The 56284-nt window shown below is 62.1% G+C and carries 54 protein-coding genes, 1 tRNA gene and 2 pseudogenes (2 of these 57 only partly in view); 36 read left to right on the top strand and 21 right to left on the bottom strand.

The features are described from left to right. The 5 genes from ACN6KF_RS06230 to ACN6KF_RS06250 form a co-directional block, all read left to right on the top strand. Nucleotides 1-707, top strand: the final stretch of a protein-coding gene (locus ACN6KF_RS06230) for a biotin carboxylase (RefSeq protein WP_434956005.1). It extends 748 nt beyond the left edge of the window; only the last 707 of its 1455 coding nucleotides appear in the window; its start codon lies beyond the left edge, outside the window; the stop codon is at nucleotides 705-707. A gap of 8 nt (nucleotides 708-715) precedes the next feature. Continuing rightward, nucleotides 716-1732: a C45 family autoproteolytic acyltransferase/hydrolase gene (locus tag ACN6KF_RS06235; protein ID WP_434956006.1), complete on the top strand. Its 1017-nt coding sequence runs from the start codon at nucleotides 716-718 to the stop codon at nucleotides 1730-1732. Nucleotides 1733-1820: 88 nt separating this feature from the next. Next, on the top strand, nucleotides 1821-3068 hold the full coding sequence (locus tag ACN6KF_RS06240) for a D-amino acid dehydrogenase (protein ID WP_434956007.1): 1248 nt from the start codon (nucleotides 1821-1823) through the stop codon (nucleotides 3066-3068). A 4-nt stretch (nucleotides 3069-3072) separates the two neighbouring features. After that, nucleotides 3073-4857, top strand: a complete 1785-nt coding sequence (locus tag ACN6KF_RS06245) for an alanine racemase (protein WP_434956008.1) — start codon at nucleotides 3073-3075, stop codon at nucleotides 4855-4857. 50 nt (nucleotides 4858-4907) lie between these two features. Continuing rightward, nucleotides 4908-5252 carry a RidA family protein gene (locus ACN6KF_RS06250; RefSeq protein ID WP_149251187.1) on the top strand — a complete coding sequence of 115 codons (345 nt, stop codon included), beginning with the start codon at nucleotides 4908-4910 and terminating at the stop codon, nucleotides 5250-5252. Nucleotides 5253-5322: 70 nt separating this feature from the next. Here ACN6KF_RS06250 and ACN6KF_RS06255 read toward each other — a convergent pair whose 3' ends face one another. Further along, entirely contained in the window at nucleotides 5323-5796 is a 474-nt protein-coding gene (locus ACN6KF_RS06255; protein ID WP_434956009.1) for an Lrp/AsnC family transcriptional regulator, read from the bottom strand. A 128-nt stretch (nucleotides 5797-5924) separates the two neighbouring features. Here ACN6KF_RS06255 and ACN6KF_RS06260 point away from each other — a divergent pair, with 128 nt between their 5' ends. The 3 genes from ACN6KF_RS06260 (at nucleotide 5925) to ACN6KF_RS06270 (ending at nucleotide 8336) form a co-directional block, all read left to right on the top strand. Further along, complete coding sequence (locus tag ACN6KF_RS06260; RefSeq protein ID WP_434956010.1) at nucleotides 5925-6341, top strand: DUF2000 domain-containing protein; 417 nt, start codon at nucleotides 5925-5927, stop codon at nucleotides 6339-6341. Between the two features lie 421 nt (nucleotides 6342-6762). Next, a complete protein-coding gene (locus ACN6KF_RS06265; RefSeq protein WP_434956011.1) occupies nucleotides 6763-7431 on the top strand; it encodes a class I SAM-dependent methyltransferase in 669 nt (222 codons plus the stop codon). Nucleotides 7432-7517: 86 nt separating this feature from the next. Further along, nucleotides 7518-8336, top strand: coding sequence for an enoyl-CoA hydratase (locus tag ACN6KF_RS06270; protein WP_434956012.1), 819 nt, complete (start codon nucleotides 7518-7520; stop codon nucleotides 8334-8336). Nucleotides 8337-8351: 15 nt separating this feature from the next. Here the strand turns inward: ACN6KF_RS06270 and ACN6KF_RS06275 are convergent, their stop codons facing one another. The 3 genes from ACN6KF_RS06275 to ACN6KF_RS06285 all read right to left on the bottom strand — a co-directional run bounded on the left by ACN6KF_RS06275 (nucleotide 8352) and on the right by ACN6KF_RS06285 (nucleotide 9963). Next, nucleotides 8352-8981, bottom strand: a complete 630-nt coding sequence (locus ACN6KF_RS06275; protein ID WP_434956013.1) for a DMT family transporter — start codon at nucleotides 8979-8981, stop codon at nucleotides 8352-8354. A gap of 204 nt (nucleotides 8982-9185) precedes the next feature. Further along, the gene (locus ACN6KF_RS06280) at nucleotides 9186-9392 is read right to left on the bottom strand and encodes a helix-turn-helix domain-containing protein (protein ID WP_434956014.1); all 207 of its coding nucleotides are present in this window, start codon (nucleotides 9390-9392) and stop codon (nucleotides 9186-9188) included. A 10-nt stretch (nucleotides 9393-9402) separates the two neighbouring features. Continuing rightward, nucleotides 9403-9963 (bottom strand): DUF2975 domain-containing protein, encoded by a 561-nt coding sequence (locus ACN6KF_RS06285; protein ID WP_434956015.1) that lies wholly within the window; start codon nucleotides 9961-9963, stop codon nucleotides 9403-9405. A gap of 107 nt (nucleotides 9964-10070) precedes the next feature. Between ACN6KF_RS06285 and ACN6KF_RS06290 the strand changes: the two genes are divergently transcribed. The 3 genes from ACN6KF_RS06290 to ACN6KF_RS06300 all read left to right on the top strand — a co-directional run bounded on the left by ACN6KF_RS06290 (nucleotide 10071) and on the right by ACN6KF_RS06300 (nucleotide 12631). Then, complete coding sequence (locus ACN6KF_RS06290) at nucleotides 10071-10457, top strand: chlorophyllide reductase (protein ID WP_434956016.1); 387 nt, start codon at nucleotides 10071-10073, stop codon at nucleotides 10455-10457. Between the two features lie 167 nt (nucleotides 10458-10624). After that, complete coding sequence (locus ACN6KF_RS06295; protein WP_434956017.1) at nucleotides 10625-11350, top strand: glutathione S-transferase family protein; 726 nt, start codon at nucleotides 10625-10627, stop codon at nucleotides 11348-11350. A 258-nt stretch (nucleotides 11351-11608) separates the two neighbouring features. Then, on the top strand, nucleotides 11609-12631 hold the full coding sequence (locus tag ACN6KF_RS06300; protein WP_434956018.1) for an LLM class flavin-dependent oxidoreductase: 1023 nt from the start codon (nucleotides 11609-11611) through the stop codon (nucleotides 12629-12631). A gap of 185 nt (nucleotides 12632-12816) precedes the next feature. On the opposite strand, the gene ACN6KF_RS06305 is transcribed toward ACN6KF_RS06300, so the two are convergent. Next, nucleotides 12817-16593, bottom strand: a complete 3777-nt coding sequence (locus tag ACN6KF_RS06305; RefSeq protein WP_434956019.1) for a vitamin B12-dependent ribonucleotide reductase — start codon at nucleotides 16591-16593, stop codon at nucleotides 12817-12819. Nucleotides 16594-17089: 496 nt separating this feature from the next. After that, a complete protein-coding gene (locus ACN6KF_RS06310; protein WP_434956020.1) occupies nucleotides 17090-18373 on the bottom strand; it encodes an NAD(P)/FAD-dependent oxidoreductase in 1284 nt (427 codons plus the stop codon). Between the two features lie 122 nt (nucleotides 18374-18495). On the opposite strand from ACN6KF_RS06310, the gene ACN6KF_RS06315 reads away from it, so the two are divergent. The 5 genes and pseudogenes from ACN6KF_RS06315 (at nucleotide 18496) to ACN6KF_RS06335 (ending at nucleotide 22108) form a co-directional block, all read left to right on the top strand. Continuing rightward, nucleotides 18496-19002, top strand: coding sequence for a DUF1003 domain-containing protein (locus tag ACN6KF_RS06315; protein ID WP_434956021.1), 507 nt, complete (start codon nucleotides 18496-18498; stop codon nucleotides 19000-19002). A gap of 89 nt (nucleotides 19003-19091) precedes the next feature. Continuing rightward, the gene (locus ACN6KF_RS06320; protein ID WP_434956022.1) at nucleotides 19092-20027 is read left to right on the top strand and encodes a nucleoside hydrolase; all 936 of its coding nucleotides are present in this window, start codon (nucleotides 19092-19094) and stop codon (nucleotides 20025-20027) included. Nucleotides 20028-20209: 182 nt separating this feature from the next. Beyond that, on the top strand, nucleotides 20210-20617 hold the full coding sequence (locus tag ACN6KF_RS06325) for an NADH:ubiquinone oxidoreductase subunit NDUFA12 (RefSeq protein WP_434956023.1): 408 nt from the start codon (nucleotides 20210-20212) through the stop codon (nucleotides 20615-20617). A gap of 95 nt (nucleotides 20618-20712) precedes the next feature. Beyond that, a pseudogene (locus ACN6KF_RS06330) lies at nucleotides 20713-21153 on the top strand (DUF2155 domain-containing protein); the annotation flags it as partial. 331 nt (nucleotides 21154-21484) lie between these two features. Continuing rightward, nucleotides 21485-22108, top strand: coding sequence for a trimeric intracellular cation channel family protein (locus ACN6KF_RS06335; RefSeq protein WP_434956024.1), 624 nt, complete (start codon nucleotides 21485-21487; stop codon nucleotides 22106-22108). A 9-nt stretch (nucleotides 22109-22117) separates the two neighbouring features. Here the strand turns inward: ACN6KF_RS06335 and aat are convergent, their stop codons facing one another. From aat to ACN6KF_RS06370, 7 genes are all read right to left on the bottom strand, one after another. After that, the gene (gene aat, locus ACN6KF_RS06340; RefSeq protein WP_434956025.1) at nucleotides 22118-22786 is read right to left on the bottom strand and encodes a leucyl/phenylalanyl-tRNA--protein transferase; all 669 of its coding nucleotides are present in this window, start codon (nucleotides 22784-22786) and stop codon (nucleotides 22118-22120) included. A gap of 11 nt (nucleotides 22787-22797) precedes the next feature. Next, complete coding sequence (gene accC / locus ACN6KF_RS06345) at nucleotides 22798-24156, bottom strand: acetyl-CoA carboxylase biotin carboxylase subunit (protein ID WP_434956026.1); 1359 nt, start codon at nucleotides 24154-24156, stop codon at nucleotides 22798-22800. A 5-nt stretch (nucleotides 24157-24161) separates the two neighbouring features. Continuing rightward, nucleotides 24162-24626: an acetyl-CoA carboxylase biotin carboxyl carrier protein gene (gene accB, locus ACN6KF_RS06350; RefSeq protein ID WP_434959625.1), complete on the bottom strand. Its 465-nt coding sequence runs from the start codon at nucleotides 24624-24626 to the stop codon at nucleotides 24162-24164. Nucleotides 24627-24666: 40 nt separating this feature from the next. Then, complete coding sequence (aroQ, locus tag ACN6KF_RS06355) at nucleotides 24667-25110, bottom strand: type II 3-dehydroquinate dehydratase (protein WP_434956027.1); 444 nt, start codon at nucleotides 25108-25110, stop codon at nucleotides 24667-24669. A gap of 147 nt (nucleotides 25111-25257) precedes the next feature. Beyond that, complete coding sequence (locus tag ACN6KF_RS06360) at nucleotides 25258-26022, bottom strand: DsbA family protein (RefSeq protein ID WP_434956028.1); 765 nt, start codon at nucleotides 26020-26022, stop codon at nucleotides 25258-25260. A 220-nt stretch (nucleotides 26023-26242) separates the two neighbouring features. Then, entirely contained in the window at nucleotides 26243-26773 is a 531-nt protein-coding gene (locus ACN6KF_RS06365; RefSeq protein ID WP_434956029.1) for a YceD family protein, read from the bottom strand. Further along, the gene (locus ACN6KF_RS06370) at nucleotides 26770-27315 is read right to left on the bottom strand and encodes a ubiquinol-cytochrome C chaperone family protein (protein ID WP_434956030.1); all 546 of its coding nucleotides are present in this window, start codon (nucleotides 27313-27315) and stop codon (nucleotides 26770-26772) included. The genes ACN6KF_RS06365 and ACN6KF_RS06370 overlap by 4 nt, the downstream gene beginning before the upstream one ends. A 219-nt stretch (nucleotides 27316-27534) precedes the next feature. Here ACN6KF_RS06370 and ACN6KF_RS06375 point away from each other — a divergent pair, with 219 nt between their 5' ends. Further along, complete coding sequence (locus ACN6KF_RS06375; RefSeq protein WP_434956031.1) at nucleotides 27535-28011, top strand: outer membrane protein assembly factor BamE; 477 nt, start codon at nucleotides 27535-27537, stop codon at nucleotides 28009-28011. An 86-nt stretch (nucleotides 28012-28097) separates the two neighbouring features. Here the strand turns inward: ACN6KF_RS06375 and ACN6KF_RS06380 are convergent, their stop codons facing one another. Next, entirely contained in the window at nucleotides 28098-28508 is a 411-nt protein-coding gene (locus ACN6KF_RS06380) for a GtrA family protein (protein ID WP_434956032.1), read from the bottom strand. Nucleotides 28509-28527: 19 nt separating this feature from the next. After that, nucleotides 28528-29457 (bottom strand): glycosyltransferase family 2 protein, encoded by a 930-nt coding sequence (locus tag ACN6KF_RS06385; RefSeq protein WP_434956033.1) that lies wholly within the window; start codon nucleotides 29455-29457, stop codon nucleotides 28528-28530. A 552-nt stretch (nucleotides 29458-30009) separates the two neighbouring features. Here ACN6KF_RS06385 and ACN6KF_RS06390 point away from each other — a divergent pair. Both ACN6KF_RS06390 and ACN6KF_RS06395 read left to right on the top strand, forming a co-directional pair. Beyond that, entirely contained in the window at nucleotides 30010-30222 is a 213-nt protein-coding gene (locus tag ACN6KF_RS06390) for a cold-shock protein (RefSeq protein WP_434956034.1), read from the top strand. Between the two features lie 241 nt (nucleotides 30223-30463). Then, the gene (locus ACN6KF_RS06395; RefSeq protein WP_434956035.1) at nucleotides 30464-30643 is read left to right on the top strand and encodes a hypothetical protein; all 180 of its coding nucleotides are present in this window, start codon (nucleotides 30464-30466) and stop codon (nucleotides 30641-30643) included. A gap of 285 nt (nucleotides 30644-30928) precedes the next feature. On the opposite strand, the gene ACN6KF_RS06400 is transcribed toward ACN6KF_RS06395, so the two are convergent. The 4 genes from ACN6KF_RS06400 to ACN6KF_RS06415 all read right to left on the bottom strand — a co-directional run bounded on the left by ACN6KF_RS06400 (nucleotide 30929) and on the right by ACN6KF_RS06415 (nucleotide 32245). Beyond that, nucleotides 30929-31225, bottom strand: coding sequence for a hypothetical protein (locus tag ACN6KF_RS06400; RefSeq protein WP_434956036.1), 297 nt, complete (start codon nucleotides 31223-31225; stop codon nucleotides 30929-30931). After that, nucleotides 31222-31638, bottom strand: a complete 417-nt coding sequence (locus ACN6KF_RS06405; RefSeq protein ID WP_434956037.1) for a hypothetical protein — start codon at nucleotides 31636-31638, stop codon at nucleotides 31222-31224. The genes ACN6KF_RS06400 and ACN6KF_RS06405 overlap by 4 nt, the downstream gene beginning before the upstream one ends. Nucleotides 31639-31763: 125 nt before the next feature. Further along, the gene (locus tag ACN6KF_RS06410; RefSeq protein WP_434956038.1) at nucleotides 31764-32087 is read right to left on the bottom strand and encodes a putative quinol monooxygenase; all 324 of its coding nucleotides are present in this window, start codon (nucleotides 32085-32087) and stop codon (nucleotides 31764-31766) included. 80 nt (nucleotides 32088-32167) lie between these two features. Next, nucleotides 32168-32245, bottom strand: a tRNA-Pro gene (locus tag ACN6KF_RS06415). Between the two features lie 261 nt (nucleotides 32246-32506). Here ACN6KF_RS06415 and ACN6KF_RS06420 point away from each other — a divergent pair. Then, nucleotides 32507-32896, top strand: coding sequence for a hypothetical protein (locus ACN6KF_RS06420; RefSeq protein ID WP_434956039.1), 390 nt, complete (start codon nucleotides 32507-32509; stop codon nucleotides 32894-32896). A gap of 158 nt (nucleotides 32897-33054) precedes the next feature. Here ACN6KF_RS06420 and ACN6KF_RS06425 read toward each other — a convergent pair whose 3' ends face one another. Beyond that, nucleotides 33055-33393 carry a GCG_CRPN prefix-to-repeats domain-containing protein gene (locus ACN6KF_RS06425; protein WP_434956040.1) on the bottom strand — a complete coding sequence of 113 codons (339 nt, stop codon included), beginning with the start codon at nucleotides 33391-33393 and terminating at the stop codon, nucleotides 33055-33057. Between the two features lie 111 nt (nucleotides 33394-33504). Further along, on the bottom strand, nucleotides 33505-34932 hold the full coding sequence (gene cysG, locus ACN6KF_RS06430) for a siroheme synthase CysG (RefSeq protein ID WP_434956041.1): 1428 nt from the start codon (nucleotides 34930-34932) through the stop codon (nucleotides 33505-33507). Nucleotides 34933-35904: 972 nt separating this feature from the next. Here cysG and proS point away from each other — a divergent pair. From proS to ACN6KF_RS06510, 16 genes and pseudogenes are all read left to right on the top strand, one after another. After that, nucleotides 35905-37224, top strand: a complete 1320-nt coding sequence (gene proS / locus ACN6KF_RS06435; protein ID WP_434956042.1) for a proline--tRNA ligase — start codon at nucleotides 35905-35907, stop codon at nucleotides 37222-37224. 264 nt (nucleotides 37225-37488) lie between these two features. Next, nucleotides 37489-38784, top strand: a complete 1296-nt coding sequence (locus tag ACN6KF_RS06440; protein WP_434956043.1) for a lipoprotein-releasing ABC transporter permease subunit — start codon at nucleotides 37489-37491, stop codon at nucleotides 38782-38784. 4 nt (nucleotides 38785-38788) lie between these two features. After that, nucleotides 38789-39484: an ABC transporter ATP-binding protein gene (locus ACN6KF_RS06445; protein ID WP_434956044.1), complete on the top strand. Its 696-nt coding sequence runs from the start codon at nucleotides 38789-38791 to the stop codon at nucleotides 39482-39484. A 544-nt stretch (nucleotides 39485-40028) separates the two neighbouring features. Further along, a pseudogene (gene dnaE, locus ACN6KF_RS06450) lies at nucleotides 40029-43495 on the top strand (DNA polymerase III subunit alpha). Nucleotides 43496-43781: 286 nt separating this feature from the next. Further along, nucleotides 43782-44792 carry a 30S ribosomal protein S2 gene (locus ACN6KF_RS06455; RefSeq protein ID WP_434956045.1) on the top strand — a complete coding sequence of 337 codons (1011 nt, stop codon included), beginning with the start codon at nucleotides 43782-43784 and terminating at the stop codon, nucleotides 44790-44792. A gap of 153 nt (nucleotides 44793-44945) precedes the next feature. Continuing rightward, nucleotides 44946-45875, top strand: coding sequence for a translation elongation factor Ts (gene tsf / locus ACN6KF_RS06460; RefSeq protein WP_434956046.1), 930 nt, complete (start codon nucleotides 44946-44948; stop codon nucleotides 45873-45875). Between the two features lie 113 nt (nucleotides 45876-45988). Further along, a complete protein-coding gene (gene pyrH / locus ACN6KF_RS06465; protein WP_434956047.1) occupies nucleotides 45989-46705 on the top strand; it encodes a UMP kinase in 717 nt (238 codons plus the stop codon). 33 nt (nucleotides 46706-46738) lie between these two features. Beyond that, on the top strand, nucleotides 46739-47299 hold the full coding sequence (gene frr, locus ACN6KF_RS06470; protein WP_434956048.1) for a ribosome recycling factor: 561 nt from the start codon (nucleotides 46739-46741) through the stop codon (nucleotides 47297-47299). 133 nt (nucleotides 47300-47432) lie between these two features. Beyond that, complete coding sequence (locus tag ACN6KF_RS06475) at nucleotides 47433-48203, top strand: isoprenyl transferase (RefSeq protein ID WP_434956049.1); 771 nt, start codon at nucleotides 47433-47435, stop codon at nucleotides 48201-48203. 109 nt (nucleotides 48204-48312) lie between these two features. After that, nucleotides 48313-49137 (top strand): phosphatidate cytidylyltransferase, encoded by an 825-nt coding sequence (locus tag ACN6KF_RS06480; protein WP_434956050.1) that lies wholly within the window; start codon nucleotides 48313-48315, stop codon nucleotides 49135-49137. A 170-nt stretch (nucleotides 49138-49307) separates the two neighbouring features. Next, complete coding sequence (locus tag ACN6KF_RS06485; protein WP_434956051.1) at nucleotides 49308-50432, top strand: M50 family metallopeptidase; 1125 nt, start codon at nucleotides 49308-49310, stop codon at nucleotides 50430-50432. A gap of 173 nt (nucleotides 50433-50605) precedes the next feature. Next, a complete protein-coding gene (gene bamA, locus ACN6KF_RS06490; protein WP_434956052.1) occupies nucleotides 50606-52882 on the top strand; it encodes an outer membrane protein assembly factor BamA in 2277 nt (758 codons plus the stop codon). 388 nt (nucleotides 52883-53270) lie between these two features. Further along, nucleotides 53271-54347 carry a UDP-3-O-(3-hydroxymyristoyl)glucosamine N-acyltransferase gene (gene lpxD / locus ACN6KF_RS06495; RefSeq protein ID WP_434956053.1) on the top strand — a complete coding sequence of 359 codons (1077 nt, stop codon included), beginning with the start codon at nucleotides 53271-53273 and terminating at the stop codon, nucleotides 54345-54347. A gap of 168 nt (nucleotides 54348-54515) precedes the next feature. After that, nucleotides 54516-54980: a 3-hydroxyacyl-ACP dehydratase FabZ gene (fabZ, locus tag ACN6KF_RS06500; protein WP_434956054.1), complete on the top strand. Its 465-nt coding sequence runs from the start codon at nucleotides 54516-54518 to the stop codon at nucleotides 54978-54980. Beyond that, nucleotides 54980-55816, top strand: coding sequence for an acyl-ACP--UDP-N-acetylglucosamine O-acyltransferase (gene lpxA, locus ACN6KF_RS06505; protein ID WP_434956055.1), 837 nt, complete (start codon nucleotides 54980-54982; stop codon nucleotides 55814-55816). The genes fabZ and lpxA overlap by 1 nt, the downstream gene beginning before the upstream one ends. Further along, on the top strand, nucleotides 55813-56284 hold the 5' portion of the coding sequence (locus ACN6KF_RS06510) for an LpxI family protein (protein WP_434956056.1). 419 nt of this gene lie beyond the right edge of the window; the window shows 472 of its 891 coding nt (coding positions 1-472); the start codon lies at nucleotides 55813-55815; its stop codon lies beyond the right edge, outside the window. The genes lpxA and ACN6KF_RS06510 overlap by 4 nt, the downstream gene beginning before the upstream one ends.

The following is a 56284-nucleotide window of genomic DNA, read 5'->3' on the forward strand; positions in this document are numbered from 1 at the left end:
GCTGGTGCGGCAACGAGATCTTCCCCGGCGCCTTCTCCGAGACCATCCGCGCCAAGGCGCGCGACATGGCCTATCGCTTCGGCAACCAGCTGGTGAAGGAAGGCTATCGCGGTTATTTCGACCTCGACTTCCTGATCGACGTCAAGGACAACGAGGTCTATCTGGGCGAGCTCAATCCGCGCATCTGCGGCGCCAGTTCGATGACCAACCACGCCGCCTTCGCCTATGCCGACGCGCCGCTGTTCATGTTCCATCTGATGGAGTTCTCCGGCATCAAATACAAGATCGATGTCGAAGAGCTGAACAATCGCTGGGCGCAAAAGGAGTTCATCGATAGCTGGTCGCAGGTGGTGATCAAGGCGACCGACAATATCGTCGACATCGTCACCCATGCGCCCTCGTCGGGCATTTATCGCATGGCGCCCGATGGGAGCGTGTCCTACGACCGCTTCGACTATCACCGCCAGGCCATCGAGAACGAGCAGGAGGCCTTCTTCCTGCGTATCACGGGTCCCGGTGACTATCGCTATGAAGGCGCCGATCTCGGCATCCTGATCACGCGAGGCCGGGTGATGAACGATGAGTTCGACCTGAACGAGCGGGCGCTGAACTGGATCAAGGGCATCAAGCGGCTCTACGCCACCAAGCCTCTGACGGAGGTTCAGCGTGACGACACGCCGTCGGCCGGCTCCTTCAAGATCCTGTAAGTGCCATCATGGATCTCCTGTTCGAAGCCGTGGAAGAGGACCGGCCCGGAGCCAAGTGGCGCCAGCTGTTCGACCGGCACTGGCATGCCTATAGCCGCTGGTTCATGCGCGACGGCATCAGGGCTCGCCCGACCTACCTGGCAAGCCTGAAGGCGCTGCGCGCCCATATGCCGGAACTGCTTCCGGCCTATGAGGCGATCGTCTCAGCGGCGGGCGACGGCGACTTGGAGGCGCGCTTCCTGTCCATGTGGTGCCCGCCGGTCTATGTCGGCGGCTGCTCCCAGGCGATCATCACCGATCCCGAGCCGGCGCTCATCCGCAATTACGACTATAGCCCGCGCCTTCTGGAGGGCTCGTGGCTCGCCACCCGCCTCAACGGCAAGCGGGTGGTGGCAGTGGTCGATTGCCTGTGGGGCGTGCTCGACGGCATCAACGAGGATGGCCTTGCCGTCTCGCTCTCGTTCGGCGGGCGGACCGCGGCGGGGGCCGGCTTCGGCATTCCGATCGTGCTGCGCTATGTGCTGGAATTCGCCTCCAACACGGCCGAGGCGATCGAGATGCTGCGGCGCATCCCCGTGCACATGTCCTATTCGGTGGCGCTGATCGATCGCGAGGGCCACCACGCCACCGTCTATGTCAATCCCGACCGTCCAGCCGAGGTGGTGGCAAAGCTCGTCAGCACCAACCACCAGCATGGCGTGGAATGGGCTCGCCATGCCCAGACCACCAAATCGGTGGAACGGGAGGCGGCGCTCGAGAAGGCGCTGGCGGTACGTCAGAGCACCGAGAACGTTCTGGCGGGCTTCCTGCGCCCGCCCGTCTACCAGACCTCGTATGGCAGGGGGTATGGAACGCTCTATACGGCGCTCTATCGGCCGCAGGATGCCTCGGTCGAACTGGTCTGGCCCGGCGTGATCTGGCACCAATCCTGCGCGGAGTTCCGGGAGGAGGCGCGCTTCATTCGGTTCAACGACGGCGATTCCGGTGGGTTTGCACCGACCTTCAAGCAGGGGACGGTAAGCTGACCGGCCGGCGTCGCTACAAATAAGAAAAAAAGAACCTGGCGCGATAATAGATTGATAATACGGAATAAAGCTCCGTTGGGAGGGCGCGATGAGGGTTGTCGTTCTGGGAGGTGGTGTCGTGGGCACCGCTGCGGCCTGGTATCTGGCCAGGGATGGCCATGAGGTCACGCTGATCGAGCGGCATGACGACGTCGCCTGCGGTACCAGCCAGAGCAATGCCGGGCTGGTCTCGCCCGGCGATTCCACCGCCTGGGCGTCGCCGGCGGCGCTGGTGACCTTCATCAAGTCCCTCTACAAGCCCGACATGGGCATCAAGGTTCGCTTCAGCCTCGATCCGAATTTCCTGGCCTGGACCTGGCGCTTCCTGCTGCAATGCACGCAGGCTCGCGCCAATGCCAATACCGAGGTGAAGCTCAGGCTGGCCTTCTATGCGCGCGAATGCATCAATGCGCTGCAGGAAGAGACGGGCCTCAGCTACGACGACAAGCGCAAGGGCATCCTCTATTTCTACCGCTCCCAGCAGAGCCTGGAGGCCGGCGCCAAGCATATGGGCTATATCGCCGAGCGTGGACTGAAGATCGAGGTGGTCGACCGCGAGCGCCTGGTCGCGCTGGAGCCGGGGCTCGCCGCCGTCAAGCATCAGATTGCCGGCGGTGTCTATTCGCCGATGGACCAGACGGGCGATTCCTGCCTGTTCACCCGCCGCCTTGCCGAGCTCGCCCGCGAGCGCCACGGCGCGCAATTCCGCTTCAAGACCACTGTGACTGGCCTCGATGTCGAAGGCGACAGGGTGAAGGCCGTGCTGACCGATCAGGGACCGGTCGCCTGCGATGCCGTGGTGGTGTCGCTCGGGCCCGAGAGCTCGCTGCTCGCCCGCAAGATCGGCATCGACGTGCCCGTCTATCCGGTGAAGGGCTATACCGCCACCATCCCGGTCGACGACGACAAGGGCCCGACCATGGGTGGGGTCGACGAGGACAGGCTGATCGCCTATTCGCGCCTCGGCAGCCGGCTGCGCATCGCCTCCACGGCCGAATTCGCCGGCTATGACCGCACCTATAAGCCGGCTGATTTCGCCACCATGTTCAGGACGGCGCATGACCTCTTCCCCGGCGCGGTCGACGAGAGCAAGGCCGTACTCTGGGCCGGGCTGCGTCCGATGATGCCGGGCTCGGTGCCGGTGCATGGCCGGGCACGCTACGCCAATCTCTATCTCGACACCGGCCATGGCCATGTCGGCTGGACCATGGCCTGCGGCTCGGGAAAACTCACCGCCGACCTCGTCGCCGGGCGCCGCCCGGATATCGACACGACAGGCCTGCTTTACCGGAACTGACACCATGCCGGATCCCCAGATTTCGATTGATCTCGCCCGGATCGAACATAATGCCCGTACCATCGTGGAAACTTGCGCCGGATCGGGCATCACGCCTTTCGGCGTGACCAAGGGCACCTGCGGCATGCCCCAGGTGGCGCGCGCCATGCTGCGGGGGGGCGTTGCCGGCATCGCCGAGTCGCGTTTCGAGAACATCCGCCGGCTGCGCGATGCCGGCATCGATTGCCCGATCATGCTGCTGCGCAGCCCGCCATCCTCGCGGGTCGAGGAACTGGTGCGGACGGTCGACATCAGCCTGCAGTCCGAGCTTCAGTTGATGCGCGAGATTTCGCGCGTGGCCGAGCGGCTGGGGCGCGTGCATGACGTCATCCTGATGGTGGACCTCGGCGATCTCCGGGAAGGAATCTGGCCGAGCGACCTGATCCCGACCGTGGAGGCGGTGATGGAACTGCCCGGCGTGCGGATTGCCGGCGTCGGCACCAATCTCACCTGTTTCGGCGCCATCATTCCCACCAAGGAGAATCTCGATCAACTGGTTGCCCATGCCTACAAGGTGGAAAGCGTTACCGGCCGCCATCTCGACTGGGTCTCGGGCGGCAATTCCTCCTCGCTGCCTTTGCTGCTGGCGGGTGGCATGCCGGCGGGCGTCAACAATCTCAGGGTCGGCGAGGCCATTCTGCAAGGTGGCCGTGACACCTTCCTTGAGCAGCCTTGGGAGGCACTGGACCGCGACGCCTTCCAGCTCACCGGCGAACTGCTCGAGGTGAAGGTGAAGCCCTCCATGCCGATCGGCAAATCCGGCATCGACGCCTTCGGCAATGTGCCCGTCTTCATCGATGAGGGCGACCGCCTCCGGGGCATCGCCAATATCGGGCGGGAGGATGTCATCGCCGAGGGCCTGATGCCGACCCGGCCGGGCGTGCGCGTGCTGGGTGCTTCCAGCGACCATCTGGTGCTCGACCTCACCGACGCCGATCCACCGCTTGCGGTGGGGGAGGATGTCAGTTTCCGGCTGAACTATGGGGCGCTGCTGACAGTGATGACGTCGGAATATGTGGAGAAGGTTCCGATGCGGGACGTGATGGAACAGGGCCTGAGCCGAAGCTATGCGATCGAGACGGATGAGGTCGGGCGTGTGCTGCTGGCCAGCCATCATGTCGCAGAACGCATCGAACGTCTGGGCTTCGAGCCAGCGGGGGCGGAGGCGTCGGTTGTGCTGTCTACCGGCGCCCGGCGCGCCGATATCATGTCCTTCATCGAGACGGCGGGGCGACGCCACGATGCGCTGGGACTGATCTGGATCGACTCCGAAGCAGCGATGATGCCCGATGACGGCGAGGGAGCACCCGCGGAGAATGCCGTGCTCGGCTGCCTGCTCGCTCGCCTGCCACCCCATATCGCAGCGGAGAATGTTGTTCTGCTCGGCTTGCGCGATGCCGATTCAGTTGAGGTCGAAGCCCTGAAGGCCTCGCGCATGCGTGTTTATACCATGGCCGAGATCGACGCGGTGGGACTGCGCCATGCCATGCGCGAGGCAATCGCCATCGCCTGCGCCGGCACGCGCGGCTTCCATCTTTGCTATTCGCCGACCGCCACCGACATGTCGGATTGGAGCGGCGGCATCGGCGGCATCACCGTGCGCGAGACCCATTCGGCCATGGAGATGGCGGCGCTGAGCGGCAGGCTGCGCTCCCTCAGCGTTGCCGGCATCGATGCGCAATTGCCGGCCACTATCGGCACCGAATGCGCCAATTTCATCCTCTCCGCCTTCGGCAAGACCATCTTGTGAGATCGGCGGAGGAGACTCGCACCTATCCTTCATCCCAACAGGAGTGTTCCATGATCAAGCGTCTGCATCCCGGCAAGCGGTTCTGCGAAGCCGTCATCGTCAATGGCATCATCACCACTGCCGGCATCACCGGCCGCGACGAGGCGGCCGATACCGTCGGACAGACCCGCGACATCCTCGCCCAGATCGACGCGTTGCTGGCCGAGGCCGGCACCTCCAAGTCCAAGCTGATCAGCGCCAGCATCTGGCTGCGTGACATCGCCCATTTCGACCAGATGAACGAGGTCTGGGACCAGTGGGTCGACAAGGACAATCTGCCGGTGCGCGCCACGGTGGAGGCGCGCCTGGCCGCTCCGGAACTGCTGGTCGAGATCCAGGTCAGCGCTGTGGTTTGAGACGAATTCGATGCTTGGGTGAGGGAGGCTTTCTCCCCTCACCATAGCGGCCTTGTCGGTATGCGATCGGTCACAGCCCGACCGGCAGGGAACGGAACGCCTTGATTTCCTTGAGCACGAAGGTCGTCTGCATTTCCTTGATGCGGGGCAGGCGGCGCACGGTGGCCATGGCGAATTGGGCATAGGCGTCGAGGTCCGCTGCTACGACCTGCAGCAGGAAGTCGGCATCGCCGGCGATCGAATAGCAGGCTACGACCTCCTCAAGCCGCAGGACCTCGTCGGAGAACGCTTCGGCTTCCGCCTCGCTGTGACTGTCGATCTTCACGCGGATGAAGGCGAGCACGCCGAGCCCTAGCCTGCGGCGGTCCAGTACGGCCTTGTAGCCCTGGATGATGCCATCCTCCTCCAGTTTTCGCACGCGCCGCCAGCAGGGCGAGGTCGAAAGCCCGACCTTGTCGGCCAGATCCTGGTTGGTGAGACGCCCATCCTCCTGCAAGGCGGTCAGGATTCGCGTATCGGCGGGTTCGAAGCCAGGACGAGGCATGTTCTACCTTCTGAAGTGATAAATTGGGTATGACCTACCAAATTTATCGCAAATAGAGAATAAAAAGGCAAAATTGACCGATGAGACTGCGCTATCCCTGCCTCTTCGACATCAGCGAGGAGACATCCGTGAGCGACGACATCCGCCTGGCCATCATCGTCAACCCCGCTCTGCCGATTGGCTTGGTTGCCAATACGGTCGGCGCCGTCTGCGTCGGGCTCGGTGCCCGGATGCCGGCGCTGGGGGGGACCCAGCTTGCCGATCGGCAGGCACGGCGCATCGACGTCAGCGCCAACCGGCCCGTTCCGGTGCTGCAGGCTGACGGCGAAACCATCCGTGCGATCATGCTCAAGGCTCTGCCGGCGATCGAAGAACGGGCGGTGGTACCGTTTCCGGCCTTTGCCCGCAGCCTCCATGTTTTTGCCGATTATGGTACGTCCATGCCGGAGCGCGATCTCGCCGAGGAGGAGGTCGACGGCCTCGGGCTTGCCGGCCCTTCGAAATGGATCCGCTCGCTTACCGGATCGTTGAAACTCCTGCGCTGAACCGGAATATCGTCCTATGCCGTCCGATCGATGGCGGGAACCGGGGGTGACTCCGCGCGTTTTCCCTGTAACCTGCCTGCCTGCGACACCACATCTGGGATGTGAGCATTCGAATCCTTGACTCTTTGCGTCATAGTTTGAAAAGAAAGAGGCGTAAATAGACTAGGCGCCATGTCGTTGGGCAGGAGGCGCCGTTCGGATGCCTCGAAAATCGGCATTCGGCTCGGGAGGCGGGCGCCGGACCGAAACCGGCCATCATCCACAAAAGCGTTTTGCGATTTGGCTGAAGTGCCAAGGCGTCGAAACAAAGGGCGAGAGCAAGGCGGCGTTTCCGCTTAGACGTACTTTGCTCCAGGGGTCATGATTGCCTTTCGGCTGAACCGGATGGCGCCATGATCGGCAAGGTGAAAGGGCTTTTCCGATGGAATGGGCTGGGAGAGAAAGCAACACGGCTGCGGAGCCGTCATACGCGCGCACCTATTATCGCTGGGCTCGGTTCTACGATCTGTTTTTTGATTGGCCGTTCCATCCCGGGCGGCTGGCCGCGGCGCGGGCAGTCGCCCAAGCTGCAGGCAACAATGGTGAGGTGCTGGTAGCGGGGGTCGGAACCGGGCTCGAGCTTGTCCTGATGCCAAGCAATCTGCGTATCGTGGGCATCGATCTCGCCCGGCCGATGCTCGACATTGCCCGCGAACGGGTCAAGCGCAAGAGCCTCGACCAGGTCAAGGCTCTGCGGGTGATGGATGCGCAAGCTCTGGAATTCCAGGAAGGGCGCTTCGACGTGGTGCTGGCCCCCTATCTTCTCAGCGTCGCTCCTTCACCTCACGCGGTACTTGACGAGATGTGGCGCGTGACCAGGCCGGGTGGCGAAATGATCATCCTCAACCATTTCTCCGCCGAGGATGGCTGGCGCGTGCGGGGAGAGAAGGCGCTTATCGGTGCAGGCGGCTGGCTCGGCTGGCGGCCCTATTTTCCCTATGCCGTGATGGCGGAGTGGCTGGCGGGAAAACCCCAGGCCGAACTGATCGAGCGGCGTGAGGTGGCGCCTGCGCGCCTGTTCACGGTGCTGCGCATCCGCAAGCCGGGCTGAGCAAAGTCGGGCTGGCCAATCCAGCCTGATATTGCGATCGTGGCGGCCGGGCGCGTAGACTGGCCGTCCTGCTGCGGAGTGTTGCCATGACCCTCGCCGTTTCGATCCAGAACACGCAATTGGAGCGCCCCTGCGAACCGATCCTGCTGCGTGAAGACAAAGCGGGGGTGACGACGCTCACTCTCAACCGGCCGCAGCAGTTCAACGCCCTCTCCGAAGGCATGCTGGAGGCGTTGCAGCAGGCTCTCGACGCGATTGCCGGGGACAGGACAGTGCGCTGCGTGGTGCTGGCGGCGAATGGCAAGGCCTTCTGTGCCGGACACGATCTGCGTCAGATGCACGCCAATCGCCGGCTCGATTATTATCAGGCGTTGTTCGCCCAATGCAGCCGGGTGATGCAGGCGATCCAGGCGCTGCCCGTGCCGGTGATCGCGCGGGTGCATGGCATCGCCACAGCGGCAGGGTGTCAATTGGTGGCGAGTTGCGACCTCGCTATCGCCTCGCAGGCAGCGCGATTTGCGGTTTCGGGCATCAATGTAGGGCTGTTCTGTTCCACGCCGGCGGTGGCATTGTCGCGCAACGTCTCGACCAAGCGCGCCTTCGACATGCTGGTCACAGGCCGCTTCATCGATGCCGAGACGGCAGCGGATTGGGGCCTGATCAACCAGGCGGTGCCGGACGCCGAGCTCGATGCCGCTATAGCAGCCAAGACGGCCGAGATCCTGGCCAAGAGCCCGGTGGCGGTGCGCTATGGCAAGCAGATGTTTTACCGCCAGCGTCAGATGGCGATCGGTGAGGCCTACGCCTTTGCTGGCGAGGTGATGGCACAAAACATGATGGAAGAGGATGCCGGCGAGGGCGTCGAGGCCTTCCTGGAGAAGCGCCCGGCGCGTTGGGGTGTCTAAGCTGGCTGGGTCGGCTCAGTGGCTGACCGACTTCGACATCAGGTTGATGATCAACACGCCGGCGAGGATCAGGCCGATGCCGACGATGGCCGGCAGGTCGAGCGATTGGTGGAAGACGACGAGGCCGACAAGCGAGATCAGGACGATGCCGATTCCGCTCCACAGCGCATAGGCGATGCCGACCGGCATGGTGCGCAGCGTGTAGGAGAGAAAATAGAAGGCCGCCATGTAGCACAGCCCCATCATCACCGTCGGCCACAGCCGGGTGAACTGCTCCGAGGCCTTGAGGAACGAGGTGGCGATGATCTCGAAGACCACGGCGATCACCAGGGCGGCATAGGTCGTGACGGCTGGGCTCAACGGAAGGTCCTCGGAAAGGCGCTTTGCCGCCGCTGCGTTGGAGAGCGCGGGGCAGGGGGCGCGAACCTGCGATAGCCAAGACCTCATCTTGTGTAAAGGATATGCCTCGTCGGCGAGGCGCACTGCGACCATGCGCCCGAGGGCGATGCGCGTCTTCCGTTCCAACGCGCCCGATCGTCGGGCAGCGGAGCAGGAAACCTTTAAAACAGCAACAGCGCGCGAATTGCTTCGCGCGCCGGCCGGTTCTTGGCGGATGCCGGGAGCACCGAAGCGCTCACCTCTCATCCGGGGATGATCCAGGCTTTAGCAGCCGGAACGTCAAGCGGCGGACGCCGCCTTGGCTGAACCAGTGCAAATTCCCAGGACCTTCGTAAAGTTAGACACTGGATCACCTCCTTTCGTTGGTTGCGAACATCTCCAAGATGGCGGTAGAGGGTACGGTTGTAAAGTCCTTGGGAGCAAAGTCAGCAAAATCGGCCTGAAATGCCCCTAATCGGGCTCAAAACGCAAAATATCACCCGGTTGGCAGTCGAGATACTCGCAAATCCTCTCCAGCGTATCGAATCGGATGCCCTTGACCTTGCCCTGTTTGAGCAAGGAGAGATTCGCTTCCGTGATACCGACATGTTCGGCGAGATCCTTCGATTTCACGTTGCGCTCTGCCAGCATGACGTTGAGACGGACGCGGATGGGCATGGGTGGGTACTCAGACGAACTGGGCGTTTTCATCCGCAATCGCGGCCGCCTCCGACAAGATCCAGGCGATCACCATCACCAGCGCGGCGAAGACGATCTCGATCAGCATGCTCGAATCGAGGCTGATCGCCAGAGTGCGTGTGCCCGGCAAACCGTTCCAGCTCAAGATGACCGACAAGGCCGCACCACAAAAGGGTCTTGCAGCCGCAGAAACCAGGAGTGCGAGCGCCAGGCCGCGCAGGCCCCGGATCGCATCGGCTTCGAAGAGGGAACCGGTCGAAAAGGACCTGAAGGTGCGGCGTGCCTGCATCAGGCCCCAGACCAGTGCGCCGAGCGGCGTCATCGAAACCATGCAGGCGAGGATACGCGTAGCCAGGCTGAGATCGCCGTATCCCGGCGCGGCGAGGCGCGCATCGGCGAGCAGCCGTTCCGACGGCATGACCGCCCAATAGAGCAGCATGAGGCCGACGAGGACGATCGCAAGGATCGCGCAGAATGCAGCCATGTAGCGGCCGGTCACTCGAATGCGCCTGGTTCGCTCCGTCCTTGAAATGGCATCGGCGGTAGACATCTTGATCTCCTAAAACATACTGCATCATAGAAATAAATTATCGTTTTACAATAATATTTTTCTATGAAATGAAATCGCCGACTTCACTGTTCATGGGAAATCGGATCATGTCCACCATTCGAATTCGCGGCGTCGGCCTGACTATCGCTTGCCTCTGCTCGCATCTGTCCTCGCCTGCCCAGGCGGCTCCCTCGACCACGCGAGGGCAAATTTCGGTCGCGCAGGTGGTGCAGATGCTTGAGGAGGCGCCGCGCAATGCCATCGCCCATCAGGTGCTGACCGCCTATCTTGCCGGCGTGGGCGAGAGCGCCGGCGTCCTTGTCAGTCTTGCGGCTGGGAAGGCGGCCTGCAAGACAAGCCTGAAGCTTGATGACCGAACTGTCAGGCAGGCGCTTGCCCCGGTTGCGGCCGATGCGGCAAATGCGGCGCAGATACCCGCGACGCCGGTGATCTTACGTGACATGCTGACCCGGGCGGGTTGCCGGCTGGAATGATCCCGTTACGCCTGACGTGACCACATCAGGAAATCGCCGGTTTTGGGTGACCTGGCCTTAGAAAGGCTCACACTTCCAAGCGTGTTCGATAGATGAATTACAACTTGCAAAATCCTGAAATTGCGTCGTTTTTTTGAAAGAGAATGGAGATATTACGGTGCCGCCTGATGCCAAGTTCGAAGAAGGATGGGGCGGGTTGGATCGCTAGCCCTAGCCACGTGTTGCAGAGGAGAGAAGGGGTGACCGGGACATTTGTTGTCTATGGAGCGGCAGGCTCAGGATCGGTTCCGATCGAGGCGGCCCTTAGCCTTCTTGAATTGCCGTATCGCGTGGAGGAATGCGCTCCATGGGAGGGGGGACAGGAAGCGAGCAAGCTCGTTGGCATCAATCCCATGTTGCAGGTTCCGGCATTGGCACTGCCTACGGGTGACGTGATCAGCGAGAGCGCCGCGATCCTGATCTGGTTGGCCGATACCTATCCCGATGCGCGGCTCGCGCCGGCGTTGACCGAGGCTGCGCGCCCGGCGTTCCTGCGCTGGATGACCTACATATCTTCGGGCATTTATGCTCTTTATTGGATTACCGATAATCCTTCTCGCATCATCGAGGGAGCCGAGCATCACGCGGCCGTCAAATCCCGCTTGTTCGATCGCATCGCTCACTGCTGGGAATTGATGGAGATGCAATTGCGGCCGGGGCGCTATCTCCTCGGCGAGGATTTGTCGGTTCTCGATCTCTATGTGGCCACGGCCTCGCGATGGTCGCCCGGGCGACGGCGCTTCTATGAGGTTGCGCCCGGTCTGGCGGAGACGATACGCCGGGTGGATGCCGATCCTCGGCTGACGGCCATCTGGGCCGAACGCTTCCCATTTACGCAAGGCTGGGAGCGTTAGGGCGCAAAGCGAGTTCAAGATGACCAGATCGGCTTTGCCAGTTTCGCGATTGCGACTGCCTATAGCTCGTCCTATGGCAAAACGCGGGCATCAAGGACGATCTTCTCGATGAAGGGCCATTTGTCGTCACGGGCTTCGAGCCGGTCGTCCAGTTCAGGGGGCCTGCCGGAATGTAACTTCACTCCCTATATCTGAAGCGCGCCGGCACGGTTTCCCGCTGCGGGGCGCATTTGGGAATTCAGCAGGCAGACATTTCGCATGAAGAAGATCGGTTTTCTTTCGTTCGGGCACTGGACACCATCAACCCAATCGCAAACGCGATCTGCCGGCGATACGCTGCTGCAGTCGATCGATCTGGCCGTTGCGGCGGAGGAGCTGGGTGCGGATGGCGCCTATTTTCGCGTCCATCACTTCGCGCGTCAGCTTGCCTCGCCTTTTCCCTTGCTGGCGGCCGTGGGAGCCAGGACCAGTCGCATCGAGATCGGCACCGCCGTGATCGATATGCGGTACGAGAATCCGCTCTACATGGTCGAGGATGCGGGTTCCGCCGATCTCATCTCGAAGGGCCGCCTGCAGCTCGGCATCAGCCGTGGCTCGCCCGAGCAGGTGATCGATGGCTGGCGCCACTTCGGCTATCAGCCGGCGGAAGGCAAGAGCGATGCCGATATGGGGCGCCAGCACGCGGAGGTTTTCCTGAACCTGCTGCGCGGCGAAGGGTTCGCCCAGCCCAATCCGCGGCCGATGTTTCCCAATCCGCCGGGCTTGCTGCGCCTCGAGCCGCATGCCGAGGGCTTGCGAGAACGGATCTGGTGGGGGGCCTCATCGGATGCAACCGCGATCTGGGCCGCCAGGCTCGGCATGAACCTGCAAAGTTCGACCCTGAAGAACGACGAGACCGGCGAGGCCTTCCATATTCAGCAGGCCAAGCAGATCCGCGCCTATCGTGCGGCGTGGAAGGAGGCCGGCCATGCGCGTGAGCCCCGGGTCTCCGTCAGCCGCAGCATCTTCGCGCTGATGAATGATGAGGACCGCATGTATTTCGGGCGGGGAGGCGATGGGGAGGACCAGATCGGCTTCATCGACGAGCGCACGCGCGCGATCTTCGGACGCAGCTATGCCGCCGAGCCCGAAGCGCTCATCGAGCAGCTCAGGCAGGATGAGGCGATCTCCGAGGCCGATACCTTGCTCCTCACCGTCCCCAATCAGCTCGGCGTCGCCTACAACGCCCATGTCATCGAGACGATCTTGACCGAGATCGCGCCCGCGCTCGGTTGGCGGTGAGCAGGGCAATCTGCAGCTACAGGCACCGCAATCGGGGCGATGGCCTCAAAAAAGATGCACCCGCCAAACATGTTTGGCGGGTGCATCATTCGAATTTTCCAAGGCTTTGAAATCACGCCATTTTCGTCAACGGCGATGGATGTTCAATGGCATCCATCGCACCTTGGAGTACTCTCCATCCACCGTTAGCTGCAGCCGGTGGTGCCGCCGCATGTGTCGCATTTCAGGCACGTGCCGTTGCGCACCAGCGTGAAGTTGGCGCATTCGGGGCAAGCTTCGCCTTCATAGCCGCGCAGCCTGGCTTCCTTGCGGCGCTCGGAGGCCGGCTTGACCGCGGGAGCGGCCGGGGCTTCCCAGGCGAGAGCGTCGAGGGCGGGCTCCTCCTTCAGCGCCGTGGCGCCGACGGTGTGCGCACCAAGACCGTGCGCACCCGGGCCGGCGACCACGCCGCGGCTGAGGCCGGTATTCACGGCACTGGACAGGGCCGTGATGGCGCCGCGAGCATCGTTTGATACCGGGGCGAGCGTGTTCGACGCCGCGGTGGCACCGCCGGGCATCACCACGAAGCGCTCGGTCTTGGAGCGCACCAGGCCGCGCGAAACAGGCACGGTCACTGGCTGGGCCGGCGCCTTGCTCTCTCCGTCACCACGGCCAAGCGTAGCATGGCCATCCTCATCAGGCACGACATGGGCGAGGTCGTACCGGCCGACATAGGAGATGGCGAGCTCGCGGAACACATAGTCCAGGATGGAGGTGGCGTTCTTGATCGAGTCGTTGCCCTGCACAAAGCCAGAGGGCTCGAAACGCGTGAAGGTGAAGGCCTCGACATATTCCTCCAGCGGCACGCCATATTGCAGGCCGAGTGAGATCGCGATGGCGAAATTGTTCATCATCGCTCGGAAGGAAGCGCCTTCCTTGTGCATGTCGATGAAGATCTCGCCGAGGCGGCCATCGTCATACTCGCCGGTGCGCAGATAGATCTTGTGGCCGCCCACCACCGCCTTCTGGGTGTAACCCTTGCGGCGGTCGGGCATCTTCTCGCGCTCGCGCGCCACTTCCACCCGCTCGATAATACGCTCGACGATCTTCTCGGCGACCTGGGCCGCACGGGCGGGCACCGAGCGCTCGAGATGCTCTTCCACCGCGTCGGCTTCGTCCTCGTCGGCCAGAAGCTGCGAGTTGAGCGGCTGGGAGAGCTTGGAGCCGTCGCGATAGAGGGCGTTTGCCTTCAGCGCCAGGCGCCAGGACAGCATGTAGGAAGCCTTGCAGTCCTCCACCGTGGCGTCGTTGGGCATGTTGATGGTCTTGGAGATCGCGCCCGAGATGAAGGGCTGCGCCGCCGCCATCATGCGGATGTGGCTTTCCACCGAGAGGAAGCGCTTGCCCAAGCGTCCGCAGGGATTGGCGCAATCGAATACCGGCAGATGCTCGGCCTTCAGATGCGGCGCGCCTTCGAGGGTCATGGCGCCGCAGACATGGATGTTGGCCTTCTCGATATCAGCCTTGGCGAAGCCAAGGTGAGCGAGGAGGTCGAAGGAAGGCTCGTTGAGCTTTTCGGCCGGCACGCCGAGCGTACCGGTGATGAAGTCCTCGCCGAGTGTCCACTTGTTGAAGACGAACTTGATGTCGAAGGCCGAAGCTAGGGACTTCTCGAGCAGAGCGAGCTTCTCCTCGGTGAAGCCCTTGGAGGCCAGCGAGGTGTGGTTGATCGCGGGCGCCTGGCGCAGCGAGGCATGGCCGACGGCATGGGCCTCGATCTCGGCGATGTCGGCTTCCGAATAACCCAGCGTCCGCAGGGCCTCGGGCACGGCGCGGTTGATGATCTTGAAGTAGCCGCCGCCAGCGAGCTTCTTGAACTTCACCAGGGCGAAATCGGGCTCGATGCCAGTGGTGTCGCAATCCATCACCAGGCCGATCGTGCCGGTGGGCGCGATCACGGTCGCCTGGGCGTTGCGGTAGCCATGGGCCTCGCCCAGCGCCAGGGCGTTGTTCCAGGCGGCCTTGGCATGCTCGACGATGGCCTTGCCGTTGTCGCCGAGGGCTGCGAGAGAAGCGAGATCGAGCGCGACCGGTGCGGTGGCCAGCGCCTCATAGCCCGTTGCCTCGCCATGGGCGGCACGGCGATGGTTGCGAATGACGCGCAGCATGGATTCGCGGTTCGGCTCGAAGCCCGGGAAGGGGCCGAGCTCCCTGGCCATCTCGGCCGAGGTCGCATAGGCGACGCCGGTCATGATTGCCGAAAAGGCGCCGCCGAGCGCGCGGCCGGCATCGGAGTCGTAGGGGATGCCCGAGGTCATCAAGAGGCCGCCGATATTGGCATAGCCCAGGCCCAGCGTGCGGTAGCGATAGGACAGCTCCGCGATCGCCTTGGAGGGGAACTGCGCCATCATCACGGAGATTTCGAGCACGATCGTCCACAGACGGACGGCATGCTCGTAGGAGGCCAGGTTGAAGCTGCCGTCTTTCTCACGGAACTGCAGCAGGTTCAGCGAGGCGAGGTTGCAGGCCGTGTCGTCGAGGAACATGTATTCCGAGCACGGATTGGATGCGCGGATCGGCCCCGAGACCGGGCAGGTGTGCCAGTCATTGATGGTGGTGTGGAACTGGATGCCCGGATCGGCGGAAGCCCAGGCGGCGTGGCCGATCTTCTCCCAGAGGTCACGGGCCTTCAGTGTCTTCATGGTCTTGCCGGTGATGCGGGCCTTCAGCTCCCAATCGCTGTCCTTTTCGACCGCGTTGAGGAAGGCGTCGTCCACACGCACGGAATTGTTCGAATTCTGGCCGGCGACGGTGAGATAAGCCTCCGAGTCCCAATCGGTGTCATAGGTGTCGAAGGAGATATCCTTGTAGCCCTGCTTGGCGAACTGGATGACGCGCTTGACCAGATTGTCGGCGACGAGGTTGCGGCGGGCCGCCTTGATTTCGCGCTTGAGGGCCGGGTTGCGCTCCGGATCGAAGCAATCCTCGCCCGGGCCTTCGCATTGCACGCAGGCGCGCATCACAGCCTTGAGGTGGCGCTGCACGATCTTGGAGCCGGTGACGAGGGCGGCAACCTTCTGCTCTTCCTTCACCTTCCAGTCGATATAGGTCTCGATATCGGGATGATCGGCATCGACAACCACCATCTTGGCGGCTCTGCGGGTGGTACCGCCCGACTTGATGGCGCCGGCGGCGCGGTCGCCGATCTTGAGGAAGGACATCAGGCCGGAGGAACGGCCGCCGCCCGAAAGCCTTTCGCCCTCGCTGCGCAGGGCCGAGAAGTTGGAGCCGGTGCCCGAGCCATATTTGAACAGGCGCGCCTCGCGCACCCACAGATCCATGATGCCGCCCTCGTTGACGAGGTCGTCGGCAACCGACTGGATGAAGCAGGCATGCGGCTGGGGATGCTCGTAAGCCGAGGACGAGGAGGTCAGCTGGCCGGTCTTGTAGTCGACATAGAAATGGCCCTGGCCGGGGCCATCGATGCCATAGGCCCAGTGCAGGCCGGTGTTGAACCATTGCGGCGAATTGGGCGCGACCATCTGCATGGCGAGCATGTAGCGGTGCTCGTCGAAGAAGGCTTGCGCATCGTCTTCGCTGTCGAAATAGCCGCCCTTCCAGCCCCAATAGGTCCAGGTGCCGGCCAGGCGATCGAAGACCTGGCGAGAATCAGTCTCACCGACAAAACGCTCGGCCTCGGGGAGGGCGGCCAGAGCCTTCTTGTCGGGAATGGTGCGCCAGAGCCAGGACGGAACGGCGTTCTCTTCCACCTTCTTTGTACGGGCGGGCACGCCCGCCTTGCGGAAATATTTCTGCGCCAGGATGTCGGCGGCGACCTGGCTCCAGGCCTCCGGAACGGCGATGCCTTCCAGCCGGAAGACGATCGAGCCATCCGGATTCCGGATCTCGCTCGTCGCGGTCCGGAACGCGATGGACGCGTAGGGGGACTGCCCCTTCTTGGTGTAAAGCCGATCAATCCGCATTGCGTTCTGCCCCGAAAATTAGACGCAAAAATTCGCGCCGTGCCAGCGTTACGGCTCGGTTCGAAATCTGCCTGACATCCTGTTTACTTGTCGGTGAGTGCATGGCCCTGCCAACGTTCGAATGCCGGGCTCGTGCCCCGCAATCCCGCGAGGTTACCCCCGCCGCCGACGTTTCCGACTATGACTCAATAGGTATGACTCGACGGGGGTGGCGTCAAGATTTAGTGCCGGCAAAATGAGTGACTATCTACATATGGTAGAGGCTGTGGAAAACGGGGACAAGCTTGAGCCGGCAGCCTCAAGGCTCCGGAATCTCTGGCGAAATCGCCGCCTTCACCCTGTCTTTGAATTGCCATGTTCCGGTCATGTTTCATTTACCATCCCGGTGGATGACCCAAAATGGCACACAAGCCTTTGTGGAGAGATCGCCGAAGTCCTGCCGTAAGGGCAAGCGCGGGAGGCCGTTGGCGGACGAATCGAGGCCGGGGTGATTCCCTCACCCCTTTTCGAGCGACGAATCGTCCCCGTCCCCGCCCTGGGTGATCAGGCGGGCGCCGCGTTGATTGCGGGTGTGGATCCATAACCAGCTCAGGGCGACGCTGAGGCGAGAGCGTACGCTGATCAGGAAATAGATGTGGGCGATGCCCCAGATCCACCAGGCGAGCGAGCCGCGCAGCTTGATCCAGCCGAAATCGATCACCGCGCGCTTCTTGCCGATCTGCGCCAGGCTGCCCTGATGCTTATAGCGGAAAGGAGGCGGGGCAGGATCGCCCGCCAGCCGGGCCCGAATCACCCGGGCGACATAAACGCCGGCTTGCTTGGCGGCCGGCGCAATGCCGGGTACGGGCTTGCCGCCCGGGCCGGTGAGGCTGACGGTATCCCCAATGGCGAAAATCTCGGGATGACCCGGCACAGTCAGGTCCGGCTCGACGATGATTCGGCCGTTCCGGTCCGCCGGGACAGCGAGCCATTCGGCAGCCGGGGATGCGCGCACGCCCGCGGCCCACACGATGGTGCGTGCTGGCAGGAGCTTGCCGCCATAGACGACGCCCTCGGCGGTGCATGCGGTGACCGCGGCGCCGAGAACCACCTCGACACCAAGGCTTTCGAGCGACTGCTTGGTGTAATCGGAGAGGTCGTCGGGGTAGCCTGCGAGCACGCGGGGCCCAGCCTCTACGAGCACCACTCGTGCTTTATGCGTGTCGATACGGCGAAAATCCGGAGCCAGGGTGTCGCGCGCCAGTTCGGCGATGGTGCCGGCGAGCTCTACGCCGGTTGGTCCGGCGCCGACGATCACGAAGGTGAGCAAAGCGTCCTGCACCTTGGGATCGGTCTCGCGTTCCGCCTTTTCGAAGGCAATGAGAATGCGCCGGCGAATGGTGGTGGCGTCCTCGATCGCTTTCAGGCCAGGGGCGTGAGGCTCCCATTCGTCATGACCGAAATAGGCGTGGCGCGCGCCCGTCGCCAGAATCAGCGTGTCATAGGCAAGCATCGCGCCGTCCTTCAGGCACACTTGCCGCGCCGGCGCGTCGATGCCGCCGACTTCACCGAGCAGCGTGGTCACCTCCGGCCGGCCGCGCATGAGATGGCGAATCGGCCAGGCAATCTCGGAGGTGGCCAGCGAGGCGGTGGCAACCTGATAGAGCAGGGGCTGGAAGATATGGTGATTGCGCCGATCCACCAGCGTGATCTCGACGGGCGCCCTCTTGAGGTGATGGATAGCTTCCAGGCCCCCGAAACCTGCCCCGACGACCACGATACGGTGGGGTTCGCCCGCCATGTCCCATTCTCCTGCCTACAGTCCGGCGTCGCGGCCCGTATGCGCGCCCGACAATTTCCGCCGTTCAGCCAGGGAACCTTGTAGCATTCCCGCACCGCAAGCAGAGTCGGAAAGAACGGAAGATGAGCCTCATCGCCAAAGCCCATCAGCTTCATGACGAGGAGCTGGCACTCCTGCACCGGTTGCGCCAGTCGCGACGCGTCCGACGAGGAGGAGATCAGGCGGCGATGTCCTTCGGCGCCCGCGTTGCCGATGCGGTCGCCGCCACCATGGGAAGCTGGCCTTTCATCATCGTGCAATCGGCCGTGCTGGCGGCCTGGGTGGTGCTCAACGTCATCGCCTTCGTCCAGCATTGGGATCCCTATCCCTTCATCCTGCTCAATCTGGCGCTGTCGTTCCAGGCGGCTTATGCCGCCCCCTTCATCATGATGAGCCAGAACCGGCAGGCCACCATCGACCGTGCTGCCGCCACCCATGACTATGACGTCAACACCAAGGCGGAACTGGAGATCGAGCTGTTGCATGAGAAGATAGACTTCCTGCGTGAGACTCAAGTCGTGGAGTTGATGCAACTGGTCAAAAGGCTGGAGGAGAAACTCGACGCCGCCGACCGCGCGCCACCGGCCTGAAGCAGCCGAGGAAGAGGAGTCTTCGGCGCCTTGCGCGCCGATCCGCGCCGGTCCATGGTCCGGCCTTCTTCAATGCTCCCGAGTCTGTCATGCCCCGTTCCATCATCATCGACACCGATCCCGGCCAGGACGATGCCCTGGCGCTGTTGCTGGCGCTGGGAAGTCCCGAGATCGAGGTGCTGGGCATCACCACCGTGGCCGGCAATGTGCCGTTGGCCTTGACGAGCCGAAATGCGCGCGTGGTCTGCGAGCTGGCGGGGCGGTCCGACATCACCGTGTGCGCCGGCGCGGACCGGCCGCTGCTGCGACCGCTCGTCACCGCCGAGCATGTGCATGGCAAGACCGGCCTCGACGGCGCGGATCTGCCGGAGCCGGCCATGCCGCTCAGCCCGCGCCATGGCGTCGATTTCATCGTCGAGACCCTGATGACGCGCCCCTCCGGCACCATCACGCTTTGCCCGCTTGGCCCCCTCACCAACATTGCCCTGGCGTTGATGCGCGAGCCGCGCATCGCCCCGCGCATCAAGGAGATCGTGCTGATGGGCGGGGGCTGCTTCGAGGGCGGCAACATGACGCCGGCGGCCGAGTTCAACATCTTCGTTGATCCCCATGCGGCCAAAGCGGTTTTCGCCGCCGGCGTTCCGATCACCATGGCCCCGCTCGACGTGACCCACAAGGCGCTCACCACCCGCCCGCGCGTCGACAGGATCCGGGCGATCGGGTCCAAAGTTTCGGATGCGGCGGTGGGTTGGCTCGATTTCTTCGAGCGCTTCGACGTGCAGAAATACGGTTCGGAGGGCGGGCCTCTGCACGATCCCTGCGTGATCGCCTGGCTGATCAAGCGTGAGCTCTTCACCGGCCGTTCCTGCAATGTCGAGATCGAGACGGAATCCGACCTTACCCAGGGCATGACGGTGATCGACTGGTGGGGCGTGACCGACCGTCCGAAAAACGCCTTTGTCCTCGGCGGCATCGATGCCGACGGCTATTTCGAGCTGATTGCGCAGGCGATCGCGCGGCTCTGATACTTCGCCGGTGGCCTTCGGGTCAGACGGATGCGGAGTTAGGATGGCAGATTCGAGCAGAACAAGGTTCTGCTGCCACGCGTCTTGCTCCAGAAATCGCCCGTAAGGTGGAGCGGAATGGTGGACATCCCCTTCATGCTTGGCCATAAGACTTGCAACGGAATACGAAACGGCAGCCCTCGATGAAAACGCTCCTGCAGATCTTCACGTGGTGGAACGGCTCCACGATCGGAACCCGCTTCTGGACCTCGCGTAAGGGCGAGCGCGTGGGCGAGGACGAGTTCGGCAACGTCTACTACCGCACCAAGGGCGGTGCCGTGGATCCGACCATTGGCGTGCAGCGCCGCTGGGTGCAGTATAATGGCTATGCCGAGGCCACGGCGATTCCGCCGGGCTGGTGGGGCTGGATGCACCATCAGATCGATACCCCTCCGAGCGAGACCGAATACAAGCCGCGCGATTGGCAAAAGCCGCATCGCCCCAACCAGACCGGTACGGTGAACGCCTATCACCCCAAGGGCTCGATGCTCTCTCACGGCCATCGCCAGGCGGCGACCGGCGATTACCAGGCCTGGTCGCCGGGGGACTGACGCATCGGTATAGCCGGCTGCGGCGGTGCCCGTGGCCGTCTTTTCGCCCCGAAAGGGCGCTATCGCTTTTCGACTCGTCCAGACACGGATCCCCTTTGCCTTTGCGTCCGCCTGCCTTCCATTCTCTGACCGACCGGTCCCGGCGCCTTGCTGTTGCAAGTGCGGCTTGCCTCGGCGTGATTTTGGGCACCGGCGAAGCTCGGGCTGAGCGCATCACCAACCCCACCGCGGTCTTCACCGGCCTCGACAAGATTTCCGGTGAAATCAGTACCTTCGAGGCGCCAGTTGGACAGACGGTGAAGTTCGGGGCGCTCAGCGTGACCCCACGCGTATGCTACAGCCGTTCGGCCAGCGAGGATCCGCAAACCACCAGCTTCGTTGAAATCGACGAGCTCACGCTCAGCAAGAAGGTCGATCGCCTGTTCAATGGCTGGATGTTCGCTGCCAGCCCGGGCCTCAATGGCGTCGAGCATCCCGTCTATGACGTCTGGCTCAAGGACTGCAAGGGCGGCAAGACCAGCGATCCACCGCCGCCGCCCGTGGTGACGGCTCAGCCGGGCAGCAAGCCCGCGAAGGGCAAGAAGGGGCAGGCCGCATCGCCCGAGACGGTGGTACCGGACGCCGCTCCGCCGCCTGAGGCCGGCGACGGCAATACCGATTTCTTCGACCAGCCGGTGGATCCCAACGCGCCGCAGGATTGAGCGGGCGGCTTTTCACCGTCCATGCACAGCTTTGTTGATCGGCGTGATTGTCTGCCGTACGGGGATCGTGGATAGGGCGATGCCATGTCCTGATATCACCGGAAATCCTGATATCACCGGAAATCCTGACATCACTGGAAATCCTGGCATCGCTGGAAGCGCGTCGATGTCCCGCAAGGTCGATCAACTGGTTCTCCTCGCCGATCTCGGCGGCACCTTCGTATTCGCGCTCGAAGGGGCGTTGGCCGGCGTGGTGGCCGGGTTCGATCCGGTCGGGGTGCTGGTGCTGGCCTTCCTGACGGCGCTCGGCGGTGGAGTGATGCGCGACGTCTTGATCGGCGCCCGCCCGGTGGCTGCGGTGGCCGACTGGCGCTATACGGTGGCCGTGCTCAGTGCCGCTTTCGTCACCTGGGTGTTCCACGCTTGGGTCAAAGCCATCCCGATCCACGTGTTGATCGCGTTCGATGCCTGTGGCCTGGCTCTGTTTGTGGTGGCCGGTACCTTCAAGGCGCTGGATTTCAAGATTCATCCTCTGGTGGCGATTTTCCTCGGCACGGTCAGCGGCGTCGGGGGCGGTGTGATGCGCGACGTGCTGCTGAACAGGGTGCCGCATATTCTGCAGACCGACATCTATGCGACAGCCGGCATGGCCGGCGCTATCGTGATAACACTCAGCCGCGGGCGAAATTGGCGCCGGCGCTATGTCGCTGTGGCGGCGGCTATCCTCTGCGTCAGCCTGCGCATGATCGCGGTCGCCTATAATTGGCAGCTCCCGACAAGCCCCTTTTGACCGGCAGGCTCAATCGGCCAGTACGGCCAGAATTTCAGCGCCGCTCCTGGCCTCTTCCTTTGGCCAGGCGAGAAAATCACCGTCCTCGGCGAGAGCGTCATCCAACAGTTGATGATAGAGGGAGCGCGGCAGTTCGATGGCGCCGAGGCTGGTCAGGTGGTCGGTGACGAACTGGGTGTCGAGCAGCTGGTAGCCGCCATGGCGCAATCTTGCCACCAGATGAGCCAAGGCGACTTTCGAGGCGTCGCTCTCGCGATGGAACATGCTTTCGCCGAAAAAGGCGCCGCCAAGGTCGACACCGTAGAGGCCACCAACCAGCTGGCCGCCGCGATAGGCCTCGACCGTGTGGCAATGCCCCAGCCGGAACAATTCGCCATAGAGCCGACGGATCGAGGCGTTGATCCAAGTGGTGCGACGCCCCGGCGCGGATTGCGCGCAGCCATCGATCACCGCCTCGAAATCGCGATCCACCACGATCTCGAAACGGTCGGAACGGATGGTGCGGGCGAGGCGATGGGAGATGATCAGGCCATCGAGCGGAACGACGCCGCGAAACTCCGGCTCGACCCAATAGAGGCCTGGATCATCGACGCTCTCGGCCATCGGGAAGATGCCGCAGGCATAGGCCTTGAGCAGGACCTGCGGCGTGATCTCCAGATTGATCTCGGCGCCCGACATGGCGGAAAAGCCTAGACGCTGTCGCTCATGCCGCCGGCCTCGAGGAACTTCTCGAGCCAGTGAATGTCGTAGAGGCCGTTCTGGATGTCCGCGTTGCGCACCAGGGTGCGGAACAGGGGCAGGGTGGTCTCCACGCCATCGACCACGAATTCGTCGATAGCCCGGCGCAGACGCATCAGGCACTCGGTGCGTGTGCGGCCGTGCACGATGAGCTTGCCGATCAGCGAATCATAATAGGGCGGGATCTTGTAGCCTTGATAGACCGCCGAATCGACGCGTACGCCGAGCCCGCCCGGCGGATGGAAATAGCTGATCGTGCCAGGGGAAGGCCGGAAGGTCGCGGCATTCTCGGCATTGATGCGGCACTCGATGGCATGGCCTTCGATCTGCACGTCAGACTGCTTGATCGACAGCGGCGAACCGGCGGCGATCTTGATCTGCTCGTTGACGAGATCGATGCCGGTAATCATCTCGGTCACCGGATGTTCCACCTGGATGCGCGTGTTCATTTCGATGAAATAGAACTCGCCATTCTCATAGAGGAATTCGATGGTGCCGGCGCCGACATAGCCGAGTTCGATCATCGCCTTGGCGACGATATCGCCGATCTTGCTGCGCTGGGCGGCATTGAGAGCTGGGGAGGGGCCTTCCTCCCACACCTTTTGGTGTCGGCGCTGCAGCGAGCAGTCGCGCTCGCCCAGATGAATGGCATGACCCTGGCCATCACCGAGCACCTGCAATTCGATGTGGCGGGGCTTTTGCAGGTATTTCTCGAGATAGACCGCGTCGTCGCCAAACGCTGCCAGAGCTTCGGCGCGGGCGGTGGCGAGAGCGTCGGACAAATCCTCGGCCGTCAACGCGACCTTCATGCCGCGGCCACCGCCACCGGCGGCTGCCTTGACCAGCACGGGATAGCCGATCTCGGCGGCGATGCGGGCCGCGTCGACGTCATTGGTGACGCCACCATCCGAGCCGGGAACGCAGGGGATGCCGAGGCGCTTGGCGGTGCGCTTGGCCTCGATCTTGTCGCCCATCATGCGGATATGCTCGGCCTTGGGGCCGATGAAGGCGATGTTGTGCTGATCGAGTATGTCGGCGAAGCGGGCGTTTTCCGACAGGAAGCCGTAGCCCGGATGCACTGCTTCAGCGCCGGTAATCTCACAGGCCGCAATCAGAGCGGGGATGTTGAGATAGCTCTCGCGTGCCGGCGGGGGCCCGATGCAGACGCTTTCGTCCGCCAGCTTGACATGCATGGCATCGGCGTCGGCGGTGGAATGGACGGCCACCGTCTTGATGCCGAGTTCCTTGCAGGCGCGCAGCACGCGCAGGGCGATCTCGCCGCGGTTCGCGATCAGGATCTTGTCAAACATTCCCGTCACTCGATGATCATCAGCGGCTGGCCGTATTCGACCGGCTGCTTGTCTTCGATGAACAAGGTGGTCACCGTTCCAGAACGCGGCGCGATGATGTCGTTGAAGGTCTTCATGGCTTCCACGATCAGTACGCGATCGCCCTGGTTGACCTTGCTGCCGATCTCCACGAAGGCCTTGGCGCCCGGTGCGGCGCCGAGAAAGGCGGTACCCACCATCGGCGATTTCAGCACGCCGGGATGATTGGCCGGGTCGGCGGCGGCGGGCACTGCGGCGACGACGGCGGCCGGTGCGGCAACGCTCACCGCTGGCGCGCCCACCGGCACGGTGGCCGTGACGTTGATCTGCCGCGCCACCCGGATACGCAGGTCAGCCTGCTGCACCTCGATTTCGGTAAGATCCGTCTCCGTGAGGAGATTGGCGAGTTCCCGGATAATCTCGGGATCAATCCCCGATTTGGTTCGCGACATCGTCATGCCTTGCGTTTCCGCGGGGCCGAGGCCCCGTCATTCATTGAGCCGATACGCTCGAAGCCAGTGCTTCGAGGGCAAGTTCATAGCCCTTGGGGCCAAATCCGCAGATCACGCCCTTGGCGGCCGGCGAGACCCAGGAGTGGTGCCGGAAGCTTTCGCGCGCGAACACGTTGGATAGATGCAGTTCGATTACCGGCAGGCTAACAGCCTTGATCGCATCGTGCAGAGCGATCGAGGTGTGGGTGAGCGCGCCGGGATTGATGATCAATCCGACTGCTCCCTTGTGATAGGCCTCGTGCACCCAGTCGAGCAGCACGCCCTCGTGGTTGGTCTGCCGGAATTCGACGGTCAGGCCCAATTGTTCCGCGCGCGCCCGGGCCAACGTCTCGATACCGCCGAGGTCGAGCGTGCCGTAGACGGACGTTTCACGCACACCCAGCATATTGAGATTGGGGCCATTCAGAATGTAGACGAGCGCCATGCTTGCCAATCGGACCATAAATTGAAAGCCCGAAGCGTGCTGCAACGGGCCTTTTGCTGCGAACGCTCCTTATAGGGCGCTCGATCCAGGAAGGCAAAGCCGGCGGTGAAAAACCGCCTGCTTTGCACGCAGAAGGTTCTGTCCGGCTCAGCCGCAGGCGGTCTGGCCGCATTTGCGCAGCGAATCGATCTTGGATTTCAAGGCGTCGTAGCCGACGGCGCCGGGCGTGATCTCGCTGCCGAGCACATAGGAGGGCGTGCCGTTGATGCCCAGTGCTTCGCCGAGGCGCATGGTGCTGGCGAGCCCCTGCAGCAAGGCCGGATCCTTCATGTCGGTCTGCAGCTTGGTCATGTCGACACCGGAGTCCTCCGCCACCTGCAGCGCCCGATCCTTGCCGACGGCGCCGCGGGTGGTCAGCAGGGTCTGATGAAACTGCATGAACTTGTCACCCTGCAACTGCTTCTTGACGGCGAGGGCAACCACGGCGGCTTCCTTGGAGCCTTCGCTCAGGATCGGGTAATCGCGCAGCACCACCTTGAGCTTCTTGTCGGTATCGAGCAGCTTGACCATGTCGGCGAGGCCGCGCTTGCAGTAGCCGCAATTGTAGTCGAAGAATTCGACCAGCGTGACATCGCCCTGAGGGTTGCCCAGTACGGCGTTCTGCGACCCGTTGAGGATGGTATCCATGCTGTCGGAGAGCAGCTTCTTCTGGCGCTCGGACGCCGCCGCTTCCTGTTTGGCCTGCATGGCGTTGATGGCGTCGACGATGACCTCGGGATGCTCCATCAGGTAATTCTTGACGATCGCCTCGACCGCCGGCTTGTCCAGCGGTTCGGCAGCGAAGACGGGCTGGCCGGATGCCAGCAAGCCAACGCCGAGTGCAACCCCGGCCATCAGACGCTTCAACGACATTTACTTCTCCAAAAGGCAGAAATTCATACGGTGTGGATAGGTCCAGGCCCGTAACGGATCAATGAATCGCGGCTCCAGGACGTGCGATCTCACACAATCGTGTTCGATCAAAGGCGTTTGCTACGGCTTTTGCCCGTTGCTGGGCACGGCAGGTTTCGCAAAGACGCATCGAAACAAGGAGCCGGAGCAAAGCGCATTTTAACGAAAACGTCCTTTGCTCTTAAGAATCCTTGTCCTTCAACTTGTTGAGCGCGGCGAAGGGAGAGAGGCCCGCTTCGTCTTCGTCGCCCTCGAAGGCCGCACCCGGCTTGCGCGGATAGGGATCGAGCGCCAGGGCAAGGAACTCGCAGACGATGGCACCCAGATCGATGGTGTCGCCGGACAGCAGGTCCGGCGGATCCTCGGCATCCGGGTTGTGCAATTCGGCCAGATCGAATTCGGCATTGGGATCCTGCCCATCCGGTGAGAAGCGGACATCGACGGGAGCGTCGACCTCGCTCTCGAACGGCTCGGCCGTGACGACACAGATCTGTGTCAGGCGGGCACGAATGGTGCCATCGACCGCCAGCCCATCCTTGCGGAAGGGTGTGACATGAAGCTTGGCCGTGAGGGCGGCGACATCAGGAACACCGAGCTGCCGCGCGATGGCCCGGCGCTCGTCCTCGTTCGTCTCGATGACGAAGTGGCGGCCGGTGGGCGGAACCTCGCGCAGGTGGACCGGACGCGAGAAGTGGGGCGTTTCATTGGTCATGCGCTCTCACCTAGGGCTGGGGTGGGGAAGGGCAGGGAATTGCTGGCAAGATTCGCCAGCGATGCATCGGCAAGGGCCTTGGAGGCGCGCCGGACATAGCCGGCGAGAGCCTGCGCCTGAGGCAGTCTCGCCTCGTCGCGTGCATAGACGTTGCGCAGAAGGACCTGGGTGAGTTCTTCGTCATCGGGCTTGTGCAAGGCATTGCCATAGGAAGACGAGCATCCCGTATAGATGTCGGCGATCTTGCGCATCTTCTTGGGCACGGTGAGATCGCCCACGCCCATTTCCCGCATGGCGCGGTCGAGCTCAGCGAAAAAGCGGTCGCATACGCCCTGGGCGATCTCACGGATATCACCCTGCTCGTCATTGAGCCGGTGCATGAGCAGGAACAGATGCAGCAGCATCATGTCCGTGCGCCCTTCCACCGTGTCGGGGACGCGTCCTTCGAGGAACAGTGCGGGATCGCGGCTCTGCGCCAGGATCTGGTCGTAGAGGCGGGCAATCTGCGCCTCGCGCGCTCTATTGCGAAACAGGCCGAACATGAGCTCCTTCACCAGCAGGGATATTCGACAGGGGGTCCGGGGGGCGGGACCATGCCCGCGGCCCGGCGACGATCCGGTCGAAGACCGCACTCTATAGCGGACGCTCCATATAAGTGGATGCTCCCTGAGCGCCAAGGTTGAATTTCGTGCGCGAGCGGGTTACGCCAGAGCCCACGCGACGATGTGGCGAACGAGCCTGTGTGCCCGATGGAGGCCAAAGTGAGTATAGTTGTGTTGCCCCCCCGTTTCCGGTCTCCCGTGCTGGCGGCCGCTGTCGTCATCTCGCTGGCTGGGCTGCTGCAAAGCTGCGGCTCGATCGGCGAGACCAATGTGCACGGTATCGTGGTGACCGAGAGCACCTTGTCGGCGATCAAGCCCGGCACGACCCAGGCCCAGGTGCTGGAAGCGCTCGGCACGCCCTCGACCCAGTCCACCCTCGACGGCCAGGCCTGGTACTATGTGTCTCAGACCACCTCGCGGCCGGTGGCCTTCCTGTCGCCGCACCTGGTCGACCGCAATGTGCTGGCCGTCTACTTCGCCAATGGCCGGGTGTCGCGCGTCGCCAATTACGGTCTGAAGGACGGCGTGGTGTTCGATTCGATCACCCGTACGACGCCGACGGCCGGTGGCGATCTCAACTTCGTCACGCAGCTCGCGCGCGGCATGACCGCAGGCATCCCGGGCTTCGGCCGATAGGCTCAGCGGCAGAGCGAAGAAGCGTCTCCGTGTGAGGCGCTTTTTTTGCGATCGGGGATGATTCCATCATATCGCGAGAGAGACTCTTATGGCGGCCTATCTGGAGTCCTCGGCTTCGGCGCGAAGACGACCTTGAGATAGCTCCAGAAATTGAGGCTCATCGACAGCGCGATAGCAACCGCCACGGCGAGCACCGGCCATCGTGCAAAGGGCCCGCCGAGGGTGACCAGCGCCATGAAAGCGCCGAGATTGATCAGGGCCGCCAGCACGCTGGCGGATAAATAGCGCAGGAACTCGGACACGATGTCGGAGCCGGCCCGGTCGCCGAAGGCAAGCGAGCGGTTGATCAGCCAGGTCACCACCATGGCGCAGGCAAAGGAGACCAGGCGCGCCAGACGGGCATCGAGGCCGAGATTGACCAGGGCGGTCAGAATGCCGGCATCGAAGGCGAAACCGACGAAGCCGGCCAAGGCAAAGCAGCATAGCCGCCAGCGCAAGGACCGCTCCGAAGAGGGACTAGCGGACGGGGGCATAGCGTAAATAATGCAGGCGCTTGAGTTCCCTGCGTCCGCGCGTGACCGTGTCGAGGATCATGCCGGAAAAGAAAGCGATGATGGCCGACAGCATCAGACCGGTGGCGAGCACGGCCGTCGGCAAGCGCGGCACCGAGCCGAATTCAAGATATTCCAGCACCACCGGTGTGGCGATGGCGAGCGACAGTAGAGCAAGCAGGCCCGCGACCCAGCTGAAGAACAGCAGCGGCCGTTCTTCCTTCACCAGTTTGGCAATGAGTTTAAGAATGCGCATACCGTCCTGCACGGTACGCAGCTTGCTCTGCGAGCCTACCGGACGCTCCCGATAGAAGGTTTCGATCTCGCCGAGCGGAAGCGACATTTCGAGGGCGTGCACGAGCAATTCGGTCTCAATCTCGAAGCCGGTCGAAAGGGCCGGAAACGTCTTGACGAAGCGCCGGGACATCGCCTTGTACCCTGACAGCATGTCACGCGAAGACGAGCCGAAGAAGCGAGTGACAAGGCGGGTGAGCATCCGGTTGCCAAAGCGATGTCCGGGGCGGTAGGCCATCTCGCCATCAGCCACCCGTACGCCGTTGACGAGATCGAGGGGACCGGCGCGCAAGGCCTCGACGAGGGCCGGAGCACTGGCGGGATCATAGGTATTGTCGCCGTCGACGATGATGTAGATGTCCGCCTCGATATCCGCGAACATGCGGCGGATCACATGTCCCTTGCCCTGACGAGCCTCATGGCGCACGACGGCACCGGCTTCTTTCGCCAGGAGCGCGGTGTCGTCGGAGGAATTGTTGTCATAGACATAGATGACGGCCGAGGGCAGCTGCGCGTGGAAGCCTTGTATGACGGCCTGGATTGCCACTGCCTCATTGTAGCAGGGCACCAATATCGCGATCTCTGGCTTCGCACCGTCCATCGTCCTTTTCGGTCCTTCGCCTGCCTTCCCGGTTCCGTCCTTATAGCCGCAAGCGGGGGCAGGGTGCCAACCGCCCTGCGTCATGGTTAAGGCCATTCCGGCGTGCCGGTGCGGAGGAAAGGCAAGGTGTCCACTGCTCCCGGGTGCGATTTTTGATCTGCGTGAATGCTGTTCCAGCGAAAAGTCAGAGGATTGTGTGACAGGAAAGTGAATTGAAGCGTAGTGAATTCGCAAGAGCAGGATCAGACATGTGCTGCGGAATTGCAGCCTTGATGTTCTGCTTGGAAGATTTCGGCTGGATTGGCGCTATATTGTTATTGGCGTTTCAGAAAGGCGACACAGATGCAAAAATGCGCATTTTGTCGCAGCTTTGTCTTGACCGCTCGATTTCAATGAGGCAGCCTGTCGCCATCGATTTTCGGCCGAACGACTTGGCCTCGCGTCACGGCACTCGCTGGATGCGCGCAGACAAGCTCTCACCAAAATTCGACACTCGCTGGGTCCGCTTCGCTGCGGGCTTTGGCTCTCACTACGTTGAAGGAATAGCTCACGATGAGCACAGGTACCGTAAAGTGGTTCAACGCCCAGAAGGGCTTCGGTTTCATTCAGCCCGATGATGGCTCCAAGGACGTGTTCGTCCACATCAGTGCGGTTGAGCGGGCCGGCCTTTATGAGCTGCGCGAAGGCCAGAAGATCAGCTATGAACTGGTCCAGGATCGGCGTTCGGGCAAGTTGGCCGCTGATCAGCTCCAGGCGGCAGCCTAAACGAACCGCAGAGTCTTTCGGTATACCGTCAGATTTTCAGGAAAAGCCGGCGCGCCAGCAGCCGGCTTTTCTTTTGTTTGCGATGCAGCAGCATGTGTGCGCTGCAAAATAGCGTCAAGCTTTGGTACTCGATGACGATTTAAACTTGAAGGATAGTAGGAACAAGCGCAGAATTCATGCGTTGAAATGAAGGGCTGGGTCCCTCATGGCCGGATCGGGAACCGGCTGGTGGAGGTTCGTCATGGATCTGAGTGAAATGATCACGGGTTTTCTGGTTGTCCTGGTGATCGCTATTTTGATTATCGATACGGTGATTGATTGGCGTTCGCCGGCTATGGCTGCGAAGCAGACGAAACAGGTGGCTGCTCCCGGCAAACACAGCCTCGATCCGAAGATCGCCTGCGACATCGTTTGGTGCTGAACACACACGCACTGTGATGCGGTCACCGCGGCACGAGCCGTCTGGTGAGCGTAGAGGCCCTGTGTTGCGCAGTCTTTCTGATAGCTACAGCGGCATAGCCACATAGGGGCAGCATTACGCCTGCGCGATTTGCAGATGGCTGACTGGCGGTATCTTGCCGCTGGTGTCATGCGTATGTGCCAAAGCATAGCTCGATGCGGGGGTCGAAGCAGAATTCCGTGTCGCCATTGTCGTTTTTTCCGATCGGCATGCTCTGAAAGTGCGATTTGCTTTGGCGGTGATCTCTCAATCCTCGGGCTTGCGAAGCGCTTTGTCATCCAGGCGGGGGAGAGCACGCCAGCCGGGGAGGGGGCGCTCACCAAGGCCCCGCGCGTAACCGCGCGACACGCTGGCAGCCAGCGCCGCAATCTCGCCGTCCCGCGCGGCGAGTTCGGCCCTCAGATGATCGATCATGACAAGCAGGGCGCGAACCGTCGCGCCTGCATCGCCACCGCAAGCAGCGATCGCCTCCTCGACCTTGAGCGGTACAACCTCGTCAGCCCGACGCAGGGTAGACTTCGGCCCTGTCAGAGGCTCGGTCATGGCTTGCCAGATAGGCTGAGGGGATTGCCCGCCGCCTCCAGCAGGCTTGCCAGACGGTCGAGTTCGTCGTCGAGCCTGACATTGCGGCGAATCGCCCGTCGCAATGCCGTTATGGCATTGCCGTCGGTCCGCTTCAGTTCGCGGCTGACGATCCAGTCGATCGGGACACCCTGGGCGTCGCCATCCACTCTTTCGTGAAGATCTTCGTCCTCGAGCCGATCGGATTGGCGCTTCAATTCTGCGATCAGCCTGTCCCGATTGATCAGCGAAGTCTGGGCCTGCAGGGCGTAACGGTAGAGCGTCAGCAGGGCTGCGCCGCTGCCGCCTGCCTTATCGACCAATCGGGCGATTTCCGCGACTTCTTCCGGCCGGGCAGCGGGCATGTGCGTGCCATCGAAATAACCGTCGAGCATGTCGATTACCTTCGGTTGAGGGCAGGACCCTATGCCGCACACATGTGCTTGTCCAGTATTTTGTTCTCTTTTTGTTCTATATCAAATCCATGATCGAAAACAGACACGGATAAACCGCACCATGCTCAAACCTCGAAGGAATCCATCAGAATATAGGTGCCCGGCTGGCGCTGATGGGCATCGATCTGGCACACCAGCCGCTTGAAATGCTCGGTACGGCAATGGGCGTCGAGGGCTGCGCGATCGGGCCATGCCTCGACGAAGACGAAATGGCCGGGGTCCTTCTGGTCGATGAAAAGGTCATAGGCGATGCAGTGCTGTTCCTGGCGCGTCTTGGCGACCAGTTCCCTGTAGAGCGGAAGCACCGTATCGACGTGGTCGGGCTTGATGAAGTCCTGGGCAATGACTTTTAACAGCGGGAACCTGACGGCATCGGCTGCGTTTGCCAATATTGGCTCGGACCGTGCCAAGCCTACGCCTCTTCGCTTCACGCGAAGAAGGGCTGACATATTCGAAATATTCAGAAAAATGGTCGGAGCGAGAGGATTCGAACCTCCGACCCCTAGTCCCCCAGACTAGTGCGCTAACCGGGCTGCGCTACGCTCCGACGCTCATTGAGCGTGGGCTGAATAGGGTTTTTCGCTCTGATGCGCAAGCCCCGATTTCAGTTTCTCGTCATATGAGAGACGCGAAATGCACAGGCCTGGTAGGCGGGCGCGCACTACACCAGAAATATGAGGAAGAATTCGAAGCTGCCTATGAATGCTCTGGCCACCACCATACACTGGAAGAGGGGTCGCCGCTGGCGCGGAACGAACGCTTCCCGCGCTGCGTTTATATCGCGCTGGATTCGCTCGAGGAGCGTGTGATGAGACAATGGGTTATTGCCGCTTATGCAGCAGCCATGGGCTTTGCTTCGGCAGGCCTTGCTGCTGCGCCTGCTTCCGCCATGCCGGTGGTGCCTGCGGCTAGCGTAGAAGATCCACTACTGCAAACCGTGGCGGACGGATGCCCGCGCAATTATTATCGCAGCTATGGACGCTGTGTGCCCAACAGCCGCGGCTATCGGGGACCGCGTTACGGCGATGGATATGCCGAAGCACCGAGATATTATGTGCGTCCCTATCATTATGACAGTCCGGGTTACTTCGATGGGCCGGGCTATTACGACGGCCCACGCTATTGGGCCGTTCCGCGTCGAAGCTGCCCGCCCGGCACGTATCCGGGTCTGTACGGTCGCTGCGTGTCGGATTGGTGATCTTGGCTCGACAGCCTATCTGACCGAAATCATCCGCAAATGGCTTCGCCGGCGTGAGAGCATAAGCGGGTTTTGAAGCGGACGTCCCCAGTGGCTCAAAAAACCGGCAAGGATGGACCTTGCCGGGCTTGGTGAGACGGGTGAAGTCTCGTGCGATTTCAATAGGCAGGGTGGCAATAGCCGCCGCGTGGACCCAGACGCGTGCCGGGCGGGCAGGCTCGTCCGTAGCCGCTGCGATTGGCCGGCACCGGGCCGCGGCGATAAGCGGGGGTATCCGGGAAGAAGCGACCGGGACGGTAGGCGGGGGCGGGGCGCTGGTTGGGTACGCAACGGCCCCAGCGATTGGGTACGAAGCCACGGCCGCAGCCATAGGCGATGGTCTCGACGAGGCTGGAATCCGCGCCGATGCCGGGAGTGGCGGGCATGGCCGAGGCACCGGTCGAAAGGCCGGCAAAGCCCATCGTGGCCAGAGCGGCCGCGAGAATCAGTTTTTTCATGGAGAACTCCTGTCGTTCAAACACCCGGCGGGCGCGAATCTGCGGTCCACCATGGAAGGAGGGTGGCAAATCTTTCCTTAACGGAAGCTGTACCGCGGAGACGGGTGCCGTTCAGCTTGGGCGGTCGCGCCTTGCCTCGGACATGGCCTGGCCGAACAGGATGATGCAGGGGCCGTCGAGCTGGTTGGCGGCAAAGACGCCGGCCATTTCGCCGATCGCGGTATGGAAACGGCGCTCGCGCACATGGGTGGCGTATTCCACGATGATGGCCGGCGTATCCGCTGCCATGCCGGCCTCGAGCAGGCGCGTGGCGACTTCGGCGACGACCAGCTTGCCCATATAGATGGCAGTGGTGGCGGCGGGATCGGCAAGCGCCTTCCAATCGAGATCATCCGGCAGCTTGCCGTTCTTGGCATGGGCGGTGATGTATTGCAGGCGCCTCGCGTGGTCGCGGTGGGTAAGGGAGACTTCCAGGCTCGCGGCGGCTCCGGAAGCGGCAGTGATGCCGGGAATGACCTCGACGGCAATGCCGGCGGCACGGCAGGCGGCGATTTCCTCGCCGGCCCGCCCAAACACCAGGGGATCGCCGCCTTTCAGCCGCACCACGCGCTTGCCGTCCCTGGCCAGAGAAACCATCAGAGCGTTGATGTCGTCCTGCTTGCAGGACGGGCGATGGCCGCGTTTGCCGGTGATGATGCGCTCGGCCTCGCGGCGGGCGAAATCGAGCACTTCCTGGGAGACGAGATCGTCATGCAGGATGACATCCGCCGATTGCAGGGCGCGCACGGCCTTCAAGGTCAGCAGCTCCGGATCCCCCGGACCCGCGCCCACCAAGGCGACGCTGCCGTGTGCCGGGGTTTTTTCCTGCTGCTCGATTGTGGCGAGGAGGTCGGCGCGTTCGGCCTCGCCCGGCACGCGCTCCGGATGGCGGAAGGCGGCATGGACGAAACGCTCCCAGATCGCCCGGCGCGCCTGCAGGGAAAGGTTGTGCGCCTGCACCAGGGGACGCCAGTTGCGGGCAGCCTCCGCCCATTTCTGGAAACCGGTCGGCAGCAACATCTCGATTCGGCTGCGGATCGCCTGCGCGAAGACGGGGACGGCCCCGTCGGTCGAGATGCCCACCACCAGTGGCGAACGGTTGACCACTGCACCAAACTGAAAATCACAGAAGGCCGGTCGGTCGACGATATTCACGGGCGTACCGGCCCGGCGCGCGGCGGCGGCGAGATGGGCGGCCTGCTCGTCGTCCTCGACATCGGCGACGACCAGGGCAATGCCGTCGAGATCGGCCTCGTGCCAGGAGCGGGCGAGGTGGCGGACACTCACATCCTCGCGGGCGCATAATTGCGCCAGAGCGTCGTTCGCGTCGGGCGCGGCGACGCGAACTTCGGCGCCGGTCGACGCCAGCAGCTCGGCCTTCCACAGGGCGGCCTGGCTCGCGCCGATGACCAGGACGGGTTTGCCGGTCAGGCGATAGAAGACCGGCAAGACCGCCAGCGGCGCGATCCGCGCGGGTTGCGAGACAGGGCTACGGCTCATCGATCACAGGCTCAACGTGCTCAATACAGTCTGGGGAGGCGCTGATAACTGCCGGCCTTCGCCTCAGTTCTGCCGCACGTCACACAGCCGGCAAAGGCTAAAGTAAATCGATCAGGCAGACAATGCGAAGCTAAGCAAAGTTTCCCGATGCCGCCCATTCGTGGGCAAAATCGGGAAACTTTGCAAGCGTTTGATATTCTGCAGATTACTCCTGCCCGAGCCGCGGCCTCGGGCAGGAGCAATCTGCTTTGGGAAAAATCCGATTCCACCCGGCGATGCTGTCGCCATTGCGACGGAGCTTCCGCCGATCCGACATTGTCATGTGGTTGTCACGATGCGTCCGCATGATGCAACATGCCGTTACGCCAACTTGCATTAAAAAAGGCGAGGCTCTTGCGAGCCTCGCCTTATTCTAGACCTCGTCCTAACCCATCTTCCTGAGACTTCCTTCACGCATCTTTGTGCTGTTTGAAGTGTCAGGACGGCTGCTCGACAACGGTTTGTTCACCGGCGGCGCCTGCGGGCTTCCTCCCAAGACTTGGACCCTGACTTCCTTCTACTCATTGCTGAGTTCGGATGCCCTGTCGTTGACGGGACGGACGCTAGACGAAGTTTTTTTGCTTGTCACGTCTTTGTGCAGCGATCGGCACAAAATTAATATCTTTGCTTAAAATTTGTGCGCGTCGTTTTACCAGGCTGCGCCGCTCGTGGGCAGTTGATGAACGAACAGGTAGCATCGCACTCATCGTGTTGTGCGCGCAAATTGCCAAATAATGGCGGTTTTGCTGGTCTTACCCTTGTGTTTTTACGAGGGATCGGGTCAAGCTGCCATGAGCTGGCGATCGAAAGCGATTTGCCGGACAGGCGTGTCACGGTCTCGATCGGCGCGTCCTTTCATCTTGAATCGCGATTTTGCCACATGTCTTACCCGGCGCAGCAGAGGTCGCCGGCTGCTTGGAGAAGGTTTGTCCTATGCGTTTGAGCCGTTATTTCCTGCCTATTCTGCGCGAGACGCCGAAGGAAGCAGAAATTGTTTCCCATCGTCTGATGCTGCGCACGGGCATGATCCGTCAGGAAGCGGCCGGAATCTACGCATTGCTGCCACTTGGCCTGCGTGTGGTGAACAAGATCAACGCGATCATTCGCGAAGAGCAGAATCGTGCCGGCGCCATCGAATTGCTGATGCCGACCATTCAATCCGCCGATCTGTGGCGCGAAAGCGGGCGCTATGATGATTATGGCAAGGAAATGCTGCGCATTCGGGACCGTCAGGAGCGCGAGATGCTCTATGGGCCGACCAATGAGGAGATGATCACCGAGATCTTCCGTGCCTATGTGCGCAGCTATAAGGACCTGCCGCTCAACCTCTACCATATCCAGTGGAAGTTCAGGGACGAGATCCGCCCCCGTTTCGGCCTGATGCGCGGGCGCGAATTCCTGATGAAGGATGCCTATTCCTTCGATCTCGACCAGGCCAGTGCGCAGCATTCCTACAACAAGATGTTCGTGGCCTATCTGCGCACTTTCGCGCGGCTCGGTCTGACTGCGATTCCGATGGTGGCCGATACCGGCCCGATCGGTGGCAATCTCAGCCATGAATTCATCATCCTGGCCTCGACGGGCGAGAGCGAAGTGTTCTGCCATCGCGACTATCTGTCGATGGCACCGCCCTCGGCGGGCACGGATTTCGACGACAAGGCCGGGCTGCAGGCGATCGTCGATCAATGGACTTCGCTCTATGCGGCGACCGAGGAGAAGCACGACAAGCCTGCCTTCGACGCCCTGCCGGCCGACAAGCAGGTCTCCGCGCGCGGCATCGAGGTCGGGCATATCTTCTATTTCGGCACGAAATATTCCGCGCCGATGAAGGCCGTCGTCGCAGGTCCCGACGGTTCCCTCATTCCCGTGCATGGCGGTTCCTACGGCATCGGGCCCACCCGCGTCGCCGGCGCGGCCATCGAGGCGAGCCATGACGAGGCTGGTATCATATGGCCGGAGGCGATCGCGCCGTTCAAGGTCGGCCTGATCAATCTCAAACCGGGCGACAGCGCGGTGGATGCTGCCTGCGGCGATCTCTATCTTCAGCTCGGCGCCAAGGGGGTCGACGTCTTGCTCGACGACACCGATGAAAGGCCCGGCGGCAAATTTGCCAAGATGGATCTGATCGGCCTGCCCTGGCAGATTATCGTCGGTCCCAAGAGCCTGGCGGAGGGCAAGGTCGAGGTGAAGAACCGCCGCACCGGCGAACGCCAATTGCTGACCCCCTCGGACGCGCTCGTCCTGGTGGGCTGAGCCGGGTTCGCTGCGGCCGGCAGGCTGACCTCATCGACGCCGCGCGTGCCAGAGGCACTCGCGGCGTTTTTGTTGTTTATCAAGAAATTTTTGTATTCATTTGAATTGTAACGACTAATCTCAATGGGATCTTCGTCATTGCGCAAGAGGCGCCTCGATTAGAGCGTCAAAAAGCCGTGGCAAAGCTGGGCATCGCTGAATTTTTGCCGTGCAAACGCCGCGATTCTCGCAGAGTAAGAGGCCTCGCGCCCCACCTGGAATGCCATGAACGCGTCTGCTTCAGCCACGACATCGTCGGAACCGACCGGAACGCCGCCTTTCTCCGCCTTCGAGTGGATGGTGGCCCTGCGCTATCTGATGCCGCATCGCAAGGGCGGAGTGGCTTCTCTGATTGCCGTTCTGTCCTTTTTGAGCTTCCTCATCGGCGTCGCCGCTCTCATCATCGTGATGTCGGTGATGAACGGCTTTCGTGTCGAACTGCAATCCAAGATCCTCGGATTCAACGGGCATATCGTCGTCTCTCCCTATGAGACGCCGCTGACTGACTATGATGCGGTTACCAGCCGCCTCGCCAAGGTGCCCGGCGTGACCCTGGCTGTTCCCTTCGTGGAAGGACAGGTACTGGTGTCGTCGCCCTTCTCGGCGAGCGGCGCCCTGGTGCGCGGCATGAAGCTCGAGGATCTCAAGCGCTTGCCGGGGCTTGCCAACAATATCAAGGACGGCACGCTGGACAATTTCGACCAGGGGCAGGGCGTGGTGATCGGCGCCAGGCTCGCATCCTCGCTCGGCCTGCAGATCGGCGACGGCATTACCCTGATCTCTCCCAAGGGAGACCAGACAGCCTTCGGTACCACGCCGCGCATGAAGGTCTATCCGGTCGTCGCCACCTTCGAGGTCGGCATGTCCGATATCGACAGTGGCTTCGTGATCATGCCGCTGCAGGAATCGCAGGCCTATTTCAACCGGGACGGGGATGCCACGGCGATCGAGGTTTATATCGAGAACCCCGACCGCGTGCAGTCCGAGAGCGAGGCGATCAAGACGGCAGCGGGACGTCCGGTTTCCCTTGTCGACTGGCGCCAGCGCAATTCAGCCTTCTTTACGGCCCTGCAGGTCGAGCGCAACGTGATGTTCATGATCCTGTTGATTCTGGTGATCATGGCGGCGCTCGGGGTCGTCTCCAGCATGGTCATGCTGGTGCAGTCCAAGCAGACCGACATCGCCATCATGCGCACCATGGGCGCGACGCGTGGCGCGATGCTGCGCATCTTCTTCATCACCGGCATGGCGATCGGCCTGCTCGGCACGATAGTCGGCCTGCTGCTGGGCCTGCTGGTATGTCGTTACATCGAGAACATCCAGGAATTCATCTCCTGGCTGTCAAACACGCAGCTCTTTGCCTCCGAGATCTATTTCCTCTCGCGCCTGCCGGCCAAGACCGATCCGACGGAAGTGACCGTGGTGGTCGTCACCACTTTGATCCTGTGCTTCCTGGCAACGCTCTATCCCGCCTGGCGGGCCGCCAAGCTCGACCCGGTCGAAGCGTTGAGGGGAGGCTAAGCCGATGAGCATGTCGGGTGAAATTCCAGCCCTCGAGCTACGGGCAGTCGAACGGAGCTACCAGCAGGGCCCCACGGAACTGCGCATCCTGCGCGGCGTGGACCTCGTGGTGATGCCGGGGCAGTCGGTAGCGCTGATCGCTCCCTCGGGGGCCGGCAAATCGACCCTGCTCCACATCGCCGGCCTGCTCGAGAGGCCGGATGGCGGAGATGTGTTGATCTCCGGCGATTCCACAGCCGACCTGAACGATACCGGACGCACGCGCCTGCGCCGCAATTCGATCGGCTTCGTCTACCAGTTCCACCATCTCCAGCCGGAGTTTTCGGCATTGGAGAATGTGATTCTGCCGCAGATGATCCGGGGCCTGTCACGCCGCGAGGCGCGACAGCGTGGCGAAGAATTGCTGACCTTCCTTGGCCTCGGTCAGCGCTTCGGCCACCGGCCCAACGAGTTGTCGGGCGGCGAGCAGCAACGTGTCGCCATTGCCCGTGCGGTCGCCAATGCCCCGCATCTCATCCTGGCCGACGAACCGACGGGCAATCTCGACCCCGGTACGGCGGATCATGTCTTCGGCACGCTGACGGCGCTGGTGCGTGCGTCCGGTCTGGCGGCCCTGATCGCGACCCACAATCTCGATCTGGCGGCGCGCATGGACCGCCGCGTCACCCTGCGCGATGGTCATATCGTCGAGCTCAACTGACAATTGTGACGGTGAACGCCCGATTGCGAACGGCGCTTCTCACTATGGTAAACGCCGGAATCGATCGGCCCCGACAAGCAGGGGCGTGCCGCATAACATCTTGAATAATATCGAGAAAATTCCGTTGAGATGATGCGGGCGCGAGTGCTGATGGCTCGCGTCAGGGGAACATAAGCGCGACATAAGATGGCGGTTCGGCGACGATGCGCTTGACTCGGAACAAAACGTGAACAAGATGTCTCTATCGAAGAGAGGAGAACATTATGTTTGCTCGTTTCACGGAAGATTTCGCCGCCATCGCCTCGATGAGCCTGTTCCTCGTCATGCTCGCCATGTGGACGAGCTTCCTGAGCGGCGTTTAAGCCAGATTTGTCCACACTTGTCCACAGGCTCTCAACAAGGGGCAGTGGCGAAGATGTGACGCTGATGTGGCCATCCGTGGCTGGGGTAGAAAGTCAGCTATGGTGCCCGGCCGGATTGCCATAAACCATAGGGGAAGGCAGGCAGCGAGTCGCGCTGCCGGCCAGAGCAAAGCGGAGGTGTCATGGCGGAGGGGAAGGCGAACGGTCCGGGCTTCGTCCATTTGAATGTCCGCTCGGCCTATTCCTTGCTCGAGGGGGCGATGAAGGTCCCCAAGCTTGCCGATCTCGCCAAGGCCGACGGCATGCCGGCCCTGGCGTTGACGGACACCAACAATCTGTTCGGGGCGCTGGAGTTTTCCGAAAAGCTCGCCGGTAGCGGCATCCAGCCGATCATGGGCATCTCGCTGGCGATCAATTTCGCCGACCGCGAGGATGCCTCGGACCGGCGGCCTTTGCACCAGCGGCGTTTGCCGCGCATGATTCTGCTGGCTCAGAGCGAAGTGGGATATGGCCATCTGATGGCGCTGTCTTCCCATTGCTACATGGATCCTGCCAACGGCGAGGAGGCGCATGTTTCTATCGGGCGCCTGGCCGAGTTCCAGGAGGGCCTGATTGCACTGACGGGCGGCCCCTCCGGTCCACTGGACATGGCTCTGCGCGAGGGGCTTGACGATCTCGCGAGGATCCGGCTGCAGCGCCTGCTGGCGATGTTCGCCGATCGTCTCTATGTCGAAGTGCAGCGCCATGACAGCGCGGAAGAGCAACAGGTCGAGGCTCCGCTTCTGGAACTCGCCTATGCGACCGACGTGCCACTGGTGGCGACCAACGAGGTCTATTTCGCCGCGCGGGCCGACAGCGAACCGCATGATGCGCTGATGGCAATCGCCGAAGGCCGCATCCTAGCCGAGACGGATCGGCGGCGAATGACGCCGAACCATTACTTCAAGAGCCGGGCAGAAATGGTATCCTTGTTCAAGGATCTTCCAGAGGCTATTGAAAATACTATTGAAATTGCCAAGCGTTGTGCCTTTCGCGTGCGTACGAGAAAGCCGATCCTGCCGCGTTTCTCCACGGGTCTTGACGAGACGGGCGCCCCCGTCGACGAGGCCGTCGAATTGCGTCGCCAGGCCGAGGAAGGCCTCAAGGCCAGGCTGGCCGCGCATGGGCCGGCTCCTGGCCACACCGAAGACAGCTACGCCAAGCGGCTGGAATTCGAGCTTTCTATCATCGAGCGCATGAAATTCCCCGGCTACTTCCTGATCGTGGCTGATTTCATCAAGCACGCCAAGGGGAAGGGAATCCCAGTCGGGCCGGGGCGTGGATCGGGTGCAGGCTCCCTGGTTGCCTACGCTCTCACCATCACCGATCTCGATCCGCTGCGCTTCAGCCTGCTGTTCGAGCGCTTCCTCAATCCCGAACGTATCTCGATGCCGGACTTCGACATCGACTTCTGCCAGGAGCGGCGTGACGAGGTCATCCGCTATGTGCAGGAGAAATATGGAGAGGATCGGGTCGCGCAGATCATCACCTTCGGCTCCCTGCAGGCGCGCGGCGTGCTGCGCGACGTCGGGCGTACGCTGGAGATGGGATATGGCCAGGTCGACAAGCTGTGCAAGCTGGTGCCGCAGAACCCGGCTAATCCGGTAACGCTGGCCAAGGCGATCGAGGACGAGCCGAAGCTGCGCGAATCCGCCAAGGACGATCCTACCGTCGAGCGCCTGCTCAGCATCGCCCAGAAGCTGGAGGGGCTCTATCGTCATGCCTCGACCCATGCCGCCGGCGTGGTGATCGGGGATCGTCCGCTGGTGGAGCTGGTGCCGCTCTATCACGATCCGAAGACCTCGATGCCGATGCCGGCCACCCAGTTCAACATGAAATGGGTGGAGCAGGCGGGCCTGGTGAAGTTCGACTTCCTCGGCCTCAAGACGCTCACCGTGCTGCAGCGCGCCTTGATGTTCCTCAAGCAGCGCGGCATCGATCTCGATCTTGCAGGCCTGCCTCTCGATGACAGGAAGAGCTATGAAATGCTCGGCCGTGGCGAGACGGTGGGTGTGTTCCAGGTGGAAAGCGCGGGCATGCGCAAGGCGCTGCTCGACATGAACGCCGACCGTTTCGAGGATATTATCGCGCTGGTAGCCCTCTACCGCCCGGGCCCGATGGCCAATATTCCGGTCTACAACGCCCGTAAGAAGGGGCTTGAAGAGCCGGACTACATGCTCGACCAGCTCAAGCCGGCCCTGGAAGAGACCTATGGCGTCATCATCTACCAGGAACAGGTGATGCAGATCGCGCAGATCCTCTCCGGCTATACGCTGGGCGAGGCCGACATGCTGCGCCGCGCCATGGGCAAGAAGATCAAGGCGGAGATGGATGCCCAGCGTGTGCGCTTCGTCAAAGGCGCCGTCGAGGGGGGACTCAGAAGGCCAAGGCGGACGAGATCTTCGATTATCTCGCCAAGTTCGCCGATTACGGCTTCAACAAGAGCCACGCGGCCGCCTATGCGCTGGTCTCCTACCAGACCGCCTATCTCAAGGCGAATTACCCGGTCGAGTTCATGGCGGCGTCGATGTCGCTGGATATGTCGAACACCGACAAGCTCGCCGAATTCCGCCTGGAAGCGCGTCGGCTCGGCATCAAGGTCGAGGCGCCCTCCATCAACCGCTCTGGGCCTGACTTCGAGGTCCATGACGGCTCGATCCGCTATGCTCTCGGTGCAGTCAAGGGCGTCGGCCTGGCGGCGATGGAGCGCCTGGTCGAGATTCGCGGTGACCAGCCCTTCTTCGACCTCGGCGACTTCGCGCGGCGTATCGATCCCAAGGCCATCAACAAGCGCATTCTCGAAAACTTGGCGGCGGCGGGAGCCTTCGACGAATTCGACCGTGATCGGGCGCGCATCACCGCCTCCATCGATGCCATCATGGCGCAGGCGCAGCGCGCCCATGCCGAGAAGAGTGATGGACAAGCCGACATGTTCGGCTCCGCTTCGACGCCCGAGCCACTGAAAGGTACTGTTGTCGAGCCGTGGGAACCCGCCGACCGTCTACAACGCGAGTTCGACGCGATCGGCTTTTTCCTTTCAGGCCATCCGCTCGATGCCTACGTCACCGCCTTGGAGCGCCTGCAGGTGCCGTCCTGGGCACAATTCACCCAGAAAGTGAAGCAGGGGGCCACGGCAGGGCGCCTGGCGGCGACCGTGCTGTCACGTTCCGAGCGCAAGACCCGAACCGGCTCCAAGATGGGCGTGATCATGCTCTCCGACGCCTCGGGCCAGTTCGAGGCCGTGATCTTCTCGGAAGGCCTGGCGCAATATCGTGACTTGTTCGAGCCGGGCACGGCCGTGCTGGTCGGCGTGCAGGCCGCTCATGAAGGAGACGATGTACGCATTCGCATCGTGACGGCCGAAAAACTCGACAACGCCACCGCCAAGACCCAACGCGGCATCAAGGTTTTCCTGCAAGGCGAGCTGGCCCTTGAATCGGTCGCCAAGCGGTTGGGCCAGCGCGGGGAGGGGGAGGTCTTCCTGATCCTGCAGCTGGATGGCGGCATGCGGGAGGTCGAGTTGAAGTTGCCCGGCAAATTCCTGGTGACCCCGCAGATCGCCGGTGCGATCAAGGCGATCCCGGGTGTAGCGACCGTCATGCAGATGTGATGCGGGGAAGCGGCGTGTGAGCGAAGTAGGGCGCACATGGTGCGCCGGTCTTGAAGGCCGTGATGCGGATTTCAGCTTGTGCGCTGGACGAAGGGAGCGAGGCGTGTGCCTTTTCAGCATTTGTCCTTGCCTAATCGCCCACATCCCCTTATAGAGCGCGCCATTCCACACGCGGACGAAGCGGCCCTGCCGCTCCGGTGCCGTGTTTTGTTTCGTCCGCTATGGCGCGGCGAGGCAGGCACGGTAGATGTCCGCGGAGGCCTTATCAAACCGGAGTTACAACTCTATGGCACTGCCAGATTTTTCCATGCGCCAGCTGCTCGAAGCTGGAGCCCATTTCGGCCATCAGTCGCACCGCTGGAACCCCAAGATGGGGCCCTATCTCTTCGGCGTGCGCAACGGCATCCACATCATCGACCTCGCCCAGACGGTTCCTGCGTTCCATCGCGCTCTGCAGGCGGTGTCGGACACGGTCGCCCGTGGCGGTCGCGTGCTGTTCGTCGGCACCAAGCGCCAGGCTCAGGACGCGGTTGCCGATGCGGCCCGCCGTTCGGCCCAGTATTATGTCAATTCGCGTTGGCTCGGCGGCACGCTGACCAACTGGAAGACCATCTCCAACTCGATCCAGCGTCTGCGCAAGCTCGACGAGCTGCTCTCCGGTGGCGCCCAGCAGGGCTACACCAAGAAGGAGCGCCTCGACCTAACCCGTGAGCGCGACAAGCTCGAGCGCGCCCTCGGCGGTATCAAGGACATGGGCGGTACCCCCGACCTGATCTTCATCATCGATACCAACAAGGAAGACATCGCGATCAAGGAAGCCCGCCGCCTCAACATCCCGGTGGCCGCCGTCCTCGATTCGAATTCCGATCCGGATGGCATTACCTTCCCGATTCCGGCCAATGACGACGCTGGCCGCGCTCTGTCGCTCTATTGCGATCTCGTCGCCCGTGCCGCTCTCGACGGCATCTCCCGCGCCCATGGCGACATGGGTCTCGACATCGGCGCCGAAGAAGCGCCGCTGGTCGAGGAACTGCCGGTTGCCGACGAAGCCGCTTCGGGTGAGCTTTTCGAGCTCCTGTCCGCTCCGCGCGGCGCGCCCGACGATCTGACCAAGCTGACCGGCGTCGGCCCGCAGCTCGAGAAGAAGCTCAACGAGGGTGGTCTGTGGCACTATTGGCAGGTCGCCGCCATGACCCCGGCCGACGTTGCCAAGGTCGATGCCGAGCTCAAGCTCAACGGTCGTATCGATCGTGACGGCTGGGTGGAACTGGCCCGCAATCTGGTCGCCGGCGCCTGACACGGTCTGAAGGCTGCAATTTCGTTGCAGCCTCCCTATCTATCCCTGAACACGGCCCGGTTGCTCGCCTTCCAATTGTGATGTTGGAGTGGTAAGCGCCGGGCCGCTTCCCATCACCGGACCTGTTCCGGTTTCCCAAAGAGGTATCCTGCAATGTCGAACATTACCGCCGCCATGGTGAAAGAGCTGCGCGAACAGACTGGCGCGGGCATGATGGATTGCAAGGCAGCGCTCACCGAGACCGCCGGCGATCTGGAAGCCGCCGTTGACTGGCTGCGCAAGAAGGGCCTGTCGAAGGCCGCCAAGAAGGCTGGTCGTGTCGCTGCCGAAGGGCTTGTCGCCCTGCTGGTCGAAGGCAACCAGGGCGTTGCCGTGGAAGTCAATTCCGAAACCGACTTCGTGGCCCGTAACCCCGAGTTCCAGGATCTGGTCGGCGGTATCGCCGAAGTGGCTCTGAAGACCGGCGAGGACGTCGAGGCCCTCAAGGCGGCTGCCTTCCCGGGCGGCGGCACGGTCGAGGAGAAGATCTCCGCCACGGTTGCCAAGATCGGCGAGAACATGTCGCTTCGCCGTGCCAAGATCGTCTCGGTCGGGCAGGGCGCCCTGGCGACCTATATCCACAACCCGGTCGTTGCCAACAAGGGCCGCATCGGCGTGATTGTCGCGCTGGAGTCCGCTGGCAATACCGAGAAGCTCGCCGAACTCGGCCGTCAGATTGCCATGCATGTCGCGTCTTCGAACCCGGTCGCAGTCGATGCCGCTGGCGTAGATGCCGCGATTGTCGAGCGTGAGAAGACCATTCTCGCCGAAAAGTATCGCGAGCAGGGCAAGCCGGAAGCTGCGATCGCCAAGATCGTCGAGAGCGGCATCAAGACCTATTTCAAGGAAGTAACCCTGCTCGAGCAGCCCTTCATCTTCGATCCCTCCAAGTCGGTCGGCCAGGCCATCAAGGAGAGCGAAGGTGCTGCCGGCGGCCCGATCAAGGTGGCTGGCTTCATCCGCTACGCTCTGGGTGAGGGCATCGAGAAGCAGGAAAGCGATTTCGCAGCCGAAGTTGCCGCTCAGGCTGGTCACGCCGCCTGATCTTCTATTCCAACGACCCTTGGCCGCACTTCGGCCATGTGGATGATCGAGATCGACAACAGGCGGCTTAAAGCCGCCTGTTGTATAAGTGGCCAGCGAATCGGAGAGCAGTCATGGCGGTACTTCCCTATAAACGCGTCCTGGTGAAGCTTTCCGGTGAGGCATTGATGGGAGGCGAGGCCTTCGGCATCGATCGCGGCACGGTGCGCCGGATCGCCGAAGACGTCATCGAAGCGGTCAAGCTGGGTGTGGAAGTCGGCGTGGTCGTGGGCGGCGGCAATATCTTCCGCGGCTCGCAGATCGCCGGTATGGGCTTGTCGCGGCCTGCGGCCGACTCGATGGGCATGCTCGCCACCGTAATGAACGTCATCGCGCTCGAAGCCCAACTCGCTTCCCTCGGCCAATCCGCTCGCGCCATGTCCGGCGTCGCCATGCCGTCGGTGGTCGAAACCTATACGCGCCAGCAGGCGATGGAGCATCTGGCCAAGGACCGTGTCGTGCTGCTGGCGGGCGGCACCGGCAATCCCTTCTTCACCACCGACACCGGCGGTGCACTGCGTGCGGCGGAGCTGGAATGCAACGTCCTGATGAAGGGCACGCAGGTCGACGGCATCTATTCCGCCGATCCCAAGAAGGACCCCGCTGCTACCCGCTATGATCACATCACCCATGACGAGGTCATCCGCAAAGACCTCAAGATCATGGATACGGCGGCGTTTGCGCTTGCCCGCGAGGCGCGCTTGCCGATAATTGTCTTTTCGATTCAACAACCCGGATCCCTCGCAGCCGTGCTGCGCGGGGAGGGGCGTTGCACTCTGGTCACTCCCTGACCACTTCCGTCAAAGAAATTCGAGGGCAGGAACATGGCTGCGTCATTCGATATCGCTGAGGTCAAGCGTCGCATGGAAGGCGCGCTCAATGCGCTGAAACATGAACTGGGTGGTCTGCGCACCGGCCGGGCCTCTTCCTCACTGCTCGAACCGGTGCATGTCGATGCCTATGGCGCGAGCATGCAGCTGTCGCAGGTCGCCACCATTTCGGTGCCCGAACCGCGCCTGCTTAGCGTGCAGGTCTGGGACCGTGGCATGGTCGGCGCCGTCGAGAAGGCGATCATGAACTCCAATCTTGGACTCAATCCGCAGACCGAGGGACAGGTGATCCGGCTGCGCATTCCCGAGATGACGCAGGATCGCCGTAAGGAACTGGTCAAGGTCGCGCATAAATATACCGAGTCGGCGCGCGTGGCGGTTCGGCATGTCCGCCGTGACGGCCTGGACATTCTGAAGAAGACGGAAAAAGACGGTACGATTGGTGAAGACGAAGAAAAGCGTCTGGCCGATCAGGTGCAGAAGGCGACTGATGCGATGATCGCCGAAATCGATAAGACCCTCCTCTCCAAGGAGAAGGAAATCATGCAGGTGTGACGGAAGAGGGGTGCAGATTATCCGCAAGGACTATTCTACTCCCCCTATTCGACACCAATTATCCACTGTCTATCCGATGATCGTTCGATAGAATTCGTGCCAGCCGGTTCGGCGGAGAAGCTTCGAGGCACCAATGTTTGGCAGGGACGAAATCGACGACGCAACTGTGGCGACCCCGCCGGCTCATGTCGCCATCATCATGGATGGTAATGGCCGTTGGGCCTCCAAGCGCCTGATGCCCCGTTTCGAGGGGCATCGTCGGGGCGTGGAGGCGCTCAGGCGTACCGTCCGCGCCGCTGCTGAGCTGGGCATCCGTTACCTGACGCTCTATTCCTTCTCGTCGGAGAACTGGTCGAGGCCCCGGACTGAAGTCGACTATCTCATGGGGCTGGTGAAGCGCTTCGTGCGCAACGATCTGGCCGACCTGCATGCCAACAATGTCCGGGTTCGTATCATCGGCGAGCGTGAAGGGCTCGACGCCGAACTTGCCGAGCTCCTGATCGAGGTCGAGAATCTCACGGCCGCCAATACCGGATTGACCCTCGTCGTGGCGTTCAACTACGGCGCCCGGCAGGAGATTGTTGCGGCAGCCAGGCGCTTGGCGGAGAAGGTTGCGGAAGGGCTGCTCAAGCCGGCAGACATTACGGCCGAAGCCATCGGCGCCAATCTGCACACGCATGATATTCCGGATCCAGATCTGGTCATCCGGACCTCGGGAGAACAAAGGCTCTCCAATTTCCTGCTCTGGCAGGCGGCCTATGCGGAGTTGGTTTTCATTCCCTTGCTCTGGCCGGATTTCGACCGCCGGGCGCTGGAAGCGGCGCTGGCCGAGTATCACGCGCGCGACCGTCGTTTCGGGGGGCTTGGCGAGACCGATCCTCCCCGTCAGGCCAATTCCGGCTAGGGCGGTATCGTCGACGTGCCTGTGGGGGAAGATGTGACAGCAGTTTTGTGTCGGGGAACAGCGGCTGGCCGGCTGCGGGGGGCGGTGCCATCCGTCCGCGGTCTCTGACATGGCAGGCGCATCCAAGGCCAACTGGTCCGATCTTTCCATCCGCATCGCCTCCGCCCTGGTCATGGCCGGTTTGGCGCTGGCCACGGCCTGGTGGGGAGGCTCTCTTTTCGTACTGTTCTGGTTCCTCGCAGCTGCTGGCGTTCTTTGCGAATGGCTGTTTCTGATCGCCGCCGGTCGACGCGATTGGCTGATCGTTGTGCTCGGTGTCGGCCTGCTCGCCGTGTCCACGCTGTTTGCCCTGAGCGGGCAAGCCGGAACCGCTCTGTTGACCGTCGTCGGGGGCGCGGCGGTGATGGGCGGCCTGGCGTGGGGACGAGGTCTGGCGCAGCCGCTGCTGGCCGCTGTCGCCATACCCTATGCGGCCTGCGTGGTCTTGCCGGTTACTCTTTTGAGGCTCGACGAGCCCCATGGCATGCGCGCCATTTTCGTGCTGTTTGCCATTGTCTGGGGCTCGGATGTACTGGCCTATTTCACTGGACGGACCCTGGGTGGTCCCAAGCTCTGGCCGAGGGTAAGCCCGAAGAAGACCTGGTCTGGCTTCATCGGCGGCACCGTGTTTGCTGCGGCGGCGGCCGGCCTTGTCGGCGGCTCCGTTGTTCTTGTTCCCATAGGGGCCGCGCTGGCGGCGATCTCTCAAGGTGGTGATCTCCTTGAATCCGCCTTGAAGCGCCGCTTTGATGCCAAGGACGCGAGCCAGCTGATACCCGGCCATGGCGGCGTCATGGACAGGCTCGACGGCTTTCTGGCGGCGGCGCTGGCTGCTTTGCTGATCGGGCTTGTGCATGCTGGCCTGCATCCGGCCCAGGGCTTCATTGTGTGGTAGTGCCGAAAGGCTAGGCAGAGTTTCCCGACGAGGCCCAAGAGTGAGCCTCGCCGGGAAACTCTGAAAATTGGTTTGCCATCTTGCCAGTTCCTCTGACCGTGCCTGGGGCCCCATCATGAGGAACCTGAGTAGGCCGGTGTGGCTTGGCTTTTGGCGCGTGAGAGGAATGGATGATGGGTTTTCTGGATAGTTTCGGTCTCGGTGCTCTCGGCTTCGTGCCGTTCATCGTGATCATTTCCATCCTGATCTTCTTTCACGAGCTTGGGCATTTCCTTGTCGGGCGCTGGTGCGGCGTGAAAGTTGTGACCTTCTCGATCGGCTTCGGGCCGGAATTGTTCGGCTATGACGACCGGCACGGCACCCATTGGCGCATCGCAGCAATCCCCCTCGGCGGTTATGTGCGCTTCTTCGGAGATGCCAATGCCGCTTCTCTGCCCGATGAAGAGCGCAACCAATTGATGACGCCGGAGGAGCGTGCGGTCAGCCTGTTCCACAAACCGGTCTGGCAGCGCATCGCCATCGTGGCGGCTGGCCCTCTGGCCAATTTCATCCTGGCCGCTTTCGTCTTCGCGGCTGCATTCTCGATTTATGGTTACCCGAATTCTGACGCCATTATCGGGCCGATCAAGGCTGACGGACCGGCGGCCAAGGCGGGACTGCGCAAGGGTGACAGGATCGTCGAGGTCAACGGCACCAAAGTCACCCTGTTCGACCAGCTTCCGGAACTGATTTCGGCTATGCCTGGGCGCCCCGTGAACCTCACCATCGAGCGTGGACAGGAGAGCTTCGACGTCAGCGTCACACCTGAAACGCGTACGTTCTCCACGCCCGATGGCAAGACCATTTCGCGGGCCATCATCGGCATCGGCCCCGGCGGCATGTCGCGTCTCGACCCTGTTTCGGCGCTGTGGCAAGGCACCAAGGAAACCGGACAAGGTATTGGTGCATCAGCGAAATTTATCTACGACCTCTTTGCCGGACGTGGCGATCCCAAGCAGGTGACCGGCATTGTCGGCATTGCGGTCGTATCCAAGACGATTACCGAAACCATCGGGCTCGCCGGTCTGATCCTGCTCACGGCTGGTCTGTCGATTTCCGTCGGCTTCATCAATCTGTTGCCGATTCCGGTTCTAGATGGCGGACATCTGGTCTTTTACGCCATCGAGGCGATCCGGGGCAGGCCAGTGGGAGCCCGTGCGCAGGAACTGTCCTTCGGCATTGGGCTCATGTTGATAATTACAATCACTGTTTTGGTGTTGGGCCATGATCTGTCACAGCAATTATCGGGCGGTTGAGAGGGCGTGGCGGATTCGCAACGGTCTCCCAAAAAAGGACGGACGGTGGCCGGGGGTCGGTTTGCATGTGTCCGGAAACCCTGTAGAAGCATTTCCAATGAGAGCAATGCGGGCTGGTGAGGTTTGGCATTGAACTCGACTTGGTTTGGTAAAAAGAGTGGGATTTAGACCCGATGGCAACAGCAATGTACAAGTTGAAGCTGGGCGTTGCCCTCGCGGCTGTCGCGGTTCCGTCGTTGTTCGGGGCCTTCGTGGCATCTCCTTTGGTGGGCACGGCTGAAGCCGCTCCGAGGAAGCATGTTGCGTCGCGCTCGGCACCGATCGTCAACCGCATCGTGTTCGAGAAGAACAAGAAGGTCACAGCGGACCAGCTGTCTTCCATCATGGAGACCAAGCCCGGCAGCCAGGTGAACCAGGCCACCCTCAATGCGGACATCGATCGCATGCGTGAGGCCTACAACCGGACCGGCCGCTCGACGGTGCAGATTACGTATCGTGAAGTCCAGTTGCCGAACAATCGCGTCGACCTCGTCTTCACGGTGGCTGAGGGCTCGAAGGTCGGCATCGACTCGATCAACTTCGTCGGCAACAACAATTTCTCCGCCTGGCGCCTGAAGCGCCAGATGGCCACGATCGAGAGCGGCTATCTCGGCTGGCTGCGCACCACCGACACTTATGATCCGGATCGCCTCGCTGGTGACGAAGAGCGCCTGCGCCAGTTCTATGTGAACCACGGCTATCCTGATTTCCGCGTCGTCTCGATCGTGCCGTCGCTGAACGAGAAGCAGGACGCCTATGTCCTGACCGTCACGGTCGACGAGGGACAGTACTACAAGTTCGGCCCCTCGCAGGTCGAATCCACCATTTCCGACGTCAATCCCGCTGACCTGAACGGCGATATCCAGTCCTGGAACAACTGGACCTATCGTGGCGAGGACGTGGACAAGACTGTCGAGGACATGACGGTCAAGCTGGCTGGTTCCGGCCACCCCTTCGCTCAGGTCCGCCCGCGCGCCGTTCGTGACGCTGGCGGCAACATCATCAGCGTCAACTATGTCGTGGAAGAGGGCGCGAAGGTCTATATCGAGCGCATCAACATCCGCGGCAACACCCGCACGCGTGACTATGTGATCCGCCGCGAGTTCGACGTTGGTGAAGGCGACCCCTACAACAAGGCGCTGATCGAGCGGGCGACCCGTCGCCTGCGCAATCTCGGCTACTTCAAGAACATCCGCGTCACCAACGAACCGGGCTCGGAGCCCGATCGCGTGATCGTCAATGTCGAGGTCGAAGATCAGTCCACCGGCGAATTCTCGCTGGGCGGCGGCTACTCCACCTCGGACGGCTTCCTCGGCGAAGTCTCGCTCACCGAGCGCAACTTCCTCGGCCGCGGCCAGTATGTGAAGGCCTCGGTGCAGTACGGGCAGCGCACGCAGGGCTACAGCCTGTCCTTCACCGAGCCCTACTTCCTGGGGCAGCGTATCGCCGCCGGCTTCGACCTGTTCTCGAAGACGACGGATGACAGCGACTACAGCTACTACAAGGACCAGACCACAGGCGGCACGTTGCGCGCCGCCTTCCCGATCACCGAGAACTTCACGGTCGGCGTCAACTACACGATCTATTCGGAGAAGGTGACGATCCCGGATAAGCGCTACACCGATAACGATTTTAGCAATGGTGAAGCCTCGGTCGCGATCAAGGAATTGGCTGCCGACGGACGCCGTCTGGTCTCGATGGCAGGCTACACGCTGACCTACAACACGCTCGACGACCTCAAGCAGCCGAGTTCGGGTGTTTATGTCCAGTTCAAGCAGGACATTGCGGGCCTGGGCGGCGATGCCAAGTTCATCAAGCAGTCGGTCGACGGGCGCTACTACTATTCGCTGACCGATGACCTGACCGTGATGGTTCGCGGCCAGGGCGGCTATATGCGGGGCTTCGGTGGTGACAAGTTGGCGATCGTCGACCAGTACAGCCCCGGCCCGGATCTCGTGCGCGGCTTTGCACCCGGTGGCATTGGCCCACGGGATATCGCAGGTGGTTCAAAGGGCAACGGTCTCGGCGGTACGACCTATTTCGGCGGGACGGTGGAACTTCAGTTCCCGATTTTTGGACTGCCGCGTGAAGTGGGCTTGCGCGGTGCCATATTCGCCGATGCCGGTACGGTGTTTGGGTATGGGGGTACGAAATTTGCTCCTTATACATGTATCGCCAATTCCGGCGGCGGCGGCGGCGGCGATTGCAACGCCGGCGGCGGCCCCGGTACCGGTAAGAATACCCGGACTTTCCAGTTGATCGACGATCACTCGATTCGTTCGTCGATCGGTGCCAGCTTGCTGTGGGCCTCGCCGCTTGGCCCGTTGCGCTTCGACTACGCTTACGTCTTGACCAAGGCCAAACATGACGACACCCAGGCTTTCCGCTTCGGCACGATCGTCAACTATTGATGATCTGACCTGAGGATTGTGCCGGCCGGTCCCTTCGGGGCCGGCCGGTTTTTTGTTCGCAAAGCGGCATCCTTCGCATGCCGCAATGAACGGAAATACTCGGTGTTTTGCATTGCATCCCCTTCATCGTGTAAGGGCTAGAGCGTTTTACGATTTGACGGAGTCAACCAGAGCCGCAGCGACGCTCATGCCAATCCGTTGGATTGGTTTGGAAACTAGGAGCTGGAGCGAACAAGCGTTGGGGCATGAACCTGATTTGCTCTGGGGATGAACGATCAGGCCGGTAACGCTTTTGCAAAGGGACTGGTCTATTCATAATGAAAAAGATCACCGGTTTCGGAGCAGCCACTCGAAGCCGGATTTGGGGGCTGACCGTAGCGTGGACTTGATGACGGATCCGGTATTCTTTCACGCGCGCAACCGCCTCACCGTTGCCGACATCGTCGAACTCACCGGCGCTGAACCGACGGTCGGTCTGTCGCTGGACCTGACGGTGGAACGCGTGGCGCCGCTCGATCATGCCGGGGAGGGCGATCTGAGCTTCCTCGAGAATCCGCATTATCTGCCGATGCTGGAAACGTCCAAGGCGGCGGTGATCCTGATCTCGCCCAAATTCACCGATCGCGCTCCGAAGAATGCACCCTTGCTGGTGGCGCGCGAGCCCTATCGTGCCTTTGCCCAGATCGGCATGGCGTTGTTCCCGGACGCGGCACGCCCACAATCCTTTTTCGGAGCCAAGGGCATTTCGCCGGGTGCCGTCGTGCACCCTGAAGCGAGGCTCGAGATTGGCGTGACCGTCGATCCGGGTGCCGTCATCGGGCCGCGGGCAGAAATCGGGGCAGGGACCATCGTCGGCGCGAACGCGGTGATCGGATCGGATGTTCGGATCGGCCGTGACTGCTCGATCAGCCCGAATGCGGTGATCCAGCATTCCCTGATCGGTAATCGTGTCATCATCCATGCCGGTGCCTGTCTTGGCCAGGATGGTTTCGGTTTTTCGATGGGGCCGCGCGGCCACCTCAAAGTGCCGCAGGTCGGTCGCGTCGTGGTGCAGGATGATGTCGAAATCGGCGCTTGCACCACCATCGATCGTGGTGCCAATCGTGACACCATCATCGGCGAGGGCACCAAGATCGATAATCAGGTGCAGATTGCCCACAACGTCATGGTCGGGCGGCACTGCGTGCTGGTGGCGAAGGTCGGGATTTCCGGTTCGACCGTCCTGGAGGATTTCGTGGTGATGGGGGGTGCCTCCGCCACGGTTGGCCATATCCGCATCGGCATGGGCGCCCAGATCGCCGGCGCCGCCAACGTCAAGGACGACGTGCCGCCGGGCGCGCGCATGGGCGGTACGCCTGCCCAGCCATTGGGGGACTATGCGCGCGAACTGGCCCTGCTCAAGAGGCTGGTCAAGAATTCGCGGGTTCGATCGGGGCAAGGTACGGACGAGGGATCCGCTCCCTAAAGCGTCTTGCGATTCCGTGTGTCTATCGGGAATCGCAAAGACGCATCGAAACAAGGAGTTAGAGCAAAAAGCGTTTTCGTTGAAACGCGCTTTGCTCTAGGGAGCGATATGGAGTTTGGTTTAAGCGCTCTGGCTGAAGGCCGGGCAGGTTCAGGAAATGAGACCTATATGAGTGAAGCAACCCCTGGAACGCTGGAAACCGCAGATATCGGCAAGCTCTTGACCCTGCTGCCGCATCGCTATCCCTTCCTGCTCGTAGACCGCATCGTCGAGATCGATGGCGACAATTCCGCCGTCGGCATCAAGAACGTCACCTTCAACGAACCGCATTTTACCGGCCACTTCCCCGGGCAACCGGTGATGCCAGGCGTGCTGGTGATCGAAGCGATGGCGCAGACGGCCGGCGCGATCTGCGTACTCAGCAGCGAGGGCAAGGCCAAGCCCAAGGTCGTCTATTTCATGACAATCGACGAATGCCGTTTCCGTAAGCCGGTCACGCCGGGCGATCAGATGCGTCTGCACCTGACCAAACTGAAGAACCGCCGCAATATGTGGTGGTACAAGGGAGAGGCCAAGGTTGATGGTGTCACGGTCGCCGAGGCTATCGTCTCCGCCATGCTGGTCACCGAATAATGGCGGAGGGGGCTCGCCAGATCATCCATCCGTCCGCGGTCGTCGAAGCGGGAGCAAAACTGGGCGAAGGCGTCAGTATCGGCCCTTTCTGCGTTGTTGGAGCCGAGGCGACTTTGGCTGACGGCGTCACATTGCATTCGCATGTCGTCGTCGCCGGACGTACCAGCATCGGCGCGCGCACCAAGGTGTTCCCCTTTGCCTCCCTGGGCCATCAGCCGCAAGATCTCAAATATGCTGGCGAGCCCTCGGACCTCACCATCGGCAGCGATTGCCTGATCCGTGAGGGGGTAACGATGAATCCCGGCACGAGCGGTGGCGGCATGCACACCATTGTCGGTGATCGCTGTGCCTTTCTCGCCAATTCCCATGTCGGGCATGACTGCAAGCTCGGCAACAACATCATCCTCTCCAACGGTGTCTTGTTGGCCGGCCATGTTTCGGTTGGCGACTATGCCATTCTGGGCGGAGCCGCTGCGGTAATCCAGTTCGCGCGTGTCGGGGCGCATGCCTTCGTTGGCGGCCTGTCCGGGCTCGAGAACGACCTGATCCCCTTCGGCATGGCCCTGGGTGATCGCGCCAGCCTGGCAGGCCTCAACATCATCGGCCTGAAGCGCCGCGGCTTCGGGCGGGAACAGATCCATGCCTTGCGTCATGCCTATCGCATGCTGTTTGCCTCCGCTGGGACCTTGAAGGAGCGGGTCGCCAAGGTCGCCGAGACCTTCGCCGACCAGGCCGCGGTGATGGAGATCGTCGATTTCGTGAGAGCCGGCGGTGAGCGTGCTTTGGTAACGCCGCGCGATGCGTCGGCGCGAGATCTCGCAGGCAGCGAGGCGTGAGCACGCCGCCTGCTGCCGGAACGGTCTCAGCCATGCCTGCCTTGGCGGTTGTCGCCGGGGCGGGGCGTTTGCCGGCCGAGATTGCAGCGGAGGCGGCAGAGCGGGGCGAAGCTGTGGTGATCCTGCCCTTGAAGGGCTTTGCGGATGCCGATTTTGCTGGTTACGCCCAATATCCGGTCAGCCTGATCGACCCGAAAGGGGTTCTGCAGGAGTTGGCCCGGGCCGGTGCAGGCCGAGTGATCCTGGCGGGTGCCGTGCATCGCCCGGGGCTCGGCATGGTGCGGTCCGGCATCCAGGCCGTACGGCATCTCGAAGAGATCCGTAACGTGCTCGAGGGCGGGGACGACAATCTCCTCCGGGGCGTCATCGTCTTTCTGGAAAAGCACGGCTATGCGGTCGTCGGCGTTCGTGATGTGGCGCCGTCGCTTATGGCGCCCAGGGGGACGCTCGGCCATCTGTCGCCCAGCG

Source organism: Labrys methylaminiphilus subsp. lupini (genome assembly GCF_051161885.1).
Classification (GTDB): domain Bacteria; phylum Pseudomonadota; class Alphaproteobacteria; order Rhizobiales; family Labraceae; genus Labrys.

Coding starts and splice junctions, on each gene's coding strand:
- ACN6KF_RS06235 (WP_434956006.1), top strand. CDS start 716: ATGGATCTCCTGTTCGAAGCCGTGGAAGAGGACCGGCCCGGAGCCAAG.
- ACN6KF_RS06240 (WP_434956007.1), top strand. CDS start 1,821: ATGAGGGTTGTCGTTCTGGGAGGTGGTGTCGTGGGCACCGCTGCGGCC.
- ACN6KF_RS06245 (WP_434956008.1), top strand. CDS start 3,073: ATGCCGGATCCCCAGATTTCGATTGATCTCGCCCGGATCGAACATAAT.
- ACN6KF_RS06250 (WP_149251187.1), top strand. CDS start 4,908: ATGATCAAGCGTCTGCATCCCGGCAAGCGGTTCTGCGAAGCCGTCATC.
- ACN6KF_RS06255 (WP_434956009.1), bottom strand. CDS start 5,796: ATGCCTCGTCCTGGCTTCGAACCCGCCGATACGCGAATCCTGACCGCC.
- ACN6KF_RS06265 (WP_434956011.1), top strand. CDS start 6,763: ATGGAATGGGCTGGGAGAGAAAGCAACACGGCTGCGGAGCCGTCATAC.
- ACN6KF_RS06270 (WP_434956012.1), top strand. CDS start 7,518: ATGACCCTCGCCGTTTCGATCCAGAACACGCAATTGGAGCGCCCCTGC.
- ACN6KF_RS06275 (WP_434956013.1), bottom strand. CDS start 8,981: ATGAGAGGTGAGCGCTTCGGTGCTCCCGGCATCCGCCAAGAACCGGCC.
- ACN6KF_RS06280 (WP_434956014.1), bottom strand. CDS start 9,392: ATGCCCATCCGCGTCCGTCTCAACGTCATGCTGGCAGAGCGCAACGTG.
- ACN6KF_RS06285 (WP_434956015.1), bottom strand. CDS start 9,963: ATGTCTACCGCCGATGCCATTTCAAGGACGGAGCGAACCAGGCGCATT.
- ACN6KF_RS06290 (WP_434956016.1), top strand. CDS start 10,071: ATGTCCACCATTCGAATTCGCGGCGTCGGCCTGACTATCGCTTGCCTC.
- ACN6KF_RS06295 (WP_434956017.1), top strand. CDS start 10,625: ATGCCAAGTTCGAAGAAGGATGGGGCGGGTTGGATCGCTAGCCCTAGC.
- ACN6KF_RS06300 (WP_434956018.1), top strand. CDS start 11,609: ATGAAGAAGATCGGTTTTCTTTCGTTCGGGCACTGGACACCATCAACC.
- ACN6KF_RS06305 (WP_434956019.1), bottom strand. CDS start 16,593: ATGCGGATTGATCGGCTTTACACCAAGAAGGGGCAGTCCCCCTACGCG.
- ACN6KF_RS06310 (WP_434956020.1), bottom strand. CDS start 18,373: ATGGCGGGCGAACCCCACCGTATCGTGGTCGTCGGGGCAGGTTTCGGG.
- ACN6KF_RS06315 (WP_434956021.1), top strand. CDS start 18,496: ATGAGCCTCATCGCCAAAGCCCATCAGCTTCATGACGAGGAGCTGGCA.
- ACN6KF_RS06320 (WP_434956022.1), top strand. CDS start 19,092: ATGCCCCGTTCCATCATCATCGACACCGATCCCGGCCAGGACGATGCC.
- ACN6KF_RS06325 (WP_434956023.1), top strand. CDS start 20,210: ATGAAAACGCTCCTGCAGATCTTCACGTGGTGGAACGGCTCCACGATC.
- ACN6KF_RS06335 (WP_434956024.1), top strand. CDS start 21,485: ATGTCCCGCAAGGTCGATCAACTGGTTCTCCTCGCCGATCTCGGCGGC.
- aat (WP_434956025.1), bottom strand. CDS start 22,786: ATGTCGGGCGCCGAGATCAATCTGGAGATCACGCCGCAGGTCCTGCTC.
- accC (WP_434956026.1), bottom strand. CDS start 24,156: ATGTTTGACAAGATCCTGATCGCGAACCGCGGCGAGATCGCCCTGCGC.
- accB (WP_434959625.1), bottom strand. CDS start 24,626: ATGTCGCGAACCAAATCGGGGATTGATCCCGAGATTATCCGGGAACTC.
- aroQ (WP_434956027.1), bottom strand. CDS start 25,110: ATGGCGCTCGTCTACATTCTGAATGGCCCCAATCTCAATATGCTGGGT.
- ACN6KF_RS06360 (WP_434956028.1), bottom strand. CDS start 26,022: ATGTCGTTGAAGCGTCTGATGGCCGGGGTTGCACTCGGCGTTGGCTTG.
- ACN6KF_RS06365 (WP_434956029.1), bottom strand. CDS start 26,773: ATGACCAATGAAACGCCCCACTTCTCGCGTCCGGTCCACCTGCGCGAG.
- ACN6KF_RS06370 (WP_434956030.1), bottom strand. CDS start 27,315: ATGTTCGGCCTGTTTCGCAATAGAGCGCGCGAGGCGCAGATTGCCCGC.
- ACN6KF_RS06385 (WP_434956033.1), bottom strand. CDS start 29,457: ATGGACGGTGCGAAGCCAGAGATCGCGATATTGGTGCCCTGCTACAAT.
- ACN6KF_RS06390 (WP_434956034.1), top strand. CDS start 30,010: ATGAGCACAGGTACCGTAAAGTGGTTCAACGCCCAGAAGGGCTTCGGT.
- ACN6KF_RS06395 (WP_434956035.1), top strand. CDS start 30,464: ATGGATCTGAGTGAAATGATCACGGGTTTTCTGGTTGTCCTGGTGATC.
- ACN6KF_RS06400 (WP_434956036.1), bottom strand. CDS start 31,225: ATGACCGAGCCTCTGACAGGGCCGAAGTCTACCCTGCGTCGGGCTGAC.
- ACN6KF_RS06405 (WP_434956037.1), bottom strand. CDS start 31,638: ATGCTCGACGGTTATTTCGATGGCACGCACATGCCCGCTGCCCGGCCG.
- ACN6KF_RS06420 (WP_434956039.1), top strand. CDS start 32,507: ATGAGACAATGGGTTATTGCCGCTTATGCAGCAGCCATGGGCTTTGCT.
- ACN6KF_RS06425 (WP_434956040.1), bottom strand. CDS start 33,393: ATGAAAAAACTGATTCTCGCGGCCGCTCTGGCCACGATGGGCTTTGCC.
- cysG (WP_434956041.1), bottom strand. CDS start 34,932: ATGAGCCGTAGCCCTGTCTCGCAACCCGCGCGGATCGCGCCGCTGGCG.
- proS (WP_434956042.1), top strand. CDS start 35,905: ATGCGTTTGAGCCGTTATTTCCTGCCTATTCTGCGCGAGACGCCGAAG.
- ACN6KF_RS06440 (WP_434956043.1), top strand. CDS start 37,489: ATGAACGCGTCTGCTTCAGCCACGACATCGTCGGAACCGACCGGAACG.
- ACN6KF_RS06445 (WP_434956044.1), top strand. CDS start 38,789: ATGAGCATGTCGGGTGAAATTCCAGCCCTCGAGCTACGGGCAGTCGAA.
- ACN6KF_RS06455 (WP_434956045.1), top strand. CDS start 43,782: ATGGCACTGCCAGATTTTTCCATGCGCCAGCTGCTCGAAGCTGGAGCC.
- tsf (WP_434956046.1), top strand. CDS start 44,946: ATGTCGAACATTACCGCCGCCATGGTGAAAGAGCTGCGCGAACAGACT.
- pyrH (WP_434956047.1), top strand. CDS start 45,989: ATGGCGGTACTTCCCTATAAACGCGTCCTGGTGAAGCTTTCCGGTGAG.
- frr (WP_434956048.1), top strand. CDS start 46,739: ATGGCTGCGTCATTCGATATCGCTGAGGTCAAGCGTCGCATGGAAGGC.
- ACN6KF_RS06475 (WP_434956049.1), top strand. CDS start 47,433: ATGTTTGGCAGGGACGAAATCGACGACGCAACTGTGGCGACCCCGCCG.
- ACN6KF_RS06480 (WP_434956050.1), top strand. CDS start 48,313: ATGGCAGGCGCATCCAAGGCCAACTGGTCCGATCTTTCCATCCGCATC.
- ACN6KF_RS06485 (WP_434956051.1), top strand. CDS start 49,308: ATGATGGGTTTTCTGGATAGTTTCGGTCTCGGTGCTCTCGGCTTCGTG.
- bamA (WP_434956052.1), top strand. CDS start 50,606: ATGGCAACAGCAATGTACAAGTTGAAGCTGGGCGTTGCCCTCGCGGCT.
- lpxD (WP_434956053.1), top strand. CDS start 53,271: ATGACGGATCCGGTATTCTTTCACGCGCGCAACCGCCTCACCGTTGCC.
- fabZ (WP_434956054.1), top strand. CDS start 54,516: ATGAGTGAAGCAACCCCTGGAACGCTGGAAACCGCAGATATCGGCAAG.
- lpxA (WP_434956055.1), top strand. CDS start 54,980: ATGGCGGAGGGGGCTCGCCAGATCATCCATCCGTCCGCGGTCGTCGAA.